Source organism: Cupriavidus pauculus, from assembly GCF_002858765.1.
Classification (GTDB): Bacteria; Pseudomonadota; Gammaproteobacteria; order Burkholderiales; family Burkholderiaceae; genus Cupriavidus; species Cupriavidus pauculus_B.
The window spans coordinates 196,863-253,167 of record NZ_PJRP01000005.1; the positions used below are offsets into that span (position 1 = coordinate 196,863).

Here is a 56,305-nt window from a genome sequence, read left to right on the forward strand (position 1 = left end):
CCGACTGACTGCATCTGGCTGGGCCCTCAGTACCGTAGTTCCATAACAAAGCATGACGGAGACAACCATGATTTCACGCCCCCACTGGCGGGTCGCGGCGGCTGCCACGGCCTTCCTGCTCTCTACCGCGCTGCCAGTGCTGCCCGCGCTGGCCCAGGGCGGCAAGCCGGTACGGCTGATCCTGCCAATCAGCGCGGGTTCCGGCGTCGATGCCATCGCCCGCACCGCCGGCCCGGCCCTGGGCAAGGCCATGGGCCAGCCCGTGGTGATCGAGAACCTGCCCGGCGCAGGGGGCATCACCGGTGCGGCCGCCGTGGTCAAGGCCCAGCCTGACGGCACAACGCTGGGGCTGGTCTCGAACAACCACGTGATCAACCCGAGCGTGTTCAAGTCCATGCCCTTCGATCCGATCAAGGACGTGACCCCCATCAGCGTGCTTGGCGCCACGCAGCTTGTGCTCGTGGTCAATCCGAAAGTCCCGGCGAAGAACGTCAAGGAACTGGTGGCGCTGCTCAAGGCGAAGCCCGACGGCTACAACTACGCGTCGTCCGGCAACGGCACGATCATCCATCTGGCCGGCGAGATGTTCCTGAGCGAAGCCGGCGTCAAGGCCAATCAAATCCCCTACAAGGGCACCGGCCCGATGGTGACCGACCTGCTGGGCGGACAGGTGGACATGGGCGTGGTCGCGCTCAACGCCGCGTTGCCATACCTGAAGGCCGGCACCTTGCGCGCCATCGGCCTGTGTGGCGATGCGCGCTCGCCCGTGGCGCCCGAGGTGCCCACCATCGCCGAACAGGGCCTGCCGGGCTACCACGTCGAGGGTTGGTTCGCCGTGATCGGTCCCGCCAACATGAAACCGGCCGACGTGAAGCGCATACACGACGCCTTTGCCACGGCGTTTTCCAGCCCCGAGGTGGTGGAAGCGCTGAAGAAGCAGGCCACCGTCATCAAGCCCGGCTCGCCCGAGGCCGCCGCACAGTTCTTCCGTGCCGAAGCCGACCGTTACGCAGGCCTGGTGAAGAAGGCCAACGTGAAGGTCGAATGATCCCCTCAATCCATCCCATCGAGAACATGCCCGTTTATCAGCTCGCCGAACACACGCCATCCCTTGCCGAAAGCGCCTTCGTGGCCGCCGAGGCCACCGTTATTGGCCGCGCCGAACTGGCCGATGGCGTCAGTGTCTGGCCGGGCGCGGTCATCCGTGCCGACAACGAGCCGATCCGGATTGGCGCGGGCAGCAATGTCCAGGAGGGCGCGGTGCTGCATACCGATCCCGGCTATCCGCTGCGGATTGGCGCGCACGTCAGCGTGGGCCATCAGGCCATGCTGCATGGCTGCACGGTAGGCGACGGTGCGCTGATCGGCATCCAGGCCATCGTGCTGAATCACGCGAACATCGGCGCCGAGTCACTGGTTGCCGCAGGCGCCCTGGTGACCGAAGGCAAGGCCTTTCCGCCGCGCTCGCTCATCCTGGGCGCCCCGGCCAAGGCCGTGCGCGAGCTGACACAGGAAGAGGTCAACAACCTGCGCGCCAATGCCGACGACTATGCCCGGCGCGCGGCGTTTTACAAGACCGCGCTGAAGCGCATCGCCTGAGCGCGAGCCCTGTTTTCCCGCAGCCGGCAACCAGACCGGCGTGGGCCATTTCCCATTCAGACGGAGGAGACATGCATTACAAGAGACTGGCAACAGCCGGTGTGGCGGCGCTCGCCTGTGCGATTGGCACCGGCGCTGCCTGCGCCCAATCATCGACATCGGTGACGCTGTACGGGCTGGTTGATACGGGGATCGAATTCCTGAACCACGCGGGGGCCAATGGATCGGGCTCCGTGTATCGGATGTCGCCGGGTAACGTGACCGGGTCGCGCTGGGGGCTGCGCGGCAAGGAAGACCTGGGCGGCGGCCTGAGCGCGGTGTTCGTGCTGGAAAGCGGCTTCAACAGCGACACCGGCACGTCGGGGCAGGGCGGCCGCCTGTTCGGACGGCAGGGCTATGTCGGCCTGCAGAATCCATGGGGGCTGATTTCGCTGGGACGGCAGATCAACACGCTGTACGACCTGTTCGTGCCACTCGATCCCGTGCGCTACACCAGTTATGGCCTGCTGGCCCAGGATGCGCAGTTTGCCAACCGTGCAGACAACGCCATCAAGTACACCGGCAACTTCGGCAACCTGACCATCACCGGCATGTACAGCGCCGGCTACGACGCCACGGTGGTCAACGGCAGCGAAGTGCCGGGCAATCCGCGCATCGGGCAGGAGATTGGCGCGGGTACGTCGTACACGGTCGGCAAGCTCGGCATGGTATTGGCCTACGACCAGCGGCGCGGCACGTCGGCCGCGTCGTCCGAAATGATCGAACGACGCTACGCGACCGGGCTGCTGTGGACCGATGGGCCCTTCACGGCGACGGCCGGCTACCGCTTCCTGCAGGGGACTATCGCCACGCCGTCGCTGCGCGCCCATCTGTACTGGATCGGCGGTTCGTACAACTTCACGCCGGCCTTCGTGGTGCGCGCCGGTGTCTATCGCACCGACCGGCGCGATTCGCCCAACGATGCCATGAGCTACGCCATGGCGATGGCCTATACGCTGTCGAAACGCACGGACCTGTACCTCAACGCATCATTCATGGACAACAAGGGCGCGTCCACGCTGGGGGTGGTGAATGGTGGCACGGTGGCGCCAGGCGTGAACCAGACCGGCGTGGTGGCCGGGATCAGGCACATCTTCTGATCGCTTGATCCGGCGAGGTGCGGTGGAAGGGCGGGCGGCGAGGGGCGGGCGTCGATGGCGCGGCGCCGGCTTCAGTCGTGCGTGAAGCTGCCTGTGCTGTAGACCTTCTCGCACCACGCCGGGCTCGCACCGAGCAGCCTTGACAGTTTGGCTGCAGCCACCAGTTGCACGCGTGCGATCTCGGTGCGGTCGGCTGCCTGCAGGCGCGAGGCCGGGCCGGAAAGCGTGAGCGATGCCATGAACTTGTCGCCGGCGCCGAACAGCGGCGTGGCGAAGGCGGCGGTGTAAATGTCGCGCACGCCTGCGGTGAACCATGGCAACGGTTCGTCGCGGCGGGCCGATTCATCGTCCTTTCCCCAGTACTTGAGCACCGACCCGATTGCCGTGTCATCCAGCGGCAGGATCGTGCCGGGCAGGCGTGTCTCGCGCAGGCCTTCGCTCGGTTCGGCGCGGTACAGGCACATGCGCTGCTCGTCGCCGTGCAGCACGTAGTACGACGCGCTTTCACGGGTGGCCAGCGCCAGTTCCTGCAGCACGGGTTCGATGAGCGACCCCAGCTGGAACGACTGCTCGTAGAGCTTGCCCAGGTAGAGCACGCGCGGCCCCAGCGCATACCGCCCATCGGCGGTGCGTACTACATAGCTCATCCGCTCCAGCGAATTCAGCAGACGGAACACCGTCGTCTTGTGCATGCCGGAGGTGCTGGACAGTTGCGCAAGCGACTGGATCTCCGCGCCAAGGCGGAAGCAGTCCAGCAAACCAAGCGCCTTTTCGACGGCGGCTACCCCGTGGTTACTCATCTTTTGTTCCGGTACGTGATTCTGGTCATTGTACTGTGTACAACGCCATTTTGTACTGTACACGGGTAAACGCCAAGTGGAGCGACGACTTTAACGGACTATAGTTGTCTCAAATTTATGAAACGCTGTTGTACACAGTACAACGCAACAAAAAACGGAGACAACCAATGCGTCAAGTCCGATTCCTTCTCGTTGCGGCATGTGCGATGGCGGCGATGTCCGCGCACGCAGCCTGGCCCGATGACCGGCCCATCGAGGTCTACGTCGGCTTTGCCGCCGGGGGAGGCACGGACCTGCTGGCGCGCGCCATGACGCCGTTCCTGCAGAAGCACCTGGGCGGCAAGGCGCGCATCGTGGTGGTGAACAAGCCGGGCGCGTCGGGCGAGATCGCTTATTCGGCGCTGTCGCGGGCGGCGGCCGATGGCTACACCATCGGCATCGTGTCCACGCCGTCGCTGCTGACGATTCCCATCCAGCGCAAGCCCAAGTACGACCCGGCCAGCATCGTGCCGCTGGCGCGCGTGATCGACGATCCGGCCATGTTCGTGGTGGCCGGCGACAGCAAGCTCGGGTCGCTGGCCGACCTGGTCCGGCAGCTCAAGGGCAACCCCGAGGGCGTGTCGATGGGGAGCAACGGCATCGGCACCAATGGGCACATGGCTGCCCTGGCGCTGCAGCAGGTCACTGGCGCCCGCGTCAATCACATTCCTTTTGCCGGGACGTCGCAGACCAAGACCAGCCTGCTGGGCCACCACATCGACGTGATGGCCATGAGCACCACCGAATTCACAGAGGCCGATCGCGCCTCGAAGGATGTGAAGGTGCTGGCGCAACTGGGCAACGAGCGCCGGCCGGGGCTGGTGGCGGACGTGCCGACGGCCCGCGAGCAGAAGCTCGACATCACGATTTCGTCCGAGCGTGGCTTCGCGGTGCCGCGCGGCCTGCCGCCGGAGATCGCCAAACGCCTGCAGGACGCCATCGAGGCCACGACGAAAGATCCCGAATTCCTGGCCCGCGCCGTCAACGAGGCGCGCGGCATTTCCTATCTGTCCGGTGCGGCGTGGACCCAGCACATGGCCACGCAGCGCGGCAAGTTTGAAAGCCTGTGGAAGCTCGCTTCCACCAGGTAAGCCTCTCTGGCAGATCCCCTTGTTTGTCCGTCATATCTGGAGTCGTACATGAGCACCCAAGCCAAAGCATCCCCCGCAATCCGTCGCGATTTTGAGCGCGTTTCGCCCGAACTGGTGGCGCGCGCGTCGAAGTTCCAGGCCGCCATCCTGGCCGATGTGGTGGGCCGTCGCGGCACGCTGAACGCCCGCGTGCAGGGCCTGTCGCCGGCCATGAAGGTGTGCGGCCCGGCGCTGACCGTCGAGGTGCGACCCGGCGACAACCTGATGTTCCACGTGGGCCTGGCCCTGGCCAAGCCCGGCGACGTGATCGTGGTCGACGGCAAGGGCGACCAGACCGCCGCGCTGTGCGGCGAGATCATGGCCACCCAGGCGCAGGCCTCGGGCCTTGCCGGCTTCGTGATCGATGCCGCCGTGCGCGATTCGCACGAGCTGGCGCATGGCGCGTTCCCGATTTTCTCGGCCGGCACCAATCCGTGCGGCCCCACCAAGGCCATTGGCGGCCTGGTGAACTGGCCCGCGTCGGTGGCCGGCGTGGCCGTCAATCCGGGCGACCTGATCGTGGGCGATGCCGATGGCGTGGTCGTGATCCCGCGCGAGGATGTGCCGGCCATCCTGGAACTGGCGCAGAAGAAGGTGGATGCCGAAGCCAAACGCATTGCCGCCATCAAGGCCGGCGACCTGCGCCCGGGCTGGCTCGACAAGGAACTGCGCGCCGCCGGCGTGCTGGCCGAGGGTGAATCGCTGTGAGCATCGTGAAGACCCCCGTTCTGCTGGTCACGGGCAATGACCTGGCGCCTCAGGCGCTTGAACTGCTCAAGGATTTCGAGGTTGTCTTCGCCGGCAAGCAATGCAGCGAGGAAACCGTGCTGGCGCTGGCCAAAGAGAAGGACCCGGTGGCCATCATCGTGCGCTACGGCAAGGTAGGAGCGACGATCATGGACGCCGCCCCGTCGCTGAAGGTGATCTCCAAGCACGGCAGCGGCATCGACGTGATCGACCAGAACGCCGCCGCCCAGCGTGGCATCGCGGTGAAGGCGGCGGTAGGCGCCAATGCCGCGGCCGTGGCCGAGCACGCGTGGGCGCTGATCCTGGCCTGCGCCAAAGCCGTGCCGCACCTGAACGCGCGCATGCGCGACGGCCACTGGGACAAGTCGACCCACAAGACCATCGAGCTGAACGGCCGTACGCTGGGCATCGTGGGCCTGGGCGAGATCGGCCGCCGCGCCGCGGTGACCGGCGTGGCGCTGGGCATGCGCGTGATCGCGTTCGATCCTTATGCGAAGACCGTGCCCCAGGGCGTGACGCGGGTGGACAACCTGCCGCAGCTCTATCGCGAGGCCGATGTGGTGTCGCTGCATTGCCCGCTGACGGACGACAACCGCGGCATGCTGAACCGCGAGACGCTGGCCCAGTTCAAGGACGGGGCCATTCTGGTCAACACGGCGCGTGGCGGCCTGATCGACGAACCGGCGCTGGCCGACGCGCTGGCCAGCGGCAAGCTGTATGCGGCCGGGCTGGACAGCTTCGCGGTCGAGCCGATGACCGTGCCGCACCCGTTCCAGCAGACGCCGAACCTGATCCTGTCGCCGCACATCGGCGGTGTCAGCGATGCGGCCTACGTGAACATGGGCGTGGGCGCGGCGAAGAACGTGCTGGCCGTGCTGCAGGACGCCGCCACGGCGGTGTAGTCGAGTAAGGGCGTAACGCTGCAAGGGAAGCCGCCCGGTTTCCCCAGATAGAAACAGGCATCGCGGTGGGTTTGGCGGCAGCCAGACCCGCCGCAGGTGCCAGGAGACAACGATGTTGCATCGCGCATTTTTCCGCTCATTTTCCCGTCTGGCGGCGCCGCTGGCCGCTGCCGCGACACTGGCCGGCCTGGGCACCCCCGCACTGGCGGCGTATCCCGACAAGCCCGTGCGGATCGTCGTGCCCAACCCGCCGGGCGGGGCCGTCGACGTGGTGACCCGCAAGGTGGCTCAGAAGCTGACCCAGCAGACGGGCCAGAGCTTCGTGGTCGAGAACAAGCCGGGTGCCTCGGGCACGATCGGCACCACGCAGGTCGTGAACGCGCCGGCAGACGGCTACACGCTGCTGGCCAACGACAATTCGTACACCACGCTGCCGTACGTCTTCAAGAAGCTGAACTGGGACCATCAGACCGCGCTGGTGCCCATCGCGCCGTTTGCGTTCTCGCCGGTGGTGGTGGGTGTGAAGGCCGATTCGCGCTTCAAGGATCTGCAGTCGCTGGTCAGCTACGCCAAGGCGCATCCGGGCGAAGTCACGTTTGGCACCGGCGGCCCCGGCAGCTCGCCGCACTTTGCCGCCGAGGCGTTCCAGCAGGCGGCCGGCATCAAGCTGATGCACGTGCCGTACAAAGGGGCCGGGGAGGCCATGGTGGGCCTGCTGGGTGGTAGCGTCGATCTGCTGGTGGTGTCCACGCCCACCGCGCTGGCGCCGGTCAAGGGCAATCAGATGCGCCTGCTTGGTATCAGCGGCAAGAGCCGTGTCGACGTATTCCCGAATGTGCCGACGTTTGCCGAAGCCGGCCTGCCGGCCTTCAGCCTGTTCAACTGGTCGGGCCTGGCCGCGCCGAAGGGCACGCCGAAGGCAGTCATCGCCCGCCTGCAGGCCGAAATCCAGAAGGCCTTGCAGGCGCCCGACATGCAGGACTTCCTGGCAAAGATGGGCTCGCAGCCGGGCAACCTGGACAGCCCCGCGTTTGCGCAACTGATCCAGCGCGAAACGGCGCAATGGGCCACGGTCGCGCAGAAAGCCAATATCGAAAAGCAATAGACGCCATGATGCTGCTGCAGCCCCCCAACGTGCGTGACGCCACGGTGCTTACCCGGTTGCCGGACGCGTTTCGCCGGCAGGATCGGGACAACGCCTGGTCGCTGGCCAATCGCGGCGGCGCGGTCACCGATTCCTTCCTGGAAGGCCCCGTCTGGGCGGACGGCCATCTGTGGGTCACCGACATTCCCCATGGCCGGATCTTCCGGGTGTCGTTGCAGGGCGACTGGGAGCAGGTGGCCGAGTACGACGGCGAGCCCAACGGCATGAAGCGCCTGGCCAGTGGCGATTTCCTGATCACCGACTACCGCAACGGGCTGATGCGGCTCGATGCCCGCACCGGCACCGTCACGCCGTTTCTGGAGCGGCGGAATTCCGAGCGCTTCCGGGGCGTCAACGATCTGACCTTCGATGCGGCCGGCAACCTGTATTTCACGGACCAGGGCCAGACCGGCATGCACGATCCCACGGGTCGCGTGTATCGGCTGGCACCCGATGGCCGGCTCGATGTGCTGCTGGCCAACGCGCCCAGCCCGAACGGCCTGGTGCTGTCGCCGGACGAGAAGGTGCTGTACGTGGCCATGACACGCGGCAACTGCGTGTGGCGCGTGCCGCTGCAGGCCGATGGCTCGGTCAGCAAGGTCGGCCAGTTCTTTACGTCGTACGGACCGAGCGGCCCCGACGGGCTGGCCATGCGCGCCGACGGCTTCCTGCTGGTGGCCAATCCGGGGCTGGGCTATGTCTGGGTGCTCAACCATCGCGCCGAGCCGGTCGAGGTGATTCGCACGCCCGTTGGGGCGTCGCTGACCAACCTGTGCTTTGGCGGGGCCGATGGCAGCACGCTGCTGATGACCGAGTCGACGACCGGCTCGATCCTGTGCGCGGCGATGCCCGAGGGCGGCGCCCCGGTGCATGGCGGGCGTCTGGCATGAGCGCCGGACCGAATCCCGTCGTCGCATTCCCGGGCGCCTGCGACTGCCATATGCACGTCTACGACAGCCGCTATCCGGTGGCGCCGGGCGCGACGCTGCGGCCGGCCGATGCCTCGGTCGACGACTACCGCCAGGTCCAGCACGTGCTGGGCACGCAGCGGGTGATCGTGGTCACCCCGTCGACCTACGGCACCGACAACGCCAGCACCACCGACGCCATCGCGGCGCTGGGCGCATGCGCACGCGGCGTGGCCGTGGTGGCGCCCCAAGTCACCGACGACGAACTGGCACGGCTGCACCGGGCAGGCATTCGCGGCATCCGGTTGAACCTGACGCTGCCCGCACCGGTATCGCTGGACGACCTGCCCACGCTGGCCGCGCGGATCGCTGGATTCGGATGGCATGTGCAGCTCAATCTGCCGCCTGCGTGGCTGCCCGACGCGGCCGGCATGCTGGCCGGGCTGCCGGTGCCGGTGGTGTTCGATCACTACGGCCACCTGCCGCTCGGCAAGCCGGAGGCGGAGCCGGCGTACCGCGTGATTGCCGGTCTGGTGTCGGCCGGCAAGGCCTGGGTGAAGTTGTCGGGGCCCTATATCGAATCGCTCCAAGGGGCGCCGCATTACGGCGACATGCGGCCGCTGGCGGCGCGCTACCTGGATCTGGCGCCGGAGCGCATGCTGTGGGGATCGGACTGGCCACACCCCTCGGCGCAGGCCAGAGCCGTGCCGCCGGTTGACGATGCCGCCGTGCTGCGCGCGTTCCTGGGCTGGTGTGGATCGTCCGACACGGCGCAGCAGGTGCTGGTTGGCAATCCGCAATCACTTTACGGGTTCGGGGACATTGCCCCGGCCTGAGTCGTACCGCAAAGAAGAACTGGAGACATGATGTTTGCATCGCTTCACCTCGCGGCCCGCATGCGCAAGCTGGGCATGTCGGCCTGTCTGGCCGCCGCATCGTTTGCCATCGGCAGCGTCCACGCGCAGACGGACTGGCCCGCCGGCAAGGTCATCAACTACATCGTGCCTTACCCGGCGGGCGGCACGACCGACATTCTGGCGCGCCTGGTCGCGCAAAAGGTTGGCCAGGCGCTGCACACCACGATCGTGGTCGAGAACCGGCCCGGTGCCACCGGCGCCATTGGCTCGGCCTTCGTGGCCCGCGCCGCGCCGGACGGCTACACGTTGCTCGGGGCGTCGACGGCCTCGCACGCCATCAACCCCGCGCTGAATCCCAAACTGCCGTATGACGCGGTCAAGTCGTTCGCGCCGGTGGCGCTGCTGGGCACCATCCCCAGCGTGCTGATCGTCGGGCCGAACAGCCCGTACAAGAGCGTCAAGGATCTGGTGGCCGCCGCCAAGGCCAAGCCGGGCACCGTGAGCTATGCGTCGGGCGGCAACGGCACGATCCTGCAGATGTCGGCGGAGCTGCTGCAGCAGCAGGAAAACATGCGCATGAACCATGTGCCGTACAAGGGCGATGTCCCGGCCATCCAGGACGTGATGGCCGGCCACGTCGACTTCATGTTCGCGCCCACGGCGCCGATCCTGCCGCACGTGCAGGCCGGCAAGCTGCGCGCGCTGGCCGTGGCCACCGCGGCGCGGGTGCCCAGCCTGCCGAATGTGCCGACGATGGCCGAAGCCGGCGTGGCGAACTTCGAGGCCGAGCAGTGGCAGGGCATTTTCGCGCCCGCCGGCACGCCGCCCGCCATCGTCCAGCGGCTCAACGCCGAGATCAACCGCGCGCTGCAGGACCCCGAGGTCAAGGCGCAACTGGCCAAGCTGGGCATCAAGGTAGTGGGCGGCGCGCCCGAGCGGCTGGCGGAGATCCAGAAGACCGATATCGCCAAGTGGAGCCGTGTGGGCAAGGCGGCGAACATCACACTGGAGTAACCCTGCGCTGGATTCACCCGGCCTGGCCGTACCTGTTTGCATCACAACCGGAGAGAAGACGTTGTACACCGCAGTTGCCGAACGCCAAGAGCGCAATCTGGAAGCCGACACGATCAGGAGGATTGCCTGGCGCATCGTTCCGTTCCTGATGGTCTGCTACTTCTTCAATCTGCTGGACCGGGTCAATCTTGGCTTCGCGGCGCTGGAGATGAACAAGGACCTGGGCTTCAATGCCGCCGTCTACGGCCTGGGTGGCAGCATCTTCTTCGTGTCGTACTTCCTGTGCGAGGTGCCCAGCAACCTGGCGCTGCAGAAGGTGGGGGCGCGCCGCTGGATCGCCCGCATCATGATCTCGTGGGGCCTGGTCTCGGGCGCCATGGCGTTCGTCTCGGGCGAGACCTCGTTCTATACGGTGCGCTTCCTGCTGGGTGCGGCCGAGGCAGGCTTCTTTCCGGGCGTCATCCTGTACCTGACCTACTGGTTTCCGTCGGCCTACCGGGCGCGGATCGTGGCTACGTTCATGGTGTCGATTCCGCTGGCCAGTTTCCTGGGCTCGCCGTTGTCGGCCGCGTTGCTGCACGTGCATGGCTTCCTGGGCCTGAACGGCTGGCAATGGCTGTTCCTGCTCGAAGCCTTGCCCACGGTGCTGCTCGGGATCGCCTGCCTGTTCGTGCTGACGGACCGTCCGCAGGTTGCCAGATGGCTCGACGACGACCAGAAGGTCTGGCTCTCGAACCGGCTGGAGAGCGAACGCGGCGGCAAGAAGCTGGTGGGCAAGGCATCGATCTGGAAGCTGCTGTCGAACCGCCATTTCCTGGTGATGGCGCTGGTGTGCTCGGGCGCGTCGGCCGCCGGCACCACCTTGTCGCTTTGGCAACCGCAGCTGCTGAAATCGTTCGGACTGACCACTTTCGAGACGGGCCTTGTGAATGCGGTGCCGTATGGCCTGGCGTGCGTGGCGATGGTGCTGTGGGGCCGCCATTCGGACAAGACGGGCGAACGCCGCTGGCATACGGCCATTCCGCTGGCCTGCATCTCGGTCGGCCTGCTGGCAACGCTGGTGGCCCCGACCCTGGCTGCCACGCTGCTGGGCCTGTGCCTGGCGCTGTGCGGCGCATACTCGTTCAAGGGGCCGTTCTGGACGCTGTCTTCAGGCTGGCTCGATTCGGAATCGGCCGCGGCAGGGCTCGCGGGCATCAATGCCGCCTCGAACCTGATGGGCGGCGGCATGGTGTCGCTGGTCGGACTGATCAAGGCATCGACGGGCAGCTATGGCCTGGCGTTGCTGCCGCTGGTCGCGCTGGCGCTGCTGGGCAGCGCCCTGCTGCTGTGGATCAGTAGCAGGGCGGGGGCTGCCGCGGCGCATGCCGATTGACCGATCGAACGATCGACCGATTGACCGACCGATTGACGGCGGCACGGCTTGTGGTGTCAGATGTGCCACGGCGGGCACTTGCCGGCTTCCAATCCGCTTCTCACAGGTGAACGACTGATGCTGCTGACTTCCGATGCCAAGGGCGTGTTTCCGATTGCGCCGACTCCGTTTCTTGACGATGGCGCCATCGATACGGCCTCCATCGATCGCATGATGGATTTCTACGTCGGCTGCGGTTCGACCGGCGTCACGGTGCTTGGCCAGCTTGGCGAGGCGTCCAAGCTGGAACATGCCGAGTCGCTCGACGTGGCGTCGCGCGTCATTGCCCGCGCGGGCAAGCTGCCGGTGGTGGTGGGCGTGTCGGCGCCAGGCTTCGCCGCCATGCGCGCGCTGACCCGCGATGTCATGGACCGGGGCGCAGCCGGCGTCATGATCGCCCCGCCCAACACGCTGCGGACCGACGACCAGATTGTGGGCTACTACCGCCAGGCGGTGGAGGCCATCGGTGCCGACGTACCGTTCGTGCTGCAGGACTACCCGCTGACCTTCTCGGTGCAGATGACGCCCGGCGTGATTCGCCGCATCGTGCAGGAACTGCCCTCGTGCGTGATGCTGAAGCACGAGGACTGGCCCGGCCTGGAGAAGATCTCCACGCTGCGCGGCTTCGAGGCCGATGGGTCCATGCGGCATATCTCCATCCTGTGCGGCAACAACGGGCTGTTCCTGGACTACGAGATGGAGCGGGGCGCCGACGGCGCCAATACGGGCTACGCGTTCCCCGACATGCTTTGCGATGTGGTGCGCCTGAGCCAGGAGGGTCAGCGCGAGGCCGCGCACGACCTGTTCGACGCGCACCTGCCGCTGCTGCGCTACGAGCAGCAGCCGGGCGCCGGCCTGGCCGTCCGCAAGTATGTGCTGAAGCGGCGCGGCATCCTGGCATCGGCCGCACAGCGCAAGCCGTCCGCACCGCTGACGGAAAAGGCCAGGCTCGAGGTGGAACATCTGCTGGCCCGGCTGGCGCGCTTCGACGCCCGCGCGGGGCGACTTGTGCCGTGAGGGCTGCCGTTGGCGCGTGGCGCTAGCGCGTAAACACCCCCAGGCCCTCGTGGTCGTAGTACTCCAGCCACACCCGGTCGCTCGCAAAGACTGCCTGCGAGATCGTGCCGGGTGTGGCGTTTTCGTTGTGGAGGGTGAACGTGAAAACGTCGCCGTCCCAGTGCGTCAGTGGCAGGGTCAGCGGGCGGGCGCCCAGCGTCATGACCAGTGCGCCGCCTTGCTCGGTGACCTGCAGCGGCCCGTAGTAGTCGTTGCGATAGGTGCCGGCGTAGGTCGACAGGGCCCGTGGCGGCAGCGGGCTGGCCGGCGGCGGCTGGCCGACCAGGCGGCCCTCGGGCAGTAGCAGCGGGGCCAGGCCGTCGGCGAAGATGGCGCCCCAGTCCCGGCGGAAGGCGCCGTATTGCACCAGGTCGAAGAACTGCGCGTTCAGGGTTTCGGGGATGCCGATGGGGTAGCCGTTGGTCAGCGTGACGATGGCCAGGTTCAGCGACGGTACGACGGTAAAGCTGGTGGCCGCGCCGACAGCAAAGGCGCCGGAATGGCTGTACGAGGTCAGCCCCAGCTCCGTGGTGCCGACATTGAACCCATAGCCGTACCAGCTGGCCGGGCGGCCGTTGACGGGCGGGCCGTTCTGCATCTGTTGGTCCAGCGCGGGTGCCAGGGCAGCGGCATCGACGATGCGCTGGCCGGCGAACTCACCCTTGGCCAGCAGCATGATGAGCCATTTCGCCAGATCGTTGACGGACGAACTGACGCCGCCGGCCGGCGATTGTGCATCGGGCATGGTGCCCAGGCCCTGCACCCAGACGCCGTTCACCTTCACATGGCCAAGCGCACGGTTGTCCCGGGCGGCAAAGTCGGCGTAGCGCGAACTGGTGCGCGTCATGCCCAGTGGCTGGTAGATGGCCTGCTCGGACAGCGTTGCCCAATCGATGCCCGACGCGGTCGCCACGGCCTCGGCCCCGGCCGTCATGCCGAAGTTGGTGTACGCGTAGGCGGCGCGCAGCGGGTGCACGGGCAGGAAGCGCAGGCGCGTGAGCACCTCGCGGCGATCGTAGCCCATGTCTTCGAGCCGGTCGCCGGCATGATCTGGCAGGCCGGTGCGATGCGCATAGCAGTCGCCGATGGTCACGGCCGGGGTGGAATCGGCATCGGAGAGCGCAAACCACGGCAATTGCGCGATGACGGGCGTGTCCCACTGGACGCTGCCACGCCCCACCTGCCGGGCCACTACGGTGGCGCCGATGGGCTTGGAGACCGATGCCAGCTGGAACACGGTGTCGGCATCGACGGCAGCGGGGTCGGTCACCAGCCTGCGGCCGAATCCCCTGGCATACACGATCTGATTACCGCGGACCACGGCGATGGCCATGCCGGGCACGCCCGAACTGCTCATCAGGTTGGTGGCCAGGGTATCGACCTGGGCGATGGCCTGAGTTATCTGGGCTTCCGGCACGGGGGCGGGGGCCGGAGCGGGCGCCGGTGCCGGTGCCGGGGCAGGATCGTCGCTGCCGCCGCCGCAGGCGGGCAGGGTAGGCGCCAGCACGCCGCCCAGTGCGGCCCCCAGAAAGCGACGTCGATCTTGCAGTTTGCCCACGGCGGTTCTCCTGGCTGGGAATGCTGAGCGTGCTGGAAATGCTGGGATCGCGCGGATCGCGCAGACAGATAAACATCACTGTAGGCGACGCAGGCCGGTGCCGAATGTGCCGCGTCCAACTTAGGCGCCCGCCTGCGGTGCCGATCTGTTTCATTCTCGTTACGAATCGTTGCAAAGGCGGGTGCGCGAACCGGGTTGCCAACCCTATGCTTCAGGCACCAGATCATTCGCCCCGACACACCATGAAAGCCATCCTGGTCATCATCGTTGCCAGCGCGACGCTGCTCGGCGGCTGCGCCTACTACGCGCCAGACAGCGGTCCGGCAGCCCGGCCGCAAGGCGGCCCCGGCAATGGGTACTGCCCACCGGGCCAGGCCAAGAAAGGCAATTGCTGACCCTGGCCGATAGCCAGACGCAAAAAAGGCCGGTCAGATTGAACTGCACCCCAAAAGTTGGACACCAACTTTTGGGGTGTTTTCATGTATAGGTACACCGAGCAGTTCAGACTGTCGGTCATCAAGGAGTATCTGACCGGGCACGCAGGGGCCGGCGCGCTCGCCAAGCGCTATGGGATTGACGAGGGGACGGTGCGGCGGTGGGTTGCAGCCTATCGGCTGCATGGCCAAGCCAGTCTCAAGCGCAGGTACAAGACCTACAGCGCAGAGTTCAAGCTCTCCGTGCTTGAGCGGATGCGCCGCCAAGGCTTGTCGCATCGGGAAGTGGCGGCGCTGTTCGACATCCGCGGTAGCGGCGCCATTGGCGTGTGGGAACGCCAGTATGATGCTGGGGGTTTAGAAGCTCTGACGCCTCGCCCCAGGGGACGACGGCCCAGCAAGATGCCACAACGGACTCCCAAGACAAAGCCATCGCGGTCATCAGGCGACCTGACGCGCACGCGCGAAGAACTCCTTGAAGAGTTGGACTACCTGCGCATGGAGAACGCGTACCTAAAAAAGCTCGACGCCTTGGTTCAAGCGAGCAAGACATCTGCGCAACCCAAAAAGCGCAAATAGTGCTTGAGCTGAGGCAGCAGTACCCGTTGGCCGGCTTGCTGAGGGTGGCAGGACTGGCGCGCAGCACGTTCTACTACCAGCAGGCCGTGCTGCAGGCCCACGACAAATATACGGAGCTGAAAGCGCGCATTCGCGAACTCTTTGCCCGGCACATGGGCCGTTATGGCTACCGCCGCATCACGGCGGTAATCCGGCAAACCGGCACGATCGTCAACCACAAGACGGTTCAGCGCCTCATGAGAGAGATGGGACTGAAGTCGTTGGTCCGGCCGAAGAAATACCGCTCCTACAAGGGCACGGTAGGCCGTGTCGCACCCAATGTTCTGCAACGGCAATTCCAGGCCAGGCGTCCGAATCGGAAGTGGGTAACCGACGTGACCGAATTCAACGTGGCCGGCGAGAAGCTGTACCTCTCCCCGGTGCTGGACCTGTACAACGGCGAGATCATCGCCTACGAGACTGCCCGTAGGCCCACCTTCGAGATGGTGAGCAATATGCTGAAGAAGGCGTTCCGCCGCCTCAGCCCGAAGGACCGACCGCTGCTGCATTCCGATCAGGGTTGGCAGTACCAGATGCCGGCCTATCAGCGGATGCTCAAACAGCGCAGAATCCGTCCCAGCATGTCCCGCAAGGGCAATTGCCTCGACAACGCCACCATGGAAAGCTTCTTCGGCACCCTGAAGTCCGAGTTCTTCTACCTGAACAAGTTCGCCAGCGTCGAGGAGCTACAGCAAGGCCTGCGCCAATACATTCACTATTACAATCACGACCGCATCAAGCTCAAACTTAAAGGGCTGAGTCCCGTGAAGTACAGGACTCAGCCCTCTCTAGCCTAGCAAATCAACTGTCCAACTTTCTGGGGTCAGTTCAAGATGACCGGCCTTTTCCGTTTTTGGCGCGTAGCAGCGTAGTGCAAATGGGAAGCGGCGATTCCAGTGCAACCATACGTAACCGCCGCCAGGGCCGGCCACCCCAGCGGCCGGCCAGTCGCTTATCGCCAGGTCAGGCGCGACGAGCCGTCAGCCACTTGTCGGCGGTCAGCGGTTCGGGGCAGATGCGCACCTCGCCGATCTGGCCCAGGAAGCCGTTGGACGGCGCGTTGTTGTAGACGCCGCCGCCGATGAACATGCGGCTTGCGGCGGTGACGAAGGCGATCCCGCGCGTGTTCGACGCGTTGCGCAGCACGGGGGCGCCTTCCACGTACATCACCGTCTCGTTGGTCGCGGGGTCGTTCACCACGGCCACGTGCACCCATTTGCCGGCAATGATCTCGCCGGACCAGTTGGCGGCGGGGTTCTTGGTGCCCGAGGTGCTGGGGGTGACTTCCCACTGCACTTCGCGCAGGCTCGAGATCGCGAAGATCAGCGGGCTTTCATTGCCATCGCCGCTGCCAATGCCCGTGACGTTGCCGCGCCGGCCTTCGCGCTCCATGATGTTCATCCACGCGTTGTTGGCGGCTGTCCAGGTTGCCGGCAGCTTGATGAACGCCTCGACCGTATAGCCGGTGTCGAACGTCAGCGCGTTCAGCGCCGCCGTGGTCTGCGTGGCGAAATAGCTCATGCGCGTGGGCGAATTGGTCGAATTCGAGAACATCACGCTGCCCGGCGCGGCCGACAGGTAGTGGTGGTCGTTCGACCAGGTCATGTCGTTGAGCTGCGCGGTGCCGCCATTGGCCAGCGCTTCGCGGGCCACCGGGTTGGCGCCTGTCACGTCGTTGATGACCTGGCCCACCGGCACGGCGGCGCCGTCGGTGCCGCCGAAGAAACGCCAGTGCGCCACGGTGGAGGCCACCAGCGGGTAGTCGTTCACATCGGCCGCAGGCTTCTTGTCGGTGATGGTCGGCTCGTTGTAGTTGGCCAGGATGGCCGCCTTGGCGCGGACGTTGATCGGGTCGTTGCCGGCGGCGGGGATGACGAAGCTCGGGTTGAAGCGGGCAAAGCGCTTGCGGAAATCGAAATCGATCTCGAACTGCTGGTTGCCTTCGGTCAGCACCGCCACGTCGAATTCGTTCAGCGTGCTCGTCGGCTTCTGCGGCACCCACGGCGAGAACGACAGGATCTTGATCTTGTTGTTGGTCAGGTCGAACTCGTACAGGCGCATCAGGCCGTTGCCGCCCATATAGGCCATCTGGTAGTCGACGACCATTTCCTCCACCGGATTGCCGAAGTTGTTCACCTTGGTCAGGTGCGCGGCGCCGTGGTAGTGGCCGTTCAACGTCATGAAGATCTGGTCGTTGTCCTTGATCAGCTTCTCCCACAGCATCAGGCCGTACGGCACTTCCAGCGGCGTGACGCCGTCCGGGCCGATATTGAGCAGCTGGTGGGTAGACAGGATCACCGGCACCTTCGGATGATCGGCCAGTACCTGGCGCGCCCACGTGATGGCGGCGTCAGACGCGCGCCACGACATCGACAGCACCATGAACTGGTTGCCGTCGACGTCGAACAGGTGGTACTCGTGGAAGCCTGAAGGGTCGCGCCCGCCGAACGTGGTCTGGCGCTGGGCGCGCGTGGTGGGGAAGGTCTTCAGGTACGGTTCGGTGGCCAGGTTGCGCTGGGCATCGGTGTTCGACGCCTGGCTGCTGGCGTCGACGTAGTCCACATCCGAGACCACGTCATGGTTGCCGGCCAGGATCGAGTAGGGCGCGTTGGCGCGCTCCAGGACGTTCATTGCCTCGTCGGCGATCTGCCACTGCAGCGCCTTGCCCTGCTGGTCCACCACGTCGCCCAGGTGGATCGTGAACGGAATGCGGAAGTTGGCGGCGTTCTGCGTGATCCACTTGGTCTGGGCCAGGAATGGCGTGGAACCATACTTGCGCTGGAACTGCAGGTTTTCGTCCGTGGTGGCGTAGCGCGAGTAGAACTGCGTATCGGGCAGCACGGCCAGTGCAAAGCTCGATACCTTGCCGGTGGGCGTGTTGGCACCGGGGGTGGTGGCGCCCGGTGTGGCCGATCCGGCCGGCGCATCGTCGCCACCGCCGCAGGCGGCCAGCAGTGCCGCCGAGCCCCCCAGCGACATGCCCAGGCCGGCCCGCAGCAACAGCCGGCGCTGACGGTCGGGAATCCCCTCGAGCGCTCGGGTGTCGAGCGGCATTGCAGGGGTGTTCGGCTTCTTGCTGGTCATGGCGGTGTTCCTCAACGTCTTGCGTTCTCGAAAAGCGGCAAGTGTCTGGAATCCACATGACAAGGCGTTGATGAATATGTGACGAACCCGTTGCAAGCCCATGCCGCGGCCGTTCACGACGTGGCAGCCTCACAGGCCCCAATGTGTCTGCGTGTCTCATACAACTTCCCCCGGAGCCGCTTGTCTCCCAATGCAGGGATAACACCGAGAAAACCGCGCGCAAAGGCAGATACATCACAACGTGATGCAAAATGTAAGGTAGCTGGAAGCTCCGTGAAAGGCCCTTGGAAGACATCGTTTGTAGATTTCCGCTTGACCCGCAAGCGCGGGCGTTGAAGGAGACAAACGATGTTCGATCGCCGTACCCAGCCCCCGCAGCACGACCGCAGGAGGGCCGACCAATGAGCCAGGCTCATCGCTTCAAGAAAGACTACTACGGTGGCGCGCTGATGGTGCTCGTCGGTCTGGCGGCGGTTGCCGCCGGCCTGCAGTACCACACGGGCACGCTCAGCCGCATGGGTCCCGGCTTCTTTCCCGTGGCCGTGGGCGCGCTGCTGGCGTTCGTCGGCGTACTGATCGCCAGTTCGGCGCGCGGCCAGTCAGCGCCGCAGGCGGAGCAACCGGCAGGGCATGGGCACAGCCATGCGGCGCCCGATCTGCGTGGCACGGTCTGCATCGTGCTGGGCACGCTGGCCTTCCTACTGTTCGGCGTGTACGGCGGCATGATTCCGGCGACGTTTGCCATCGTCTTCATTTCCGCGCTCGGTGATCGCAACAACAGCGTCAAGCAGGCTGCGTGCCTGGCCGTGGCGATGTGCGTGATTGCCGCAGTGGTGTTCTCGTGGCTGCTGCAAATCCAGTTGCCGTTGTTTACCTGGGGGGGCTGAGCCATGGTTTCCAATGCGTTGCATGATCTCTGGTTTGGCTTCGGCGTGGCCTTCCAGGGCACCAACCTGATGTGGTCGTTCTTCGGCGTGCTGGTTGGCAACCTGATCGGCGTGTTGCCCGGCATGGGCGCGCTGTCGGCCATTTCCATCCTGTTGCCGCTGACGTACGTGATGCATCCCGTGCCTGCCATCCTGATGCTGGCCGGTATCTTCTACGGTTCGCAGTACGGCGGCGCCATCGGCGCCATCCTGCTCAACCTGCCTTCGCATCCGCCGCACGCGGTCACGTGCCTGGACGGCTATCCGATGACGCGCGCAGGCAAGGGTGGTACGGCGCTGGGCATCACGATGATCTGCTCGTTCTTTGCGGCGTCGGTGGGCATCCTGGTGATGATCTTCGCGTCGCCGCTGCTGACCGCCATCGCTTTCAAGTTCGGCCCGGCCGAGATCTTCTCGATCATGCTGCTGGGGCTGCTGGCGGGCTCGACAATGTCGCGCGGTTCGCCGCTCAAGGGCGTGGCGATGACGCTGTTCGGCCTGCTGTGCGGCGTGGTGGGTACCGACGTGAACACCGGTACGTTCCGCTTTGCGCTGGGAATCCCGGAACTGAGCGACGGCCTGGAACTGGTGGCCATCGCCATGGGCCTCTTCGGTGTGGCCGACTTCATCCTCAACGTCAACCGCATGACCGCGGTTACCAGCAACGCCAAGCTGCGCATCCGCGACATGCGCCCGAGCATGGCCGAGCTGAAGCAGGCGTTCTGGCCGATGGTGCGTGGCACTGGCGTGGGCACGCTGTTCGGCGCCATGCCGGGCACGGGGCCGACGATCACGACGTTCGTCGCCTACGCGCTGGAACGCAAGATCTCGAAGACGCCCGAGAAGTTCGGCACGGGCATGATCGCCGGCGTGGCGGCACCCGAAGCGTCGTCGCACTCGAAGACGCAGGTCGACTTCATCCCGACGATGAGCCTGGGCATCCCCGGCGACGCGGTGATGGCGCTGATCCTGGGCGCGCTGATGATCCAGGGCATCGCCCCGGGGCCGCAGCTGATCAGCGATCACCCGGACATCTTCTGGGGCCTGATCGCCAGCTTCTGGATCGGCAACGTGATCCTGATGATCCTGAACGTGCCGATGATCGGCGTGTGGGTCAAGCTGCTGCAGGTGCCGTATCGCTACCTGTTCCCGTCGGCCATGTTCTTTATCGCCGTGGGCGTTTTCAGTACGCAGAGCAGCCTGTTCCAGATCTGGGAAGTGCTGGCCTTCGGCCTGATCGGCGCGTTGCTGATGTACCTGGAGTTCTCGGTGGCCCCGATCCTGCTGGGCTTCGTGCTCGGGCCGATGGTCGAGGAGAACTTCCGCCGCGCGCTGCTGCTGTCGCGCGGTGACCTGACGGTCTTTGTCCAGCGCCCCATCAGCTGCACGTTCGTGGTGATCTCCGCGCTGCTGGTGACGGCGGTAACGTGGTCGGCATGGCGCGGTCGGGGCGGCAGGAAGGCGCCGGTCGTGGAAGTGCCCGACTCCGGGCTGGCCGTGAACGAATAAGAAGGCAGGGGTCTGAAGACGGTGCCGGGCGCTGCGCGAGCAGCGCCCGTTTTCTTTGGTGGGCCCGCAAGCGGCGCCTTGCCCTCGCTTAACAATCCGTAAAACTCCCTGCATTGAGCGTCTTGGGCGGCAGGTCTAGAATGTCGCGATCGCCTGCCGGACGATGCGTCACTTTGCCGTCGCATCCCGTAGTCCGGGGGCACACAAGGTACAAGCGGGACGCGCGCCAGCCGACGGCGCGGCATGACCATGATCGATCCCGCCGACCAGGAGACTGTCTATGGAAAATGCTGCGGCCGGCAGGCCCACGCGCACCGCGAATCCCAATGCGGCACCGACCACGGTGCCCAAGGTGCGGCTCTATGTGGAGCGTCCCGAAGAGAAGCAGGAAGACTGGTTCGTCAACGTTGGCCACGTGACCGAGCGCGGTCGCTGGAAAACCGAGCCGCACGCGCATCCGGCGTATGGGCAGGTGATCTTCGTACGCAGCGGCAAGGGCGTGATGAACCTGGAAGGCTGCAGCGTGCCGTTCGAGGGCCCGTGCGCACTGTTGTTACCCACCGAGTGCGTACACGGGCTGGACTACGAGATCGATGTCGATCGCTGGGTGGTGACCGTCGACGTCACCTATCTGGTGCAGCTCAACGCCAAGCTGCAGGCATTCGTGCAACTCTGGTCGTCGCCGCGGATGATTTCACTGGCCTGTTCTGCCGATGCAGAGATCGAGTTCTACCGGCTGATCCGCAGCCTGGAGCAGGAAATCCAGTCGCAGTCGGTGGGCCACGTGGTGGGCACCGAGGCGCTGCTGACCACGCTGTTGCTGGTGCTGGTGCGCGGTACCACGCTGGACGTGGCGGGCGGCGACGGCACCGCGCGGCACGATATCCGGCTCGCCGAGCGCTTCCGCGAACTGATCGACCGACATTACCGCGACAACCTGTCGCTGCAGGACTATGCCTCGAAATTGGCGGTGTCGCCGGTGCAGTTGCGCGCCGCGTGCGCATCGGCCACGGGGCAGAGCCCCACCAAGCTGATCCATGCGCGGATCGTCACGGAGGCCAAGCGCAGCCTGATCTTCGGTGACATGTCGGTGGAACAGATCGCGTTCTGGCTCGGTTTTGCCGATGCCGCCTACTTCACACGGTTTTTCCGCAAGGAGGTGGGGCAGGCGCCCAGCCAGTTCCGGATTGCCGCGCGCCAGCAGCCTACCTCACAAAAGTCAGGCTGACGGGCGAGGGGATATCGGCGCCATGGCCAGTATCGATCAGCTTGCCCGATACGGGGTCGACGGCGAACACGCTGACCCGGCCGCTGCGCTGGTTGGCCACCAGCATCCACTTGCCCGCGTCATGAATGGCGAAGTGCCACGGCCTTTCTCCGCCCGATGGCACGCGCTGTGCCAGCGACAACTCTCCCGAACCGGCGGCGACACGATAGACCACCATCGTGTTTTCGCCGCGATCCGCCACGTAGACAAAGCGGCCGTCGCGGCTGACCGCCAGCTCCGCGCCGCTCCTGACCCCCTCGAACGCGGCACTGCTGACCGGCTGCGCCTGCACCGGCGTGAGCACGCCATGCGCAGTGTCCCAGCGCAAGGTGACGATTTCGGCGGTCAACTCGCTGAGCAGATAGACGAAGCGGCCGTCGGGCCCGAACGCCATATGGCGCGGGCCGCTGCCGGGCGTGGCGACGAACGGTGCCGGATTGGCAGAGTCGTCGCCCGAGAGCTGGCGCGTGGCCCGGTCGAAGCCGTACACGAACACGCGGTCGGCGCCCAGATCGGACACCAGTGCGTAGTGGCCGGTCGGATCGATGACGATTCCGTGTGCATGCGCGCTGGTCTGGCGCCGATGCGGCCCGGAGCCGGTTTCCTTGATGGTGGAGACACGCGCGCCCAGGCTGCCGTTTGGCTGCAGGGCGATGCTGGACGACGATCCGCCGCCGAAGTTGGCGGCGAGCAGCGTCATTGACGGCACGTCCAGCGACAGGTACGTGGTGCCGCTGCCGCCGCTGGCTACCTCGTTGAGCCGGGTCAGCGCGCCAGTCTGGCGGTGTACCGAAAACGCGGTGACGCTGCCTTCGCGCGTGTTGTCGTCATCCACCGCATAGAGCACCGGCAGCTTCGGATGCGCCAGCGTCCAGGTGGAGCGCAATCCTTCGGCCACCGTGCCCAGCGCGGTCAGGGTGCCGGCGGCGGGGTCGAAGCGCAGCGCACGGATCTGGCGCTCCTGCATGCCGACGTAGACCAGTTCGCCCTGGGGACTGCCCTGTGGTGGCGTCGCCTGCGAGGCGGCCAGCAGCGGCGCCACGGGAATGCCCGATACGGCCAGCGCCGCCAGCGCGCCGCACCGCTTCAAAGTCTGCCTCCGGGAAATCTGCGTCATGGTTGTCGTCGTGTGGCTCAGGGGGATGCCAGCGCGCAAGCGTAGGCGACGCCGCGCCGCGCGTCCTTGCACAAAACACAGCTTTGCTGGCATTTTCCGCGCGGCTCAGGGATGACCCCTAGCCGCGTGCAAGGCCCCGTGCCGGCCATTGTGCCCGGACTTCGCACCCCTTCAAAAAAATCCCAGTGAATCTTCGTTTTGTGTAGGGACGCGGCGCGGCCTGCTCAATATTCTTGCTCTCCATCGAGACGACGCGTCCGGTGCCAGCCCCGTGATCTGGCGCGACGGACGCGAGATACCCAAAGGAGAAGCAGTTGGCAAAGAAAGTCCCGCTCAAGATCGCGATTGCCGAGCACCCGCATACCTCGGCCATCCGCAACGGCACCATTCCCATCGAAGGCGTGGATGCCGAATTCGTCACGGTGCAGCCGCAGATCGGCGCGTTCCGCCGCATGGTGCGCGATGTCGAGTTCGATGTCTGCGAACTGGCACCCACCACGTACATCATCGCCCGTGCCTACGGCGCCCCGTTCGTGGCGCTGCCGATCTTCGTGGTGCGCCGCTTCCACCACGGCGGCCTGCTGGTGCGGCCCGACGCCGGCATCCGGCATCCGAAAGACCTTGAAGGCAAGCAGGTGGGTGTGCGCGCCTATTCGGTGACGACCGGCGTATGGACGCGCCAGGTGCTGATCGACGAATTCGGGCTCGATGCGTCGAAGGTGACCTGGGTGGTCGACGACGAAGAGCACGTCACGCAACTGAAGCTGCCGTCGAACGTGATCCACGCACCGGCTGGCACCTCGCTGGCCGACATGATGGCCAGCGGCGAACTGGTGGCCGGCTTTGCGGCGGCGGCGGGTATCGGCCGCACCGGCGCGCCGACCGGCGGCTGGAAGGAGGTCGAGGCCGACTACCCGGACCTGCTGCCCAACGCCGCCGAGCTGGAATCCGAGTACTACGCGCGTACCGGTGTCTATCCGATGCACGGGGCCATCGTGGTCAAGGACTCGGTGCTGGCCGAGCACCCGTGGATTGCCAAATCGATCTACGACGCCTTCGCCCAGGCCAAGCAGGAATGGCTGGCCCGGCTCGATGCCGGCGAAGCCACCAGCGCCAGCGACAGGAAGTACCTGGAACTGCGCATGATCGTCGGCCACGATCCGCTGCCATACGGCCTGGCGGAGAACCTCAAGACCATCGAAACGCTGGAAGCCACGGCCTTCAGGCAGGGCCTGACCCCGCGCCGCATGGCGATCCACGAACTGTTCGTGGACCCGCTGGGCCGCTGAATTCACACGGAAACGCATCATGATCATCGACTGCCACGGTCATTTCACGACCGTCCCCGCATCGTTCCGCGCCTGGCGCGCCAAACAGGTGGAAAGCGCCGACGACATCGCCAACGCGCCGCCGCTGTCGGGCGCGCATGTGTCCGACGACGAGATCCGCGAAGGGGTTGGCAACGGCCAGCTTCGTCTGCAGCAGGAGCGCGGCAGCGACCTCACGCTGTTCTCGCCGATTGCCGGCCTGATGAGCCACCACCTGGGCAATGAGCGCACCAGCCTGGAATGGGCCGAGATCTCGAACGACCTGGTCTACCGCGTCACCGAGATGTATCCCGACAACTTCGCGCCGGTGTGCCAGCTGCCGCAGTCGCCCGGTGCCGATCCGGCCAACTGCGTGCCCGAGCTGCGCCGCTGCGTGGAGCAGCTTGGCTTTGTTGGCTGCAACCTGAACCCCGACCCGTCGGGCGGCTACTGGACCGGCAAGCCGATGACGGATCGCTCCTGGTATCCGCTGTACGAGGCGCTGGTAGACCTGGACGTGCCGGCGATGATCCATGTGGCGGCGTCATGCAACCCATGTGCCCACGGCACCGGCGCGCACTACCTGAACGCCGATACGTCGGTCTTCATGCAGCTGCTGCAGGGCGATCTGTTCAAGGATTTCCCCACGCTGCGCCTGGTGATTCCACACGGCGGCGGTGCGGTGCCTTACCACTGGGGCCGCTATCGCGGCATGTCGCTGGAAATGCGCGAACGTCCGCTGGAAGGGCTGCTCGACAATGTGTTCTTCGATTCCTGCGTCTATCACCATCCCGGCGTGGAACTGCTGACCAAGGTGATTCCGTCCAGCAACGTGCTGTTCGGCTCGGAAATGATCGGCGCCGTGCGCGGCAAGGACCCGGACACCGGCCACAACTTCGATGACACCAAGCGCTATCTGGATGCCTGCCCGGCCCTGAGCGACGCCGACCGCTGCAAGATCTTTGAAGGCAATGCCCGGCGCGTCTACCCGCGTCTGGATGCCCGCCTGAAGGCACGCGCCCAGCAAGGAGCCCTGGCATGACATCGCCACAGATCATCGACATCCACCCGCACATCATCGCCGACGACGAGACGCGCTATCCGCCGGCCCCGCTGTTCGGCAAGCGCTCGGAATGGTCCAAGGAGCGGCCCACCACGGTCGAGACGCTGATTGCGGCGATGGATGCGGCCGGCGTGGCCAAGGCCGCGGTGGTGCATTCGTCCACCACGTACGGCTTTGACAACAGCTACGTGGTGGACGGCTGCAACCAGTACGCGGATCGGCTCGTCGCGGTGGGCTCGGTCGACGTGCTGCAGCCCGATGCGCCGCTGCGCATCCGCGAGTGGGTGGCGCGCGGCGTGGCCGGGCTGCGCCTGTTCACCGGCGGCAGCACCAAGGATTTCGATCCGAGCGAACTGGACGACCCGCGTGCGTTTCCGGCCTGGGAGCTGTGCGGCGAACTGGGTCTGACCATGTGCATCCAGACCGGCCCGATCGGCCTGCCGCAGGTGACGGCGCTGGCCAGGCGCTTTCCCAGGGTGCGCATCCTGCTCGATCACCTGGGACGCCCCGAGGTGGCCGATGGCCCACCGTACGCGAAGGCACAAAGCCTGTTCGACCTTGCCGCGCTGGAGAACATCTACCTGAAGCTCACGCCACGGATTTTTGGCGACGTGAAGCAGGAGCGCGCCAGCGCCGAGACGTTCTTTCCGCGCGTGGCGGAGGTCTTTGGCGCGGGACGGCTGGCCTGGGGGTCGAACTTCCCGACCTCGCCGGGCACGTTGGCCGAGATCCTGGCCACGGCCCACGAAGGGCTGGCTTGCCTGAACGAGGTGGAGCGCGCGTGGATCTTCGGCAAGACCGCGCAAAAGCTCTATCCGGGCCTGGCCTGAGGCGCAGGCCGCCGGGGTAACGGCGGCCTGCAATGAAGCATCGCAGTGCATTCCAAATAGAAGACGCAAATGGAGACATCCCAACCAACGCGGTCGCCCGCCGCATCGCCACCGCAGCAGGCGCTGGGCCGCTGGGCCATCCTGGCGCTGCTGGCTACCGGCGTGCTGATCTCGTTCGTCGATCGCACCAGTATTGCTTCGGCGCTGGCCGATGTTGCGTTTGTCAGGGAGTTCTCGCTGTCGAACGTCGATCGCGGCTGGATCAACTCGGCCTTCTTCTGGTCGTACGGGCTGTTCCAGGTGCCGATGGGCTGGGTGGCCGACCGCTATGGCGTGAAGTGGCCGTACGCGATCTGCTTTGCCGCCTGGTGCGTGGCGACGGCGCTGATGGGCGCGGTCACGGCGCTGGCGGGCCTGGTGGTGATGCGGTTGGTGATCGGCATGGCCGAGGCCATCGTCATTCCCGCCAGCTACCGCTGGATCCGCAACCACTTCGACGAAAGCCAGAACGGCCTGGCCGTGGGCATCCTGGCCATGGGCAACAAGTTTGGCCCGGCCATCGGCGCGCCGGTGGGCGCGTGGCTGATCGTCAACTATTCGTGGCAGTTCATGTTCGTGGCCACCGGCGTGGTGGGCCTGATCTGGCTGGCGCCCTGGCTGCTGCTGGTTCGCAACGACTTTCCGTCGAAGGTCGAACTGGCGGTGGCTCATCGCAAGGCCAGCGCGGTGTCGCTGGGCAGCATCCTGGCCAGCCCGGTGGTGTGGGGCGGCCTGATCACGAACTTCTGCTACGGCTACTTCACGTTCTACTGCATGAGCTGGATGCCGGCCTACCTGGTGGAGCAGCGTGGGCTGTCGCTCAAGGAATCGGGCCTCTACACGTTCGTCAGCTTCGCGGGCATTGCCATCGTGGCCGCCGTGGCGGGCTGGGCGGCGGATCGCATCATCGCCCGGGGGCACGACGCGGTGCGGGTGCGCAAGCTCTTCATCATCGGCGGCTTTATCGGCGGATGCACGGTGCTGCTGGGCGCCCATGCGAAGTCGCTCGACATGGCGCTGTTCTGGAACGTGCTGTCGCTGTCGCTGCTGGGCCTGACCACCGCCAACAACCTGGCGCTGTCGCGTCTGACGCTGATTCCCAAGCCGGCCATCGGCCTGGTTACCGGCGTGCAGCAGGTGGCCACCAGCCTGGCCGGCGGCGTGGCGGCAAGCCTGTCGGGCTGGCTGCTGCATGTAAGCGGCAGCTTCGACCTGCCGATGCTCGTGATCCTGGTCTTCCTGGTGATCGGCGCGCTGGCCACCGCCGTGCTGTTTCGACCGGAATGGGCGCCGCGGCTGGCCGATGCACCGGAGCACACGCGTCCGGCTGAAGCCTGAACACGCCCCTGAACACCCCTGAACCCATCAATCTTCTGAAGAATCGTTATGGCGAAAATCGTATTCGGGATGGCCGTGCCGCACAGCGGCATGCTCGGTCAGGCTCCCGAGGACTGGCTCAAGAACGGCGAGCGCGACCGCGCCAACCCGGAGCTGTGGTTCCGCAACCGTACCTGGACGTACCTCGAACTGGAGGCACACCGCGAGGCCGCCTTCGAGAAATACCTGACGCTCGAGGAGCGCACCGCGCGTGCCGCGCGCTGCCGCGTGGCGCTGGACAAGATGGCTGCCGCGTACCGCGAGGCCGAGATCGATGTGGCGATCATCCTGGGCAAGGACCAGAAGGAGATCTTCACGGACTTCTCGCCGTCGATTGCGATCTACAGCGGCAAGGAAGTCCACAACGGGCCGCCGCAGCGCGCCGTCTACGCGCCCGATCACCATGTGGTGCATCCCTGCCATCCGAAACTGGCCACCTACCTGATCGAGTACTTCCAGCGCGAGAACTTCGACCTGACCGACCTGTTCGCGTGGCCTGACAACGTCTGGATGAAGCCGCTGCCCGACTACCCGGTGGTGCCGCATGCGTACAGCTTCGTCTACCACCAGATCATGGGCGACAACCCGCCGCCGCATGTGCCGGTGATCATGAACTGCTTCTACCCGCCGACGCAGCCCTCGATGTCGCGCTGCATCGAGTTTGGCCGCGTGCTGCGCGATGCCGTCGCGGCGTGGCCCGAAGACGTGCGGGTGGGCATCTTCGCGTCGGGCGGGCTGTCGCACTTCGTCAACGACGAGGAATTCGACCACCGCATCATGACGATGCTGGCCGACTACGACTACGACGGCCTGGCCGCCGTCGACAACCGCTCGTACCAGTCGGGCACCTCCGAAATCAAGCTCTACGTCAGCGTGATGAAGGCGCTGCAGGAAACCGGCGCGGCCATGACGCTGGTGGACTACGTGCCGTGCTGGCGTACGCCCGCCGGCACCGGCGAGGGCATGGGCTTCATGTACTGGAAGGCCTGACCGGCCTGGTTCACACATTCGTCAAGGAAAAGACACCATGAGCGACAACCGCCTGAACGGCATCATCCGCGCCTTCGAGTCGGGCAAGCCCGCCTACGCGGCATTCTCCAAGCTCGACAAGCAGACCGCCATCGAGATGAGCGATGCGCCCTATGACGGCGTCGTGTTCGAGATGGAGCACAACCCGTACGACGTATCCGCGCTGGGCGACGCGCTGCAGTACATGCTGAACCGCAAGGCCATTGCCGAACGCGGGTCGATGGCGCCCGCCGTCACCCCGATCGCGCGCATCCCCGCCAACGGCGCGGAGATGAACCAGTCGTTCGCCAAGCAGGTGCTCGACCGGGGCTGCTATGGCGTGATCTGGCCGCACGTGTCGACGGTGGAGCAGGCCTACAACGCCGTGGCCGCCTGCCGCTACGCGCGGCCCAGCCATGCGCCGCTGTACGAGCCCAAGGGCATCCGTGGCGATGGGCCGGCCAATGCCGCACGCTACTGGGGCCTGTCGATGCCCGAGTACTACCGCCGTGCCGATGTCTGGCCGCTGGCGCCCGAGGGCGAGATCCTGGTCGGCCTGATGTGCGAGAGCACCGAGGCCATCGAGAACCTGGACGACATCCTGGCCAACGTGCCAGGTATCGGCTTCATTCTGATTGGCGAAGGCGACCTGAGCCAGCAACTGGGCTTTCCGCGCCAGTACGACCACCCCGAGGTGGCTGACGCCATGCGCCAGATCGTGGAGACCTGCCGCAAGCACAACGTGGTGGTGGGCAATCCGCACGTCAACGCCAAGAACCACAAGCGGCTGCTGGAAGAGGGCTACCGGATGCTGATGTCGGCCCCGCTCAAGAGCTACGGTGTGGCCGGCGCGGCGCGCGAGATGGCGGGCTACTGATGGAGGCCGCGATGAATTCGGCACCTCATCCCGCCGTGCCTGCCGCGCTGGACGGCGTGCCGACGCTGCGCACCAACCTGGCCGAGTACAAGGTCACGCAGGCGCTGCGCGATGGCCGCGTGTCGTCCGATCTGGTCAAGCTCGATTTTTGCGGCCCCACGCCCGCGCACAACGGCTTCAAGGCGATGGTGCGCGAGAGCGCGTTCGATGCGGGCGAGCTGGCTATCGTGACGTTCCTGCAGGCCAGGGCCTACGGCAAGCCGTACGTGCTGCTGCCCGCGCCGATCTCGGGCCGCTTCCAGCACCACTGCGCCGGCGTCAACATCGATTTCGGCCATCTCGACCCCAAGGACATCGAAGGGAAGAAGGTTGGCGTGCGCACCTACACCCAGACCACCGCGCTGTGGATCCGGGGCATCCTGCGCCACGAATACGGGGTGGACCTGGACCGCGTCATCTGGATGACGCTCAACGACGGCCACCTGGCCGAGTACACCGATCCGGCCAATTGCCAGCGCCTGCCGAAGGGTTCGTCGATCCCCGACATGATGCTGAGCGGTGAACTGGCCGCTGCGCTGCTGGGCGAGGACATGCCCAAGGACGCCCGCGTGCGCACGCTGGTGCCGAACGCGCAGGACGCGGCGAAAGACTGGTTTGCACGCGAAGGCGTGGTGCCGATCAACCATATGTTCGTGGTGCATCAGGACATCTCCAGGCAGCGGCCGGACATCGTGCGCGAGCTGTACCGGATGATCGTCGACAGCCGGGCGCAGGCCGAAGGCGGCGTGCCTGCCGTCTTCCCGCCGATCGGGCTCGAAGCCAACCGCAAGGGCATCCAGCTGGCCATCGACTGGGCGCTGGACCAGCGGATCATTCCGCGCCGCCTGTCGGTCGACGAACTGTTCGACGACGTGACCGGCAGCCTGGGCTGACGACGCCAGCGGGAACACAAGCGCAAGGGGAGGGGGAAACCGCACCGGAACAGGAGCGGATGGCGCGCCGGCGGGCCAGTCGGCGCGCAACAATCATTCACATAACAAAACAGAGGAGACAGAGAATGAAGCAAGGGATCGCCGCATGCATATGCGGCGCGGCGCTGGTGGCCACGCCTGCATGGGCGCAGGTTGGGCAGTCGCCGCAGAACGTGCCGCAGCCGACGTCCATCACGCTGTATGGACTGGTGGACGTTGGCGTCGAGTACATCCACGGTGCGCAGACCGGGCCCAATACCACCGGCAGCCAGATGCGCATGGGCTACGGCGGGGCGCCGTCGCGCTGGGGCATCAAGGGGGTCGAGGACCTGGGTGGCGGGCTCAAGGCACTGTTCACGCTGGAGGGCGGCATCATGGTCGATACGGGCGGCCAGAGCCAGTCGCGCATGTTCGGCCGCCAGGCCTGGGTGGGGTTGCAGAACGACTGGGGCACGCTCAGCTTCGGCCGCCAGTACACGATGCGCTACTACGGCATGCTCGATGCCGACATCTTCGCGGCGGCATCGCAGGGCCTGGGTGTGATGGACGCCGGCATTCCCAACGCGCGTGCCGACAACTCGATTTCCTACCGCGGTGCCTACGGGCCGATCAGCGGCGGCCTGAACTACAGCTTCGGGCGCGACACGGCCTCCGCCAACAACCCGGCCGCCACCAATTGCGCGGGCGAGGTGCCGGGCGACGCCAAGCAGTGCCGCGAGTATTCCGCCTACCTGAAGTACAACGGCGGCAACTGGGGCATCGTCAGCGCGTGGGAGCGCATCTACGGCGGCACGGCCGCCACGTACGGCGGCCTGGTCAACTCGAATCTGACCGACAGCCGCCTGACCGTCAACGGCTACCTGCAGCTGGGCGAAACGCAGTTGGGCGCCGGCTGGCTCAAGCGCACCAATGAAGGCAGCACGACGCCCCGGAGCAACCTGTACTGGATCGTCGCGTCGCAGCCGGTGGCCAAGGCGTTCACGATCGACGGCATGGTGGCGATGAACAAGTTCGAGGATTCGCCCAACAAGGCGGTGCTGGTGACGCTGCGCGGCAGCTACGCGTTCTCGAAGCGCACGCTGGCGTACCTGTCGGCGTCGATGATCAAGAACAGCGGCACGCTGGCCGCCCCGGTCAGTTCAAATCCGCCGGGCACGCCGCCGCTGCCGGGCGGCTCCGAGCAATCCGTCATGGCCGGCATCCGGCACGTGTTCTAAAGCAACGCGGGAGACAACACGATGAAGAAGACCAATAACATCCTGACAGCCATCGCGGTGGCGGCGGCGCTGTCCGTGCTGGCTGCCTCGCCTGCGCAGGCCGGCGCAGGCACCAGGGGCGAGCTGCTGCTGAACCGCATCGGCCCGGTCAGTTCCGAACTTTACGTATCCAATGCCGACGGCACCGGCGAGCACAAGCTGCTGGGCACCACGGGCTTCGACTATCACGCCTCGTTTTCCAGGGATGGCCAGTGGGTGGTCTTCACGTCGGAGCGCGATGGCCTGGGTCAGTCGAACCTGTTCCGCGTCAAGATCGATGGCACGCACCTGCAGCGGCTGACCGACCATATCGCCGTGGACGACCAGGCGGTGTTCTCGCCGACCGACGCCAACGTCATTGCCTTCGTGTCGTCGCGCAAGGGCGCGGACGGCTGGGCCACGGCGAATATCTGGACGCTGAACATCGCCACGGGCGCGCTGAAGAACGTCACCGGATCGGTGCCATTCGACCCCAGCAAGCCCCATGGCTACTTCCGGCCATCGTGGTCGCCGGACGGCCAGTGGCTGGCCTTTTCGTCCGACGTGGGTACCGACTGGCGCGGCCATGACCTGCCCAACGGCTGGGAACGTACCCAGGAAAGCGCCATCTACGTGATCCGGCCCGATGGCTCGGGCTTCAGGAAGATTGCCAGCAACCCCGGTTATGCCGACGGATCGCCCACCTGGTCGCCCGACGGTGCAAGCCTGGTGTTCTACGAGTCGACGCAGGAAGCCACCTGGGGCGCGCACCGTCCCGAGCTGATCAACGCGGTCAGTTCGCAGGTGGTGTCGGTGAACGTGTCGACGCTGGAGAAGACGACGCTGACCGCCGGGCCGGGCTACAAGGTGTTCCCCCAGTACCTGGCGGCCGGCACGATTGCGTACCACGTGAAGGGCGGGGCGACTGAAGGCATCTACACCACGGCCGGCGCGTTCCGGTCTACCGCCGGCAGCGGCCTGCGGTCGCCGCACTATTCGGCCGATGGCCTGCGCATGGTCTACGAGAAGGTGGCGTTCCAGCCGGCGCGAACCAACGGCACGACGCTGTACAGCTTCGACCGCAACTGGGAATACAGGTACACCGATGTGTTCCCGCAGCTGTCGCGCGACCGCCAGAAGCTGGTCTACACGGAGAAGGCGATCAATGGCTCCATCGCCACCATCAACCCCGATTTCACGGGCTATGCGCGCATCTATGACCCCGCCACCAGCGGCGTGGATCCGGCGCTGATCGCCAAGGGGCTGGCCGGGGCATTCCAGCCCACCTGGTCGCCCGACCGCAAGTGGGTGGCGTTCGGCGTGGGCCAATGGTTCCTGACGCGTGCCGCGGGCCCGGGGCGCATCGCGCGGATCAGGACCGATGGCAGTACGAACGGTGTGCCGGAATTCCTGACCGACGGCACCATCAACTCGGGCTTCCCGAGCTATTCGCCGGACGGCTCGAAGCTGGTCTACCGCGTCTGGAGCCCCACCGAAGCGGGCCTGCGCATCATCGACGTCAACACGCGCGCCATCACCACGCTGACCACCGAGCCCGACAACACGCCCGGCTGGTCACCGGACGGCAGCCGGATCGTCTTCACGCGCAAGCTGGTGGATCCGTCGAACCCGAACCGGTACAACTACGACGTGTTCACGATCCGCCCCGATGGCACCCAGCTGGCCCGCCTGACCACGCACGGCGCCAACGACGGCCACGCGGTGTGGACCTGGGATGGCCGCATCCTCTACAACTCGGGTGTCTACGGCTATCGCGACGAAGTGGGGCTCTACGACTTCACGTTCCAGCCGGACGGCCAGAACTGGCTGATGAACGCCGATGGGTCGGACAAGAAGCCGCTGACCGATACGGTCTGGGAAGAGGCCATGCCGCTGTTCGTCCCCAGCCATTGAATCCTGTCGATGTAGCGATAGTGCTTTGGGCGCCGTGCTTGCACGGCGTTTTTTTTCGCTCAAGACGACGGTTGCGATGGACGTGGCGTCATTTCGCGCTTCGCAGCACCTGCTGCCATGAAAAACGCCCGCCGGAGCGGGCGTTGCCGTTTGGGCGTCGGATGGCCCTCAGAAATGCACCTCCGTGATCAGCATCACCTGTGACCGCCTGGTGCCCGGCGCCTCGCTCGATGGCGTGCCGAACATGTTGTGCCAATACTCGTAGCCGGGCCCGGCGTAGACCACGCGCGGGTGGTCGGCCAGGGCGCCCACGTCGAGCAGCAGCGACGTGCGCATCAGCAGTTCGGTCTTGGTCTCGGTATGGAAGCCGTCCTTGCCCTTGGGGCCGGTCAGGCTGACGAAGCCCTTGAAGACCAGCGGCGCCGATGCCACGTGGAACGGCACGTTCCAGGTGCTCTCGGCGTGGAAGGCCGTGGCGTAGGTGACGTCGGTGTGCGAGATGCCGTTGTGGTTGGATTCGGTCCGCATGCCCAGCATCACGTTCCAGAAGCCGCGCGGTACGGCGAAGTCGATCGACGGCCCCAGGATGAACATCCGCGCCCGGTTGCCGAACGCGTCGTTCTTGGCGCTGAAATCGAAGCCCGTGACCAGACCGGCGTCGTGGATCACGCCGTAGTCCAGCGGGCGGCCCAGGATCTTGCTGGCGCTCCATTCCACGCGCCCGACACTGTAGATCTCCTGCGCACCGCCGGTGCCATTGGCCTCGGGGTTGTACTTGTCCGACACCAGGTACTCGACGTTGAAGAAGTAGCTGCCGTACTTGAAGCCGCCCACCGTGTTCAGAAAGCCGATGTTCTGCACGACCTTGTGGTCGCTGCCCGGAAAGTACGAGTTCGGCGCCCAGCGGTAGCCCAGGTAGGTATCGTTCCAGTTGACCGGCTGGATGTAACCAGGGGGCGGCGCGTTCGGGGCGGGTGCGGGAATATCCTCGGCGTGGCCGGGGGTGGTGAGGCAGCAGGCCAGGGCAAGGCCAAGCGCGGCGCTGTGCGCCGTTCTGATGGTGAGTGTCATGTCTCCGTCCGTTGGACTGGTATGGGTATCGACGGCCGGGGTCGTGATCGACTCTTGTACCGGCCGGCACACGTGGCGCGATGCCTGTGTGCCACCGCATGGTAGGGAAGGGGTGCGCGCGTGCCTCTACACAAAACGCAGATTCGCTGGCACTTTTCGCGCAAGCCGGAAACCGTGGGGGATAATGCGTGACCGAGTGCCTATCTCCCTTTACAGCCGAACATGCCCGCATCGACATCGTCCGCGACCTCTGCCAAGGTGGCCGGCACCGCCGCCTTTTCCAAGTTCATGGAAGTCCTGCAGCTTGTAGCCGACACGGAAGAACCGATGACGGTGGCCGGGCTGGCGCGCGTGTCGGGCTATCCGCGTCCCACGGTCTACCGCATCGTGGCGGCCCTGGTGGCGGAGGGCATGCTGCAGGAGCATCCGGCCACGGGTGCGCTGGCGCTGGGCACGCGGCTCATGCAGCTGGCCAGCCGCAGCTGGTCGCGCTCCGACCTGCGCCTGGCCGCGATGGATGCGCTGAAGGCGCTGCGCGACCTGACCGGCGAGACCGTGCATCTGGCCGTGCCGAACGACACCACGATGATCTATATCGAGAAGCTGGAGAGCACCAGCGCGGTACGCATGGCGTCGCGCATCGGTACGTCGGTCTCGATGCATTCGACGGCGGTTGGCAAGGCCTACCTGAGCGCGCTGGCACCCGCCGCCCGCGACGCCCTGATCGCACGGCTGACCTTTACGCGCTACATGCCCGACACGATCATGACGCCCGATTCGCTGCGGACCCAGGTGGAGCAGTTCCGGCTGCAGGGATGGTCGGTCGATGCCGAGGAAAACGAGGCGGGCATCTATTGCTTTGGCGCGCCCGTGGTTGATCCGCAGGGGCAGCCGGTGGCGGCCGTCAGCGTCAGCACGCTGCGCTTCCGCCAGAAGCCCGACCCCGAGGCGGCCTATGTGACGCCGCTGATCGAAGCGTGCCGCGAGATCTCGCGTCGCGTGGCCGAAGCGCCGGCCCTGGCGGCTTCGCGGAACATGTGAGGGGATGGGTTGCTCCTCTCCCCCGCATGCGGGAGAGGGGCAGGGGAGAGGGCGGGGGGCTCAAGCTGCGAGGGTCGCCCACCTGAACTCAAGCCACCAGATACCCCCCATCCACCGGCAGGATCACGCCCGTGAGGAATGCCGCGGCAGGCGAGCAGAGGAAGGCCACCACGTCGGCGACATCGCCCGGCGTGCCCCAGCGGCCCAGCGGCGTGCGGGCGAGGATGGGTTCGGCGCGTGCCGGATCGTCCTGCAGCGCCTGGGTCAGCGGGGTGGCGATCCAGCCCGGCGCCACCGCATTCACGCGGATGCCTTCCTGCGCATAAGCCAGCGCCAGCGACTTGGTCAGTTGCGCCACGCCACCCTTGCTGGCGGCATAGCCCGGCACCAGCGATCCGCCAAAAAAGCTCAGCATCGACGCCGTATTGACGATGGTGCCGCCCCGCTGCGCCAGCAGCGGGCGCGCGGCACTGCAGATGCGCATGGTGCCGGTCAGGTTCACGGCCAGCACCTGCGCGAAGACGTCCGGCTCGTGTTCCGCGCCGCGCCGGATGATGCCGGCGCAGTTCACGACGATGTCCAGCGCGTCGAAGTTGCCGACCAGGTCAGCCACGTCGCCTTCCTTGCTGACGTCGGCGATCTTCACGTCGATGCCCGGGGCCAGCGAGCCATCGCCACGGTCGATGCCGCTGGCGGTGACCCGCGCGCCCAGTTCGGCCAGCCGGTTGGCCACACCCGCGCCGATACCCTGCGTCGCGCCCGTGACCAGCGCGTGCCGGCCTTCAAAGAGTCGTGAATCAAAGGTCATTGGCGCATGCCGAACTTGGCGATCAGTGATTTGAAGTACGCGTCGTCCTTGGCAATGGCGGCCTTGAACTCGTCCTGGTCGGCATAGGCGTAGCCCAGGTTCTGCTTGTCGAGCGTTTCGCGCAGCGCGGGTTCCTTGGCCGTGGCCGCTGCGGCCGTGCGCAGCGCCTTGATGACGTCAGGCGGCGTATTGGCCGGCGCCGCGATGCCGCGCCAGGTGCCGATCGACAGGTCGATGTGGCGTTCCTTGAGCGTGGGCACCGACTCAAAGCCCTTGACCCGCGCGTCGGCCATCACGGCCAGCGTCTTGAGCTTGCCGGCGGTGACATAGGCAGAGACCTCGGCCGGACTGACCGCCACGGCGTCGATATGGCCGCCCAGCAGCGCCAGCACGGCAGGATTGCCGCCCTGGAACGGAATGTGGTTGAACTTGGTGCTTGTCTTGTCTTCCAGCGCGGCGGCCGCCAGGTGCCAGATCGACCCGTTGCCGGCGTTGCCCACGCGCATGCCGCCCGGGTTCTTGCGGGCCGCATCCAGGAACTGCTCGATGGTGGTGTACGGCGAATCGCTGCGTACGGTGATGGCCGACGGGTCGGCGTTGAAGCGCGCGATCGGCGTGAAGTTCTCGTAGGTCAGCTTGGTCAGGCCCAGGTGCGGCACGATGGCCAGGTCAGCCGTGATCAGCGACAGCTTGTAGCCGTCGGGCTTGGCGTTGGCCACATCGGCCCAGCCGATGGCGCCGCTGGCACCGGGCTTGTTGGTCACCACCACGCTTTGCGGCAGGTGCTTGCGCGACGATTCGGCAAACGCCCGCGCCAGTGCATCGGTGCCGCCGCCGGCCTGGAAGGGCACCACCAGTTCGATGCTGTGGCTCGGATAGCTGGACTGGGCTTGCGCCGGCGCGGTGGCCACGCACGCCAGCGAGGTCAGCAGCGTCAGGGCGCATCCAAGGCGGAACGCACCGGTCTTGGCGAAGTTCATGGGCTTGTCTCCAAATCTCGTTATTGGTGTGGGTGTGGCGCTGGTACGGCGGGGAAAGTCAGTAGGTGGCGCGGCCTCCGGAGAGATCGAATACGGCGCCGGTGTTGAACGTGCATGACGCGGAACATAGCCATGCCACCATCTCCGCAACCTCCGCGGGCTCGCCCAGGCGTTGCATCGGACTCTTGTCGATCATGGTCTGCACGTGGGCCGGCGACATTTGCGCCAGCAGCCGCGTGCGGACGGCGGCCGGGGCCACGGCATTGACCAGGACGCCGGCCGTCGCCAGTTCCTTGCCCAGTGATTTGGTCAGGCTCAGTACGCCGGCCTTGGCGGCGCTGTAGGCCGACGCGTTGGGCGTGCCTTCCTTGCCCGCCAGTGACGCGATGTTGACGATGCGACCGGCGCCCGCCGCGCGCATGGCCGGTACCACGGCCTGGCAGGCATGGAATACGCCGGTGAGGTTGACGTCGATGATGCGTTGCCAGATGGCCGGGTCGTAGGCATCGAGCGGCATCGTCGGGCCGGCAAAGCCGGCGTTATTGACCAGGCAGTCGATGTGGCCGAACCGGCCAAGCGTGGCGGAGGTGGCCGCGCGCAGCGTCGCCGGGTCGGTCACGTCGACGCGATGAAAGTCCGACACTTCGGCATCGCCGGGCACGAGGTCCCACACCACCACGGTGGCGCCATCGGCCTGCAGCCGCGCGGCAATCGCCGCACCAATGCCGGCCGCGCCGCCGGTGACCACGGCCACGGTGCCGTGGAAGTCGTAACGGGCGTGGCTCATCGGATGAACTGGTTCACGAAGTCCGCACCGAGCCCTACCTCCTCGAAATGCTTGCGGCACATGTCGATCTTGGTGAAGACGTCCTCGTAGCCCATGCCGTTGCCATGCGGGTCGGTGTAGTACATCACGCCGTTGACCTGGAAGTACGTGATCATCTCCTCGACATCGGGCGGCACGTAGAGCGTATGGGTTTCGCCCGGCGGCTCGAATACGTAGCTGCCTTCGGTGGCCTCCCAGTCGTGTTCCAGATAACGCCAGCGGCCCTTGAGCACAAAGCCATGCACGGCCTGTGGATGGCGGTGGCGGCTCAGCACGCCCGACTTGCGCACGCGCAGCAGGTTCATCCAGTAGCCCTGGCTGCGGTTCAGGCAGAGCGGGCGGAACCACACGTTGGGCGCTTGTGGCACCCACAGGCGCTCATCGGTGGGAATCGCGTGCGGCACGACGATTTCCGGCAGCGCGTCGGGCGGGTTGGGGTACTGGTAGGGGGTGAGCGGTTCGGCGTCGGTCTTGTCGAGGGGCATGGGCTTTTGTGTCCAATATATGGACATCATGACTACGATATGGACGTATGAGGCCATCGTAGTTGCCGCGCAAAGTCGCCTGAAAGTGGGAGTTTCCCTATCGCGCCCCCTGTGTTGCGCTGCAAAAGCGAATGATTGCTGTTGCGTATTGGGCACGGCAGGGCACGTCGCAGCCCGGTCGATGGGTACAAAGTATTGCAATCGCTACATGTACTATGGTTACAATCTAAACGTTTGCTTACAATGTGCTGCTGTAGCAAAACGAATAAAAACTAAACAAAACTTCGGGGTGGTCGTTTCATGCGCGTTTTTGCTCCCTTGGTATTTATGGCAGTTCTTGGCCTGGCCGCCTGTGCCCAGTCGCCGGAATCGCAATTGTCGCGGTCACCGACCGTGCGCCTGTGCAACGGCAACGCCTGTGGCGAGCAGGACAGGCGCGTAGCCACCTTCACCCCGGCAGGCCCCACCGAATCCGATCGCCGCATGCAGGCGCTGGCGGAAAAGGCGGAAGGCAATCCGAACGCCGCCTATGACCTGGGCCTGCGCCTGCTGCGCGGCGATGGCGTGGAGCGCAACACCTACCAGGCGCTGGAATGGATGCGCAAGGCCGGCGACAACGGCCATGTGCAGGCGCAACTGGCGCTGGGCCGTCTCTATCTGATGGGCTTCGAGGAAATGGGCGCCGACCCGGCCGAAGCCGAGGCATGGCTGACCCGCGCCGCCGCCAAGGGCAACAAGGAAGCCGCGGCGCTGATTCCGCAGGCGCAGGCTGCCAAGAAGGATGAACAGGCCCTGTACCGGGTGCGCGAGGCCTACCGCACGTCCTGGTCCGCGTGGTACAGCGGCTATCCGTATTACTGGGTCTGGGGCCCCTCCGGCTGGTACCAGCGCTAAGCGCCGGGCACCACTTCTTCCCTCCCTGGCTTTTCCTTTCACTTCCGTCTACAGGAACGCGATTTCATGTCCAAGAAGAACTCTCTGCGCGCGGCAGCACTGGCCACGTCTTTGGTGCTGGCCGGCTGTGCCAACATGGGTGGTGGCTCGATCAGCACCGGCACGGCGCCCACGGCTGCCACCGGCGCAGCAGGCGGCGCAACCAGCGTGAACGCCAACCCGATGCTGGAGCGTTGCGACACGCCGCTGGGCACGCTGGCCGTTGACGATGGCCGTGGCAAGGAATGGTATGCAAGCTTCGGCGCCACCACGAAGATCACGACCATCGAGCCGCTGATCCGCCTGGCGGTGCAGCAGTCGAACTGCTTCGTGATCACGTCCGTGGGCAACAACCGCACGGAAAGCAAGCTGTCGAACATCACCGACAAGCAGCGCAATTCGGGCGAATTCCGCGCCGGTTCCAAGCAGCAGAAGGGCCAGCGCGTGGCAGCCGACTACTACATGGAGCCGGCCATCATCATCGACAACGATCCCACGGGTCAGCTCGCCGCCGGCGTGGGCAGCCTGTTCGGCAGCGTTGGCGCGCTGGTGGGCGGTGCCATGGCCAGCAAGGCATCGGTCGTGACGCTGACCATGTTCGACATCCGCTCGGGCGTGCAGCTGTCCATCTCGGAAGGCAACGCGACGGCCACGAACTTTGGCGCGGCACTGGGCGCGTTCGGCGGCGGTGCGGCTGGCGGCCTGGGCGGTTTCTCGCGCACGCCGGAAGGCAAGGCCACCGTGGCGGCGTTCATGGACGCCTACAACAACATGGTGGTGTCGCTGCGCAACTACAAGGCGCAGGAAGTCAAGGGCGGCCTGGGTCGTGGCGGCCAACTGAAGGTCGGCTCGTAAGCCAGCCGGACAATCTCCCGCGCCGGCCCCGCTTGTCAGCAACCGGGGCGCTGGGGCGGGAGATCTGCCAGGGCCATGCCCTGGCTTGCCGCATCCCCCGCATCCTCCGCACCCATCTCCCGCAGTCGTTTCAGCCTTCCGCCGGTGCCACGTTGGCGCCCTGGATGTTGTGCTTCTGCAAGGCAGCGGCCACCTGGCCCGATGCCTTCATCTCCTCGACGAATGTCGCCAGATAAGCCGCTGCGGCCTCGCCGCGCGACTTGTGCACGCCCATCGCCTGGCGGATCACCATGAAGCGCTCGCCCAGCAGGCGCAGGCCGCTCATGCCGGCGGTGTCGGCTTCAAGCTGCTGCTTCACGCCGGCGGCCACGTCGAGCTTCTCTTCCAGAAAGGTCTTCACCACCGTCTGCGACGACGGCGCGCGCACGATCTCGGCGTGCTGCAGTTCGCGCGTCAGGTAGAGGTCGTAGGCGCTGCCCTTGCCAACCACCACGCGCGTACCGGCGCGGTCCACGTCGGCGTTGGCGCGCACCGGCGAATCGTCGCGCACCATGTAGTAGCCCTCGATCAGCACGTACGGCGCCGTGAACGCAATCGTGGCGCCGCGCTTCGGGTCGATGGCAAAGAACCCGATGTCGGCTTCCTCGTTAGACACCACGTCGACCGACTTTCCGGCCGTTTCCACCACCACCAGTTCCAGCTTCACGCCAAGCCGCGCGGCCAGCGCCGTGGCCAGGTCCACGGAGACGCCGCCGGCACCGTCGCCATCCTTGCGGTGCGCCAGCACAGGGTTGCCCAGGTTGATCGATGCACGCAGCACGCCGGTTGGGGCGAAGGCATCGAGAATGGCCTTGTCAGCAGTCATGTCGTTCCTCTCGGTTGTCACTTTCACTTTCGGTCACTACGGTTCCAGGATATCGGTGATGCGCGCCAGGGCGGTCAGCGTGTGGCCCAAATGGTCGCGCATGGCCTGCGACGCGTCTTCGTTGCGCCCGCGTTCCAACAGGTCCAGCAGGTGCAGATGCTGCCGGGCGTGGTCCGCATAGCGCGAACGCTCGCGCATCGACCGGTACGACAGCAGCCGCCGCACGCGATTGACGCGGCGGATCGCATCGATGAAAAAGGGATTGCCCGACGCCTCGACCAGCGCTTCGTGAAACCGCACGCCGCGGTCGTGCAGCTGGTCGGCGGTATCGGTCTCGATGCCTCCTTCGAGCAGGTGGACTTCGGCGGCACGCAGCTGCGCGATGGTGCGCGGGTCCAGCCGGTAGCCCGGCTCCAGCAGCGCGGCCGGCTCCAGCGCCAGGCGCATGCGGTACGACTGCAGCAGCGAATCGGGCGTGGTCAGCATGGTCGAGAACTGCCAGCCGTAGCCGGGCTTGCGCTCGCCCCAGCCTTCCTGCGCGATGCGCGCGAGTACGGCGCCCAGTTGCGTGGCGGTCAGCGCGTAACGGGTGCGGATAGCCTGCTCCGACACCTCGGTGGGCAGCGCGCCCTTGAGCAGGTCGTCGGCAATCTGGAAGTAGGCGGTGCCCACCACGTCAGGCTCGGACAGCCCCAGCGCGGCGGCCAGTTCGGCGGCCGGCGCCGACACGGGTTGCGCCAGGAAGAAGCCCCGGTTCTTCTCGCGCGTGACGATGCCTTTTTCGTGCAGCAGCCCCAGCGCGTCGTTCACGGGGGTGCGCGACACGCGCAGCTGATCGGCCAGCATCTGGGCGCGCAGGTGGGTGCCCACGGGCAGTTGCTCGCGCTGGATCAGCTCGACGATCTGTATCGCGATGGATCGGTCGTGGTTCATGGTCTTTGGCCGCAGGCACAGGTCAGGCAGGTCGGGCGGGGCGGTCACGCAGGGCGTCCGTGCCGTGCTGCGCCAGCGTCCTTTGCAGGATCGAGGGAATCACGCCGCCGCGCCGCAGCAACTCGACTTCGAGCCGGGTTTCCACGGCGGCGGTGGCATCGAAGGCCTCCACCGAACCGTCCTTGCGCACGATGCGCACCGGCACCTTGCAGCGGGGCGCCAGTGCCTGGGCATCGGCGCTGACATGTACCGTGTCGCCGGGCGCGATGGCCAGCGTTTGCGGATGCACGCCGGCCGGCATGCGCAGCGGCAGGATACCCATGCCGATCAGGTTGGAACGGTGAATTCGCTCGAAGCTTACCGCAATCACGGCCCGGATCCCCAGCAGGCGCTGCCCCTTGGCAGCCCAGTCGCGCGACGACCCCGTGCCATAGCGCTCGCCGGCGATCAGCACCACTGACTGGCCATCGTCGCGATAGCGCTGCGCCACCTCGAAGATCGGGGCTACGTCACCGCTGGGGCCATGCACGGTGTGCGCGGTGGGTGCATCGGGCCGCAGCAGGTTGACCAGCGTCCGGCTGTAGAACGCCGCCCGCAGCATCACCTCCCAGTTGCCGCGCCGCGAGGCAAACACGTTGAGGTCGTCGCGGTCGTCGCCACGGCTGACCAGAAAGTCGGCCACGAAGCTGTCTGGCGGGATGGCGCTGGCCGGCGAGATATGGTCGGTGGTGATGTCGTCGCCCAGCACCAGCAACGGCCAGGCGGTGTACGCCCCCAGCTGTGAGCCCTGATCCAGCGCCGCGAACGGCGGGCGCCGCAGCGCCGTGCTGCGGTCGTCCCACGGATAGCGCGCCGAATCGGCAGACGGCAGCGCGGCCCAGACCGGGTTGGCCGATGCCAGGGCAAAGTCGCGGCGATAGTCGGCGGGGTCGGCCCCGACGGCCAATGCTGCCGTGATGTCATCGCGCGTGGGCCACAGATCGCCGAGGAAGACCGGCGTCCCGTCGGGGGCAATCTGCACGGGGTCGCGGCTCAGGTCGCGCTCGGCGTCGCCGGCCAGCGCGAATGCCACCACCAGCGGCGGCGACATGATGAAACCCAGCGACAGGTCCGGATGGATGCGGCCCGGGAAATTGCGGTTGCCCGACAGCATGGCCACGGGCCACGCCGCGCCGGCCGCGGCAGCGTCGCGAATCGCCGGCGTCAGCGGGCCCGAATTGCCAATGCACGTGGTGCAGCCGAAGCCGACGATGTCGAAGCCCACGGCCGACAGGTCATCGCGCAGTCCGCTACGGGCCAGATAGCTGGCAGCGGCCGGCGATCCCGGTGCCAGCGAAGTCTTGATCCACGGCGCCACGGTCAGGCCCCGCGTGCGGGCCTTGCGCGCGACGATGCCGGCGGCCATCAGCAGGGCCGGGTCCGAGGTATTGGTGCAGCTGGTGATGGCGGCGATGGCCACCGGGTAGCGCGGCATGCCGTGGTGCCTGGCCCTGGCCTCGAACGGAAACGGCGCCAGCGCGGCGGCCGTGTCGCTGTAGGCGAGCAGGTCTTGTGGACGGCGTGGGCCGGCGACATGCATGCCGACGGCTGACAGGTCGATGTCGATCGTGCGGGTGTAGCGCGGGGTGCTGGCGGGATCGAACCAGAGGCCGGCGCGACGGGCGTAGGTGCCGGTCAGCGCGATGCTGGCCTCGCTGCGCCCGGTGGCGCGCAGATAGGCCAGGGTTTGGTCGTCGATCGGAAAGTAGCCGGTGGTCGCGCCGTATTCGGGCGCCATGTTGGCGACGACGGCACGGTCGCCGGCCGTCAACGTGGCCACGCCGGGGCCGAAGAACTCGACAAATTCGCCGGATACCCCGATGGCACGCAGCCGCTGCGTGACGGTCAGCGCCAGGTCGGTGGCCAGCACGCCGGGCTGCAGCGCGTTGGCCAGTCGCACGCCGACAACGTCGGGGATACGCTGCATCACGGGCATACCGAACATGACGGTCTGGGCTTCGAGCCCGCCCACACCCCAGCCCAGCACGCCGATGCCGTTGATCATCGGGGTATGGCTGTCGGTGCCGATCAGCGTGTCGGGCACCGCCCACAGCGCGCCATCGCGCGGCTGCGTGGTGACGACGGTGGCCAGTTGCTCCAGGTTGATCGTATGCATGATGCCGGTGCCGGGCGGATGGATACGCACCCCCTTGAGCGCCTTCGACGCCCAGCGCAGGAAGCTGTAGCGCTCGGCGTTGCGCCGGGCCTCGATGCGAAGGTTCTCGGTGGCCGCATTGGGCCGCGCGAACGCCTCCACGGCCAGCGAGTGGTCGACCGATGCATCCACGGGCAGCACCGGGTTGAGCGCGGCGGGGTCGGCGCCGGCCTCGGCCAGGGCATCGCGCATCGCGGCAATATCGACCAGTGCCGGGGTGCTGGTGGTGTCGTGCATCAGCACGCGGCCAGGCTGGAAGGCGATTTCCGCCTCGCTCGTGCCGCTGTCCAGCCACGCCACGATGGCCGCGATGGCCGCCGCGCGCTCGTCGCCCTCCATATTGCGCGCCACGTTTTCCAGCAGCAGGCGCAGCACCACGGGCAGCCGCGCCAGTGACGGTCCCAGCATCGCGGGCAGGTCCACGTATCGATAAGTGATGTCGCCAGCGCAAAACTGGCCCTCAAGCGATGTCATGTCGGCGTCCGGCGTTGTCCTTTTCTTATTTTGCATATGTACGCAGAAAAATGCAAAAAAAGTCGGTCTTCCACAGCTTGCCAGCGGGTGTCATTGGACCAAGGTCCCGCAGTCGTGGCGTCCGCTGCGCACGATAATCAACACGCTGGCAGCGTCTGGCCGTACCTGTCCCAGTTCCAGACCCGGTTCCAGTGAAAGCGAGGGTTCCCGATATTGGAGAGAAGGCAATGGGCAGCAGCAATCTGCGTGGCGTGCTTTTCCGTTGGCTGGCATTTGCCGGGCTGATTGCCGCCACGGGCCTTGCCCATGCATGGACCGCTGGTGCCGATGGTGGCGGCAGCGTCGGCTCGGCCAGTCCCGACAGCAGCTCCGGCCCCTATCGCGGGATCGTCGGCCCGGTCGGTACGTCGGACGCCGCGCCCGCCGAGCCCAAGCAATGGGACAGGGCATTGCCATTCTTCGCCCAGCGCGTCATCGACAAGGGCTACAACCTGCCGAATCCGTACTTCATCGGCTATTCCTACTACAACGGATACCAGCGCTACCAGCTCAGCGACCTGGCGATATCGGCGGGCGCGAACCCGTTGCGCTCGGCCGATTTCGTGCAGTTCCAGCAATCGAAGCTTCATAACGTGTCCAACCAGGTGCAGCTTGGCGCCTGGATCTTCCCGTTCATGAATGTCTACGGCATGGTCGGCAACGTCGAGGGCAGCGGGGCGATCGATATCTCGTTCTCGTCGAAGACGGCACTGCAGCAGTTCTTCGGGATAAACATCGGCTGTGCCGGCAACCGGCCCCGGCCCGATTGCTCCCAGCCCATCAAGTTGCCGACGCAGCAGGCGAACTACAGCGGGCACACCTATGGCGGCGGTTTCACGCTGGTGGGGACGTACAAGCAGCTTTTCTTCGCGCTGCCGGTCACCTATACGGTGTCGGACATCACGATGTCGGAGACCCCGGTGAAGTCGCTGAACATCGGCCCGCGGATCGGCTGGAACTTCCGGCTCGGACCCGGCCTGGGTCTGCTGACCCCATTTATCGGTGGCACCTATTTCAAGACCCGGGCCACGATCACCGGCCACTTCGACATTCCCATCGAGGAGGCCGGTGGCCAGACGGCCCGCCTGAACTACCAGATCGGCCAGCGCGTGGTGGGCTACTGGAGCGGCTCGGCCGGCGTGAGCTGGGCCGTCAACCGTAGCCTCGGATTCATCGTGGAATTCGGCTACGGCTACAACCGGAACAACATCATCGCCACCGGCTTCTTCCGGTTCTAGGGCACGCCATGAACCGCCATCGTCTGATCGCCGTCGCAGCCACGCTTGCCATGAGGGCGGCGACGGCGGGCGCCGAGGAGCCCGCGCAGCCCGTGCAGCCCGTGGAGGGCGAAAAGCAGGCCTGGATCGACAGGTTGCTCACCAAGCTGGGGGCGTCGAAGGAAGTCGACCTGAGCAAGGGCATCGACTGGGGCGTCCTGCCCGGGCCGTTCTACAACCCGGAAATGGGGTTCGGGATCGGCGCGGCCGCCATTGGCCTCTACAAGCCCAAGGGGGCCGAAGCGGACACCCAGCTGTCCACGCTCTCGATCCGCGGCTTTGGCACCGTCAAGGGTGCGTACGGCGTGTCGATCGAGAACAACACCTTCTTTGCCGACGACAGCTACCGCGTGCTGCTGGAGCTGGACCTGATCAACATGCCGACCGCGTACTGGGGCGTTGGCTACGACAACGCCATCAACAGCGCGAACAAGGAAACCTACACGCGCCAGACGGTCGCGTTCCAGCCGAAGATCATGTTCCGGGTGCGCCCGAATATCTATATCGGGGCGGGCTACAGCTTTCAGTATGACAACGCCACCAAATTGGAACGCGGCGCCGACAGCAAGCTGGCGACCGATCCGAACGGGCCAAGGGTGATGAGTTCCGGGGTGAGCGGGCATTTTTCGTACGACACGCGCGACTTCATTCCCAATCCGTACAAGGGCGAGTCGCTGCTCGTCAACGCAACGGTCTATCGCCGGTATCTGGGCAGCGACACCGATCTGGAGAACCTGGAGATCACGGCCAACAAGTACTTCAGGATGCGCGAACGCGACGTGCTGGCGCTGGATATCTACGGCAACTTCAATTGGGGCGATGTGCCGTGGGACATGATGGCCACGCTTGGCAACAACAAGCGGATGCGCGGCTATTTCCTGGGCCAGTACCGCGACCGCGCGATGGCAAGCATCCAGGCCGAGTACCGCTGGCATATCGTGGGCCGGCAGGGCATGGTGTTCTGGATCGGCACCGGCGCGATCGCGCCAAATCCCGGGGCGCTGACGTCGGCCCACTGGCTGCCCAATGCGGGGATCGGGTATCGCTTCGAGTTCAAGCCCCGGGTGAATGTCCGCTTCGACGCGGGCGTGGGCAGGAATACGAAAGGGGTGTACTTCCAGATCAACGAGGCGTTCTGATGGCGCTGTACCGTCGCCGGAGGCAGCCCCCGATCGCCGTGGTGCGTTGGCCTTTGGGCCAATGGAGCCGGTGCGGGCCGCCGGATAGAGTGGTCGCATGGACGGCACCCGCCGTGCAGGAGACGCCATGACCCCGCCCTTGCGCCTGCCCATGCGTTACCTTGTTCCCGCAATGCTCGTGCCCGTGCTGTTGTCCGCCTGCAATACCGCTCCGATTCCGCCTGGCAAGTCGGTATCCGTGCAGGCGGCGCTGGACAACATTACGCGCGACATGTGCGCATTCCGCCAGAAGTTCGCGCAGTCGCCACAGGGCGCCGCGGTGGACAGTTATACCGTCGAACTGGTCCTGACCGTCGATGCCGAACGGCAGCCGCCGGTGGCCGTGGCCCCTGACATCGCGTTCATGCCGACCGTCACCTATGGCAACACGCTGATGATGGCCAAGGACAGCCGGCTGGTGGTGACTTTCCGCAACACCGACACCGGTGGGGCGGCGAACTGCCCGACTCAGTGAGGCGGCACGTCGGACCGCGCGACGACAGGTACGACCACAGGCACGACAACTGGCACGGCGACCGACGTCACGCGCCACGCATCGGCATGGGCTGACAGCGTGGTGAGCGTCAGCGGCGCGATGTCGAGCTGCATGACGGCCCGCGCCGGGGCGCCCAGTGCATGCACGACGATGGCCCGGATCACGCTGGCGTGGGTCACGGCCAGCGTATGGCCGGGCTCGCGGCCGGACAGCCACAGGCCGGCGCGGTCGCTGACCGCCGCCAGCGACTCGCCACCATGGGCGTTCATGCCCGGATCGGACAGCCAGGCCGCCAGCGCCTCGGGCTCGGCAGCGCCGACATCCTTGAGCGACTGGCCGCGCCAGCGCCCGTAATCCACTTCCCGCAAGGCGTCTTCCACACTGACGGGCAGCCCCAGCGCCCGCGCGGTATCGCATGCGCATGCCATCGGGCTGGACAGCACGCGGTCTGGCCGTCCGAGCTTGCCTGCCCATGTGGCCGTGTGAACGCCGTCGTCGTCATTCAGCGCGTTGTCGGCCGGAAAGCGCCCGGCGCGCAGGGCGGCCGTGGCGGGTACGCAGAGCAGGGTGAGGCGGCGGGTCATGGGGCGGCGGGGTGGATGGCGACGGTGTGACGATACGAAGGCACGAAGGCACGATGGCGATTAGGTGGATCGGCGGACCCTCGACTAGAATGCACGGATTCCGAAGAGAAGAAGCCGGTGAGATGCCGGCACGGTCGCGCCACTGTATGCCGGGCTGCCCACGTGTTATCGCGGGTGGCGCTGGCAAGTCAGACCTTCTCCTCGGGCACATCCATTCGTCTCGGGACGCGTCATCCTCAAGGAGAATCCTCATGCACGCAAGCGCTACGGCAAGCGCCACCTTTGCGCCGGCCCTCTCGCCGGCTATTGCGCCGGCCACGATCCCCGTTCGCGAACTGCTCCCCTGGGCCATCTTCGGCGGCATGCTGCTGCTCCTGGCCATCTATTTCGTGGGCGTGGAAGAGGGCGCCGCCGCCATCTTCAACACCATGTACGTGCATGAGTTCGTGCACGACGGTCGCCATCTGCTTGGCTTTCCCTGCCACTGACAAGGCCGATTCATGGTGAGAAGTCTGCTGGTCCGCGGCATGATCGCGGGCTTTCTGGCCAGCCTGCTGGCCTTTGCGTTCGCGCGCGTGGTGGGTGAGCCGCAGGTGGAGGCGGCCATCGCCTTCGAGGAACAGGCAACCCACGCGATGGGCGGCAGCCATGCGCACGAGATGCCGGAACTGGTCAGCCGCGACACGCAGTCGGGCGTCGGCCTGTTTGTCGGGCTGGGCGTGTTCGGCGCCGCGCTGGGCGGCCTGTTCGCGCTGGTCTTCGCCTTCGTCCATGGCCGCATCGGTGCCTTGGGCGGGCTGGGCACAAGGGCAACGTCGGGCCTGCTGGCGCTGCTGGGCTATATCGCGATCGTGCTGGTGCCGTTCTTCAAGTACCCGCCGAATCCGCCGGCCATTGGCGATCCGTCCACCATCGGCCTGCGTACCGCGCTGTTCTTCACGATGATCGCCGTGTCGCTGGCGGCCATGGTGGTGGCGGTGGTGGTGGCACGCCGGCTGGCCGCGCGCCGCGATGGCTGGACGATGGGGCTTGCCGCCGCCGCGATCTTCGTGGTGCTGGGGGCGCTGGCGCATGCGCTGCTGCCCGGGATCAACGAGGTGCCCGAGCACTTTCCGGCCACGCTGCTGTGGCAGTACCGCGTGGCGGCGTTCGGCATCCAGGCGGTGCTGTGGGCGGCGCTGGGCATCGTGTTTGCCTATCTGGCCGAGCCGGTGATGGCGCCGGGGCGTCGCGCATCGCGCGCCTGACGCCCGTCACACCCCAACCCCGCGCGGGCCGCCGGCTGGCTGGCCCGCGTGCTACATCGACGCGATCTGCGTCTCCTCGGCCGCGGACACAAAGCGCCGCTGCCGCATCCACTTCGTAGCCACCCATTTTTCGCCCTGCGCCACCGGCGCGGCGGCGTGCAGCGTCTTGCCGTCCAGCGTGCCGTTGCTGTCGCAATACTCGAAATAGACCGCGTTGCCCTTGCGTGGCACCACCATCAGGCCGATTTCCGGAAACACCGTTTCGCCGCCCTCGGCCACATCGTTCAGGTAGATCACCATGGTGCTCACGCGCTGGCCGCTGCGTGCGATCGACGCCTGGTTGGCCGGGTTGTTCGGCATCAGGAAGTCGAAATGGGGCTGGCTCTGCGCGCCGGGCCGGTACTGCAGCACCTGCAGGCCCTCGCCGTGCTCCATGGGCAGCTGCATCAGCGCCGACACGCGTGCGTCGATAGTGGCCAGCAGCGCGGACTCCGCCAGGCGGAAGAACATGCCCTGGCTGCTGCGGTCCGGGCTGACCACGTGCTCGCCCGTACGCGGGTCGACGATGGTGGACGGCGCCAGGCGCGGGCGGGCCGCCGCCACCAGCGCATCGCATTCCGCATGACTGAGCACGCCTTCGAGTACGGCCACCACGGGTTTGTCCGTGCGCGACAGGACGTGCACTTCACGATCGCCGCCGCGCAGCACCGACGCATAGGGCAGCCTGGGCACGGCCGGGGCCGTCGGCATCCGTTCCACCGTGATCTGGCCTTCGGGCAGCGGGCCGCCGTCGCGCAGCACGCGCACAAAGGCGTCGACCAGCGCGCGGGCCACGGCCGGATCGAACTGCCGCGACACCAGCGCGTCGGCAATTTCCGGCGCGGTGCGGCCGCGCTGCAAGGCGCCCACGATCCAGTCGCGCAGTTCGGGTGAGAAATGGAGCGTGGCCGTCTGGCGGGGCGCGTTGGCGGGGTGCGGGGCAGAAGGGGCGTGCATGAGCGGGAATCCACGGAAAGCCAAGGACATGACGCGCGCAAGTATCACGCCAGCCCGGCGGCCGTGGCAACCATGTGTCCGCTTTGTATCGAGGTTCGTCGCCTCGAAATCGTCTGTAACTTGACGCGTCAAGGGTTCCACGAAATCGTCACATTGAGTTCCTAGCATCGGGCCCGCTGCACAAAGGTTGGGGATGGCTTTCGCGCCGTCACCGGCCCGGAGACTTCCTGCGCAGGCGGCCCACCCGCCAGAACCACCGCGACGGGGCAGGCTTTGGTGCGGCGCCCCAAGAGACTCTTCTCGAGACCCCTCGAGTCCCACTCATAACAATCGCGCGAATTCCGGCGAGCCAGAACCATGCACCCAAACAAATCCACCTACGTCCCCTTGCTGACCGCCCTGGCAGCCGCCGCGCTGCTGGCGGCCTGCGGCGGCGATGACACCCCCGCCTCCACGTCCTCGGGCACCAGCGGCGCCGCGCAGACCGTGAGCGGCGTCGTCGCCGGCGCGGCTGTCAAGAACCCGACCGGCGTCGCCAACTCGTCGGCCACTGGCGTGGACTACGCCAAGAGCACCACCGGCGATGCCGTCGACCAGACGTTCGTCCCCGTGACCTACGCCAACGCCACCGTCTGTGCCGACAACAACGGCAACGGCGTGTGCGATACCGGCGAGGCTGCCACGCGTACCGACGCCAACGGCCGCTTCACGCTGGCCACGCCGGCCGCGAGCCTGGTGGCCGTGGTGGGCACCGATGCGTCGTACATCGACCCCGTGGCGGGCAATACCAAGGTGGCCAGCAAGATGATCCTGCGCAGCGCGGCCGATCAGGCCGCCGCCGGCACGGACGTGGTCATCAGCCCGCTCTCCACCGAGGTGGTGCGCCTGACCGAAGCGGAATCGATGAAGTACGCCGACGCCAGGGCGGCCATCGCCGGGCGCCTGAGCTTCACGGGTGGCACGGCCGATGTCACGGTCAACGCCGACGATGTGGTGGCCCTGCCGGGCACGCTGTCCAGCGCGGCCGCTACCCGGGCGCTGCTGGTCGAGGACAACACGCTGGCCGCCCGCTACACGCAGGCCGCCACGATCCTGGATCGCGGCTACGCCAGCGACAGCGCCGCCGACCCGGTGACCTCGCTGAAGGCCGCGCAGGACGCCGCGTTCAACCCCGAAGGCATTCCGCGCTACGACCACCTGTTCGTGGTGATCTTCGAGAACCACAGCAACCAGACCATCGACAACGCGGCCTACCCGAACTTCTACAAGTACCTGCACACGGAAGGCAACAAGGCGGCCAACTACTTCTCGACCGGCAACCCCAGCGAGCCGAACTACATCTCGCTGGCCAGCGCCGACGACTGGGGCGTGGCCGACGACAACGCGTGGAACTGCCTGCCGGCCGGCGACACGGCCAACCAGCCGACCGACACCTACGTGCCGGTCACGGCGTGCAATGCCGACACCAAGGTGCACAACCTCAAGGGTCGCCGCAACATGTTCACGGCGCTGTACAAGGCCGGCATGTCGGCGCGCGTCTACAGCGAATCGATGAATCCGGGCCAGGACCCGCGCAAGGACGGCGTGGCCAACGCCGCCATCACGGGTGTGAACCCGACGTCGGGCGCCACCGAGACGATGCCGGCCGGCCTGTACAAGACCAAGCACCACCCGGCCGTCAACTTCGACGATGTGCGCAACCGCCCGGACTTCTTCAAGAACCTGAACCGCACGGTGAGTGGCGGCCAGTGGGATACGTCGATCGCCAGCTACGCGGCGACCAACAGCATCACGTGGAACACGCACCAGTTCGAGGATGACCTCAAGAGCGGCGACATCGGCGCGCTGAACTACATCGTGCCGGACCAGTGCGACGACATCCACGGCGTGTCCACCTGCCTGTCGACCAACATCGCGCGCGGCGACGCGTACGCCAAGTACCTGGTAGACCAGATCCAGGCGTCGCCGGCCTGGAAGAACACCAGCCGCCGTTCGGCCATCGTCATGCTGTTCGACGAAGGCTCCAGCTTCTTCGGCAGCTCGTCGTGCTGCGGCTGGAACGTGGGCGGTGCCGCCACCAGCGGCGCGCCGCTGGGCGAGGGCATCACCACGGCGGTGCCGCGCTACAACGGCGGCAACAAGGGCGACGGCCCGACCATCTTCGCGCTGCTGACCAACCAGCCTGGCGCGCCGAAGCAGATCATCGATTCGGATGCCTACAGCCACTTCTCGTTCGTGCGCACGATGCAGGACATGTTCGGCCTGTCTGATCCGGCCGTGGCGACGTCGTACATGAACCGCTCGAAGTACACCGAGAAGTACATCGCCGACAACCTGACCAACCTGGCCGAGTACTCGGGCAGCGCCAACACGCACTTCGACTCGGTCCGCCCGATGAACCACAAGTACGTGGTCAAGGCCGGCGACCTGCAGTCTGGCGGCAGCGTGGCTGGCGGCAGCGGTAGCGGTTCGGTTGGCAGCGGCAACAACACGGCCACCGGCCCGGACACCACCCAGACCAACATCTGGGCGATCAAGTCGTAAGCCTCAACGCCCAGGCAGTCGCCCGGGCATGGCCCGCGGACCCCGCATGTCGCGGTGGTTCGCCGGCTGTGTCCGGCGGCCTGCCGTGTTCAATCCGACAACGGATGGCGGCTGCCACCGCCCACCTTCATCATGCGTGTTTTCCCATTCGCCGCGCGCTGTAGCGCGGCACTGCTTGCCGTTGCGCTGGCCGCCTGCCAGCCCGCGACGGATACCGGCAAGCCGGCCCGCGCGGCCGCATCCGGCAACCAGGCCACTGCGCAGTCCGGCGCCGTCCAGCCCGTGCCGACCAAGGTGGCCGCCGTGGCCGCCGCGCCGGCATCGTCCCTCTCGGCCGCCGCGCAAGTGGGCGCCAAACTGTTCTTCGATCCCTCGCTCTCGGGATCGGGCAAGATGTCCTGCGCCACCTGCCACGACCCCGGCCACGCCTACGCGCCGGCCAACGACCTGTCGGTGCAGCTGGGTGGCCCCGATGGCCGCCAGCCCGGCACGCGCGCCGTGCCGACCCTGATGTACAAGGAGTACACCAACGCGTATTCCGACACGTTCGAGAACCCCGACATGATCAGCCCGCCCGGGCCCGGCGGCGGCCTGACCTGGGACGGCCGCGCCAACACCATCGCGGAGCAGGCCGCGATTCCGCTGCTGGCGCCCAACGAGATGGCGGCGGCTGGCAAGTCCGCCGTGGTGGATGCCGTGCGCAACGGCGCGCACGCCGACGCATTCCGCCAGGCCTATGGCCCGAACGTGTTCGACGATGCCGACAAGGCGTTTGCGCTGGTGGGCGCGGCGCTGCAGGCGTTCCAGGTGGAGGACCGCAGCTTCCATCCGTACAGCAGCAAGTTCGACCGCTACCGCACCAACAAGGTGGGCGGCGCGCTGAACGACGCCGAGATCCGCGGCCTGCGCGTGTTCATGGACCCCACCAAGGGCAACTGCATGGCCTGTCACCTGCTGGGCGGCGGCAACGACGGCAGCCAGGACATGACGAGCGACTACTCGTTCGCCGCGATTGGTGTGCCGCGCAATAGGGACATCCCGGCCAACGCCGATCCGAAGTACTTCGACCTGGGCCTGTGCGGGCCGCTGCGCACCGACCATCGCCCCGGCAAGGACAAGGGTGCGGCGGCCACCTGCGGCATGTTCAAGACGCCGGTGCTGCGCAACGCCGCCACGCGCCATGCGTTCATGCACAACGGCGTGTTCCGGTCGCTGGAAGAGGTGGTCCGCTTCTACAACACGCGCGATACGGCGCCGGAGAAGTGGTATCCGCGCGATGCACGCGGCAAGGTCGCCAAGTTCAACGACCTGCCGGCGAAGTACCGCGCCAACCTGGACGAACAGATGCCGCTGGACCAGCGCCGCGCCGGCAGCCCGCCGCCGATGACCGACCAGGAGATGCAGGACCTGATCGCCTTCCTGAACACGCTGACCGACGGCTACGTGGCACCGGCCACGGCCGCCGGCGATGCCCATGGCCATACGGTGGCGAATGCGTATGCCGATCCCGAGACGCACAAGTCCGCCGAGACCCACTGATACCCGTTACCGAATCCAACGATGAAACCGATCCTGCTGACCGCCGCGCTGACGGCGGCCACGAGCCTGCTGCTGGCGGGCTGCACCGCGCCCGATGCCGCGACCGAAGCCAACTTCAGCGCGGCGCTGGACAAGCACCTGACCGCGCATGGCGACCTCTGCATCGGCCGCCACCAATGGCCGGTGGATGTGCCCGACCTGCCCGTTGCCGCGCAGATGCGCGACGGCATCCAGATGCCGGCCCTGGAACACGCGGGGCTGGTCTCGCATGTCAGCGCCGAGATGACGCTGCATCATCAGAACGGGGAGGACGAGAAGGTCAAGGCACGGCGCTATGACCTGACCGACAAGGGGCGCCAGTATGTCAACGCCAGCCCGCACACGGCGGCGCACGGCACCGACGCCAGCCAGCCGGACCTTTGCTATGGCCGCGTGCACCTGGAGAAGGTCACGGGCTGGGACAAGCCGCAGAAGTCCGACGAAACGCCGGCGCGCCTGACCACCACCGTGCGCTACACCTACACGCTGGAGCCGGCGCCGTGGGCCAGCGATGCATCGGTGCAGGGCGCGTTTCCGGTGCTGACGCGGGTGCTCAAGGGCAGCGGCATGCTGGAGCTGAAGCAGGCGATGGTGGCCACCGGCGGCGGTTGGCAGCCGCTCTAGGCCGGACCCGGGCCCGTTTCGGGCCCGGGGGGCGGTTCATCCTGGCCGGGCCATCGCCCAAGCCATCGCTGATACACACGGTCCGCTCAGCCCGCGCTGTAGACCTCGCTCGGTGCCACGTGGATGTAGACGCCGCTGGCCTGTTGCGTGCCGGGCATCAGCACGCGCAGCGGCATCGTGGCGCCGTTCAGCGCCTCAAGGAAGGTCCAGTTGACGGTCTGGTCGCCGGCACGGATGGCCACCGATTCACCCGATGCCACGGTGACGAAGCGCGTATCCGGCGCGATCGTGATGGTGCGCCCCACGGTCTGCGCGGGCGCCGGACTGCCAAACAACGCGGCCTCATGGCTGACGGGGGTGGGGGCGGGGGCGCTCCAGGCCAGCATGGGGGCGA

At 66.5% G+C, this 56,305-nt stretch carries 52 protein-coding genes (1 of these 52 running past the window's edge); 37 read left to right on the top strand and 15 right to left on the bottom strand.

All coding sequences use genetic code 11. The features are described 5' to 3' along the window. The first annotated feature begins 67 nt into the window (after positions 1-67). From CYJ10_RS13585 to CYJ10_RS13595, 3 genes are all read left to right on the top strand, one after another. Complete coding sequence (locus CYJ10_RS13585; RefSeq protein ID WP_101682016.1) at positions 68-1,048, top strand: tripartite tricarboxylate transporter substrate binding protein; 981 nt, start codon at positions 68-70, stop codon at positions 1,046-1,048. 26 nt (positions 1,049-1,074) lie between these two features. Further along, entirely contained in the window at positions 1,075-1,599 is a 525-nt protein-coding gene (locus CYJ10_RS13590) for a gamma carbonic anhydrase family protein (protein ID WP_101682143.1), read from the top strand. 71 nt (positions 1,600-1,670) lie between these two features. Beyond that, positions 1,671-2,738, top strand: coding sequence for a porin (locus CYJ10_RS13595; protein ID WP_101682017.1), 1,068 nt, complete (start codon positions 1,671-1,673; stop codon positions 2,736-2,738). 71 nt (positions 2,739-2,809) lie between these two features. Here the strand turns inward: CYJ10_RS13595 and CYJ10_RS13600 are convergent, their stop codons facing one another. Further along, positions 2,810-3,538, bottom strand: coding sequence for an IclR family transcriptional regulator (locus CYJ10_RS13600; protein ID WP_101682018.1), 729 nt, complete (start codon positions 3,536-3,538; stop codon positions 2,810-2,812). A 167-nt stretch (positions 3,539-3,705) separates the two neighbouring features. Between CYJ10_RS13600 and CYJ10_RS13605 the strand changes: the two genes are divergently transcribed. The 9 genes from CYJ10_RS13605 (at position 3,706) to CYJ10_RS13645 (ending at position 12,710) form a co-directional block, all read left to right on the top strand. Further along, the gene (locus CYJ10_RS13605; RefSeq protein ID WP_101682019.1) at positions 3,706-4,668 is read left to right on the top strand and encodes a tripartite tricarboxylate transporter substrate binding protein; all 963 of its coding nucleotides are present in this window, start codon (positions 3,706-3,708) and stop codon (positions 4,666-4,668) included. A 48-nt stretch (positions 4,669-4,716) separates the two neighbouring features. Beyond that, positions 4,717-5,415, top strand: a complete 699-nt coding sequence (locus CYJ10_RS13610) for an RraA family protein (RefSeq protein WP_101682020.1) — start codon at positions 4,717-4,719, stop codon at positions 5,413-5,415. Positions 5,416-5,417: 2 nt separating this feature from the next. After that, positions 5,418-6,356 (top strand): hydroxyacid dehydrogenase, encoded by a 939-nt coding sequence (locus tag CYJ10_RS13615; protein WP_257993329.1) that lies wholly within the window; start codon positions 5,418-5,420, stop codon positions 6,354-6,356. Positions 6,357-6,468: 112 nt separating this feature from the next. Beyond that, the gene (locus CYJ10_RS13620) at positions 6,469-7,461 is read left to right on the top strand and encodes a Bug family tripartite tricarboxylate transporter substrate binding protein (RefSeq protein ID WP_257993306.1); all 993 of its coding nucleotides are present in this window, start codon (positions 6,469-6,471) and stop codon (positions 7,459-7,461) included. A gap of 5 nt (positions 7,462-7,466) precedes the next feature. Then, positions 7,467-8,390: an SMP-30/gluconolactonase/LRE family protein gene (locus CYJ10_RS13625; protein ID WP_101682022.1), complete on the top strand. Its 924-nt coding sequence runs from the start codon at positions 7,467-7,469 to the stop codon at positions 8,388-8,390. After that, on the top strand, positions 8,387-9,244 hold the full coding sequence (locus CYJ10_RS13630) for an amidohydrolase family protein (protein ID WP_257993307.1): 858 nt from the start codon (positions 8,387-8,389) through the stop codon (positions 9,242-9,244). Before CYJ10_RS13625 ends, CYJ10_RS13630 begins: the two co-directional genes overlap by 4 nt. A 60-nt stretch (positions 9,245-9,304) precedes the next feature. Further along, positions 9,305-10,279 carry a Bug family tripartite tricarboxylate transporter substrate binding protein gene (locus CYJ10_RS13635; protein ID WP_374703265.1) on the top strand — a complete coding sequence of 325 codons (975 nt, stop codon included), beginning with the start codon at positions 9,305-9,307 and terminating at the stop codon, positions 10,277-10,279. Between the two features lie 61 nt (positions 10,280-10,340). Further along, a complete protein-coding gene (locus tag CYJ10_RS13640; protein ID WP_257993308.1) occupies positions 10,341-11,654 on the top strand; it encodes an MFS transporter in 1,314 nt (437 codons plus the stop codon). Positions 11,655-11,771: 117 nt separating this feature from the next. Continuing rightward, a complete protein-coding gene (locus tag CYJ10_RS13645; protein WP_101682024.1) occupies positions 11,772-12,710 on the top strand; it encodes a dihydrodipicolinate synthase family protein in 939 nt (312 codons plus the stop codon). Positions 12,711-12,732: 22 nt separating this feature from the next. Here CYJ10_RS13645 and CYJ10_RS13650 read toward each other — a convergent pair whose 3' ends face one another. Further along, a complete protein-coding gene (locus CYJ10_RS13650) occupies positions 12,733-14,307 on the bottom strand; it encodes a serine hydrolase (RefSeq protein WP_101682025.1) in 1,575 nt (524 codons plus the stop codon). Between the two features lie 242 nt (positions 14,308-14,549). Between CYJ10_RS13650 and CYJ10_RS34125 the strand changes: the two genes are divergently transcribed. Then, positions 14,550-14,702, top strand: coding sequence for a hypothetical protein (locus CYJ10_RS34125; protein WP_180862928.1), 153 nt, complete (start codon positions 14,550-14,552; stop codon positions 14,700-14,702). A gap of 84 nt (positions 14,703-14,786) precedes the next feature. After that, positions 14,787-16,156 (top strand): IS3 family transposase gene (locus CYJ10_RS13655; RefSeq protein ID WP_374703210.1). Its coding sequence is split into 2 segments (ribosomal slippage): positions 14,787-15,255 and positions 15,255-16,156, totalling 1,371 coding nucleotides; the frame shifts between segments, so codons are not numbered across the junction. A 166-nt stretch (positions 16,157-16,322) separates the two neighbouring features. On the opposite strand, the gene CYJ10_RS13660 is transcribed toward CYJ10_RS13655, so the two are convergent. Further along, positions 16,323-18,443, bottom strand: coding sequence for a LamG-like jellyroll fold domain-containing protein (locus tag CYJ10_RS13660; RefSeq protein ID WP_101682026.1), 2,121 nt, complete (start codon positions 18,441-18,443; stop codon positions 16,323-16,325). Between the two features lie 401 nt (positions 18,444-18,844). Here CYJ10_RS13660 and CYJ10_RS13665 point away from each other — a divergent pair, with 401 nt between their 5' ends. The 3 genes from CYJ10_RS13665 (at position 18,845) to CYJ10_RS13675 (ending at position 22,106) form a co-directional block, all read left to right on the top strand. After that, positions 18,845-19,330, top strand: a complete 486-nt coding sequence (locus CYJ10_RS13665) for a tripartite tricarboxylate transporter TctB family protein (RefSeq protein ID WP_180862929.1) — start codon at positions 18,845-18,847, stop codon at positions 19,328-19,330. A gap of 3 nt (positions 19,331-19,333) precedes the next feature. Then, the gene (locus CYJ10_RS13670) at positions 19,334-20,878 is read left to right on the top strand and encodes a tripartite tricarboxylate transporter permease (protein WP_101682027.1); all 1,545 of its coding nucleotides are present in this window, start codon (positions 19,334-19,336) and stop codon (positions 20,876-20,878) included. A gap of 280 nt (positions 20,879-21,158) precedes the next feature. Then, the gene (locus tag CYJ10_RS13675) at positions 21,159-22,106 is read left to right on the top strand and encodes a helix-turn-helix domain-containing protein (protein WP_101682028.1); all 948 of its coding nucleotides are present in this window, start codon (positions 21,159-21,161) and stop codon (positions 22,104-22,106) included. On the opposite strand, the gene CYJ10_RS13680 is transcribed toward CYJ10_RS13675, so the two are convergent. Then, positions 22,084-23,262 carry a lactonase family protein gene (locus tag CYJ10_RS13680; RefSeq protein ID WP_101682029.1) on the bottom strand — a complete coding sequence of 393 codons (1,179 nt, stop codon included), beginning with the start codon at positions 23,260-23,262 and terminating at the stop codon, positions 22,084-22,086. The two genes, CYJ10_RS13675 and CYJ10_RS13680, sit on opposite strands and share 23 nt — an antisense overlap. A 314-nt stretch (positions 23,263-23,576) precedes the next feature. Here CYJ10_RS13680 and CYJ10_RS13685 point away from each other — a divergent pair, with 314 nt between their 5' ends. The 9 genes from CYJ10_RS13685 to CYJ10_RS13725 all read left to right on the top strand — a co-directional run bounded on the left by CYJ10_RS13685 (position 23,577) and on the right by CYJ10_RS13725 (position 33,883). Further along, a complete protein-coding gene (locus CYJ10_RS13685) occupies positions 23,577-24,551 on the top strand; it encodes a PhnD/SsuA/transferrin family substrate-binding protein (protein ID WP_101682030.1) in 975 nt (324 codons plus the stop codon). 19 nt (positions 24,552-24,570) lie between these two features. Then, positions 24,571-25,611, top strand: a complete 1,041-nt coding sequence (locus tag CYJ10_RS13690; protein WP_101682031.1) for an amidohydrolase family protein — start codon at positions 24,571-24,573, stop codon at positions 25,609-25,611. Then, on the top strand, positions 25,608-26,462 hold the full coding sequence (locus CYJ10_RS13695) for an amidohydrolase family protein (RefSeq protein WP_101682032.1): 855 nt from the start codon (positions 25,608-25,610) through the stop codon (positions 26,460-26,462). Before CYJ10_RS13690 ends, CYJ10_RS13695 begins: the two co-directional genes overlap by 4 nt. Before the next feature lie 69 nt (positions 26,463-26,531). After that, positions 26,532-27,839: an MFS transporter gene (locus CYJ10_RS13700; protein WP_101682033.1), complete on the top strand. Its 1,308-nt coding sequence runs from the start codon at positions 26,532-26,534 to the stop codon at positions 27,837-27,839. 48 nt (positions 27,840-27,887) lie between these two features. After that, entirely contained in the window at positions 27,888-28,868 is a 981-nt protein-coding gene (locus CYJ10_RS13705; RefSeq protein ID WP_101682034.1) for a DODA-type extradiol aromatic ring-opening family dioxygenase, read from the top strand. 37 nt (positions 28,869-28,905) lie between these two features. Then, on the top strand, positions 28,906-29,763 hold the full coding sequence (locus tag CYJ10_RS13710) for an HpcH/HpaI aldolase family protein (protein ID WP_101682035.1): 858 nt from the start codon (positions 28,906-28,908) through the stop codon (positions 29,761-29,763). A gap of 11 nt (positions 29,764-29,774) precedes the next feature. Next, on the top strand, positions 29,775-30,695 hold the full coding sequence (locus CYJ10_RS13715) for a phosphate ABC transporter substrate-binding protein (protein ID WP_101682148.1): 921 nt from the start codon (positions 29,775-29,777) through the stop codon (positions 30,693-30,695). 125 nt (positions 30,696-30,820) lie between these two features. Continuing rightward, the gene (locus CYJ10_RS13720; protein WP_180862930.1) at positions 30,821-31,951 is read left to right on the top strand and encodes a porin; all 1,131 of its coding nucleotides are present in this window, start codon (positions 30,821-30,823) and stop codon (positions 31,949-31,951) included. A gap of 21 nt (positions 31,952-31,972) precedes the next feature. Continuing rightward, on the top strand, positions 31,973-33,883 hold the full coding sequence (locus CYJ10_RS13725; RefSeq protein WP_101682037.1) for a PD40 domain-containing protein: 1,911 nt from the start codon (positions 31,973-31,975) through the stop codon (positions 33,881-33,883). Between the two features lie 168 nt (positions 33,884-34,051). Here the strand turns inward: CYJ10_RS13725 and CYJ10_RS13730 are convergent, their stop codons facing one another. Then, entirely contained in the window at positions 34,052-34,954 is a 903-nt protein-coding gene (locus CYJ10_RS13730) for a hypothetical protein (protein ID WP_101682038.1), read from the bottom strand. A gap of 222 nt (positions 34,955-35,176) precedes the next feature. Between CYJ10_RS13730 and CYJ10_RS13735 the strand changes: the two genes are divergently transcribed. Further along, positions 35,177-35,995 (top strand): IclR family transcriptional regulator, encoded by an 819-nt coding sequence (locus CYJ10_RS13735; protein ID WP_101682039.1) that lies wholly within the window; start codon positions 35,177-35,179, stop codon positions 35,993-35,995. Between the two features lie 88 nt (positions 35,996-36,083). On the opposite strand, the gene CYJ10_RS13740 is transcribed toward CYJ10_RS13735, so the two are convergent. Genes CYJ10_RS13740 through CYJ10_RS13755 form a run of 4 tightly spaced genes read right to left on the bottom strand, consistent with a single transcriptional unit; the run spans position 36,084 to position 39,094 of the window. After that, positions 36,084-36,803, bottom strand: coding sequence for an SDR family NAD(P)-dependent oxidoreductase (locus CYJ10_RS13740; protein WP_101682040.1), 720 nt, complete (start codon positions 36,801-36,803; stop codon positions 36,084-36,086). After that, positions 36,800-37,783, bottom strand: coding sequence for a Bug family tripartite tricarboxylate transporter substrate binding protein (locus CYJ10_RS13745; RefSeq protein ID WP_101682041.1), 984 nt, complete (start codon positions 37,781-37,783; stop codon positions 36,800-36,802). The genes CYJ10_RS13740 and CYJ10_RS13745 overlap by 4 nt, the downstream gene beginning before the upstream one ends. 58 nt (positions 37,784-37,841) lie before the next feature. After that, positions 37,842-38,570, bottom strand: coding sequence for an SDR family NAD(P)-dependent oxidoreductase (locus CYJ10_RS13750; RefSeq protein ID WP_101682042.1), 729 nt, complete (start codon positions 38,568-38,570; stop codon positions 37,842-37,844). Next, on the bottom strand, positions 38,567-39,094 hold the full coding sequence (locus CYJ10_RS13755; protein ID WP_101682043.1) for a 2,4'-dihydroxyacetophenone dioxygenase family protein: 528 nt from the start codon (positions 39,092-39,094) through the stop codon (positions 38,567-38,569). The genes CYJ10_RS13750 and CYJ10_RS13755 overlap by 4 nt, the downstream gene beginning before the upstream one ends. A gap of 300 nt (positions 39,095-39,394) precedes the next feature. Here CYJ10_RS13755 and CYJ10_RS13760 point away from each other — a divergent pair, with 300 nt between their 5' ends. Both CYJ10_RS13760 and CYJ10_RS13765 read left to right on the top strand, forming a co-directional pair. Then, complete coding sequence (locus CYJ10_RS13760; RefSeq protein ID WP_101682044.1) at positions 39,395-39,988, top strand: tetratricopeptide repeat protein; 594 nt, start codon at positions 39,395-39,397, stop codon at positions 39,986-39,988. 66 nt (positions 39,989-40,054) lie between these two features. After that, complete coding sequence (locus CYJ10_RS13765; protein ID WP_101682045.1) at positions 40,055-40,882, top strand: hypothetical protein; 828 nt, start codon at positions 40,055-40,057, stop codon at positions 40,880-40,882. Between the two features lie 130 nt (positions 40,883-41,012). Here the strand turns inward: CYJ10_RS13765 and CYJ10_RS13770 are convergent, their stop codons facing one another. The 3 genes from CYJ10_RS13770 to acnA are packed head-to-tail and all read right to left on the bottom strand — an operon-like array spanning position 41,013 to position 45,348. Further along, positions 41,013-41,747: an ABC transporter substrate-binding protein gene (locus tag CYJ10_RS13770; RefSeq protein ID WP_101682046.1), complete on the bottom strand. Its 735-nt coding sequence runs from the start codon at positions 41,745-41,747 to the stop codon at positions 41,013-41,015. Positions 41,748-41,783: 36 nt separating this feature from the next. Beyond that, positions 41,784-42,680 carry a GntR family transcriptional regulator gene (locus CYJ10_RS13775; protein ID WP_101682149.1) on the bottom strand — a complete coding sequence of 299 codons (897 nt, stop codon included), beginning with the start codon at positions 42,678-42,680 and terminating at the stop codon, positions 41,784-41,786. Between the two features lie 22 nt (positions 42,681-42,702). After that, complete coding sequence (acnA, locus tag CYJ10_RS13780; protein ID WP_257993309.1) at positions 42,703-45,348, bottom strand: aconitate hydratase AcnA; 2,646 nt, start codon at positions 45,346-45,348, stop codon at positions 42,703-42,705. A gap of 227 nt (positions 45,349-45,575) precedes the next feature. Between acnA and CYJ10_RS13785 the strand changes: the two genes are divergently transcribed. The 3 genes from CYJ10_RS13785 to CYJ10_RS13795 all read left to right on the top strand — a co-directional run bounded on the left by CYJ10_RS13785 (position 45,576) and on the right by CYJ10_RS13795 (position 48,317). Then, a complete protein-coding gene (locus CYJ10_RS13785; protein WP_101682048.1) occupies positions 45,576-46,625 on the top strand; it encodes a hypothetical protein in 1,050 nt (349 codons plus the stop codon). Positions 46,626-46,633: 8 nt separating this feature from the next. Beyond that, positions 46,634-47,803: a BamA/TamA family outer membrane protein gene (locus tag CYJ10_RS13790; protein WP_257993310.1), complete on the top strand. Its 1,170-nt coding sequence runs from the start codon at positions 46,634-46,636 to the stop codon at positions 47,801-47,803. A 127-nt stretch (positions 47,804-47,930) separates the two neighbouring features. Then, positions 47,931-48,317, top strand: a complete 387-nt coding sequence (locus tag CYJ10_RS13795) for a hypothetical protein (protein WP_257993311.1) — start codon at positions 47,931-47,933, stop codon at positions 48,315-48,317. Here CYJ10_RS13795 and CYJ10_RS13800 read toward each other — a convergent pair. Beyond that, positions 48,311-48,922, bottom strand: a complete 612-nt coding sequence (locus tag CYJ10_RS13800) for a histidine phosphatase family protein (protein ID WP_101682049.1) — start codon at positions 48,920-48,922, stop codon at positions 48,311-48,313. The two genes, CYJ10_RS13795 and CYJ10_RS13800, sit on opposite strands and share 7 nt — an antisense overlap. Positions 48,923-49,173: 251 nt before the next feature. Between CYJ10_RS13800 and CYJ10_RS13805 the strand changes: the two genes are divergently transcribed. Continuing rightward, positions 49,174-49,410: a CbtB domain-containing protein gene (locus tag CYJ10_RS13805; RefSeq protein ID WP_101682050.1), complete on the top strand. Its 237-nt coding sequence runs from the start codon at positions 49,174-49,176 to the stop codon at positions 49,408-49,410. Between the two features lie 12 nt (positions 49,411-49,422). Continuing rightward, a complete protein-coding gene (locus CYJ10_RS13810; RefSeq protein ID WP_101682051.1) occupies positions 49,423-50,169 on the top strand; it encodes a CbtA family protein in 747 nt (248 codons plus the stop codon). A gap of 51 nt (positions 50,170-50,220) precedes the next feature. Here CYJ10_RS13810 and CYJ10_RS13815 read toward each other — a convergent pair whose 3' ends face one another. After that, positions 50,221-51,165, bottom strand: a complete 945-nt coding sequence (locus tag CYJ10_RS13815; protein WP_101682052.1) for a 2OG-Fe(II) oxygenase — start codon at positions 51,163-51,165, stop codon at positions 50,221-50,223. A 357-nt stretch (positions 51,166-51,522) separates the two neighbouring features. On the opposite strand from CYJ10_RS13815, the gene CYJ10_RS13820 reads away from it, so the two are divergent. From CYJ10_RS13820 to CYJ10_RS13830, 3 genes are all read left to right on the top strand, one after another. Then, positions 51,523-53,709, top strand: a complete 2,187-nt coding sequence (locus tag CYJ10_RS13820) for an alkaline phosphatase family protein (protein ID WP_257993312.1) — start codon at positions 51,523-51,525, stop codon at positions 53,707-53,709. Positions 53,710-53,841: 132 nt separating this feature from the next. Beyond that, positions 53,842-55,248, top strand: coding sequence for a cytochrome-c peroxidase (locus CYJ10_RS13825; protein WP_101682053.1), 1,407 nt, complete (start codon positions 53,842-53,844; stop codon positions 55,246-55,248). A 21-nt stretch (positions 55,249-55,269) separates the two neighbouring features. After that, positions 55,270-55,911 carry a hypothetical protein gene (locus CYJ10_RS13830; protein WP_101682054.1) on the top strand — a complete coding sequence of 214 codons (642 nt, stop codon included), beginning with the start codon at positions 55,270-55,272 and terminating at the stop codon, positions 55,909-55,911. A gap of 86 nt (positions 55,912-55,997) precedes the next feature. Here CYJ10_RS13830 and CYJ10_RS13835 read toward each other — a convergent pair whose 3' ends face one another. After that, a protein-coding gene (locus CYJ10_RS13835; protein ID WP_101682055.1) for a CzcE family metal-binding protein crosses the window boundary here: on the bottom strand, positions 55,998-56,305 show its 3' portion. The gene runs 37 nt beyond the window's last position; 308 of the gene's 345 nt are visible here — the last part of the coding sequence; its start codon lies beyond the right edge, outside the window; its stop codon occupies positions 55,998-56,000.

Bases quoted from the DNA above. Each gene is read 5' to 3' on its own strand.
- CYJ10_RS13735 (WP_101682039.1), top strand. From the start codon at position 35,177: ATGCCCGCATCGACATCGTCCGCGACCTCTGCCAAGGTGGCCGGCACC.
- CYJ10_RS13625 (WP_101682022.1), top strand. From the start codon at position 7,467: ATGATGCTGCTGCAGCCCCCCAACGTGCGTGACGCCACGGTGCTTACC.
- CYJ10_RS13785 (WP_101682048.1), top strand. From the start codon at position 45,576: ATGGGCAGCAGCAATCTGCGTGGCGTGCTTTTCCGTTGGCTGGCATTT.
- CYJ10_RS13715 (WP_101682148.1), top strand. From the start codon at position 29,775: ATGAATTCGGCACCTCATCCCGCCGTGCCTGCCGCGCTGGACGGCGTG.
- CYJ10_RS13680 (WP_101682029.1), bottom strand. From the start codon at position 23,262: ATGACGCAGATTTCCCGGAGGCAGACTTTGAAGCGGTGCGGCGCGCTG.
- CYJ10_RS13750 (WP_101682042.1), bottom strand. From the start codon at position 38,570: ATGAGCCACGCCCGTTACGACTTCCACGGCACCGTGGCCGTGGTCACC.
- CYJ10_RS13800 (WP_101682049.1), bottom strand. From the start codon at position 48,922: ATGACCCGCCGCCTCACCCTGCTCTGCGTACCCGCCACGGCCGCCCTG.
- CYJ10_RS13725 (WP_101682037.1), top strand. From the start codon at position 31,973: ATGAAGAAGACCAATAACATCCTGACAGCCATCGCGGTGGCGGCGGCG.
- CYJ10_RS13675 (WP_101682028.1), top strand. From the start codon at position 21,159: ATGGAAAATGCTGCGGCCGGCAGGCCCACGCGCACCGCGAATCCCAAT.
- CYJ10_RS13690 (WP_101682031.1), top strand. From the start codon at position 24,571: ATGATCATCGACTGCCACGGTCATTTCACGACCGTCCCCGCATCGTTC.
- CYJ10_RS13590 (WP_101682143.1), top strand. From the start codon at position 1,075: ATGCCCGTTTATCAGCTCGCCGAACACACGCCATCCCTTGCCGAAAGC.
- CYJ10_RS13720 (WP_180862930.1), top strand. From the start codon at position 30,821: ATGAAGCAAGGGATCGCCGCATGCATATGCGGCGCGGCGCTGGTGGCC.
- CYJ10_RS13815 (WP_101682052.1), bottom strand. From the start codon at position 51,165: ATGCACGCCCCTTCTGCCCCGCACCCCGCCAACGCGCCCCGCCAGACG.
- CYJ10_RS13765 (WP_101682045.1), top strand. From the start codon at position 40,055: ATGTCCAAGAAGAACTCTCTGCGCGCGGCAGCACTGGCCACGTCTTTG.
- CYJ10_RS13775 (WP_101682149.1), bottom strand. From the start codon at position 42,680: ATGAACCACGACCGATCCATCGCGATACAGATCGTCGAGCTGATCCAG.
- CYJ10_RS13700 (WP_101682033.1), top strand. From the start codon at position 26,532: ATGGAGACATCCCAACCAACGCGGTCGCCCGCCGCATCGCCACCGCAG.
- CYJ10_RS13600 (WP_101682018.1), bottom strand. From the start codon at position 3,538: ATGAGTAACCACGGGGTAGCCGCCGTCGAAAAGGCGCTTGGTTTGCTG.
- CYJ10_RS13695 (WP_101682032.1), top strand. From the start codon at position 25,608: ATGACATCGCCACAGATCATCGACATCCACCCGCACATCATCGCCGAC.
- CYJ10_RS13645 (WP_101682024.1), top strand. From the start codon at position 11,772: ATGCTGCTGACTTCCGATGCCAAGGGCGTGTTTCCGATTGCGCCGACT.
- CYJ10_RS13745 (WP_101682041.1), bottom strand. From the start codon at position 37,783: ATGAACTTCGCCAAGACCGGTGCGTTCCGCCTTGGATGCGCCCTGACG.
- CYJ10_RS13605 (WP_101682019.1), top strand. From the start codon at position 3,706: ATGCGTCAAGTCCGATTCCTTCTCGTTGCGGCATGTGCGATGGCGGCG.
- CYJ10_RS13635 (WP_374703265.1), top strand. From the start codon at position 9,305: ATGCGCAAGCTGGGCATGTCGGCCTGTCTGGCCGCCGCATCGTTTGCC.
- CYJ10_RS13710 (WP_101682035.1), top strand. From the start codon at position 28,906: ATGAGCGACAACCGCCTGAACGGCATCATCCGCGCCTTCGAGTCGGGC.
- CYJ10_RS13705 (WP_101682034.1), top strand. From the start codon at position 27,888: ATGGCGAAAATCGTATTCGGGATGGCCGTGCCGCACAGCGGCATGCTC.
- CYJ10_RS13665 (WP_180862929.1), top strand. From the start codon at position 18,845: ATGAGCCAGGCTCATCGCTTCAAGAAAGACTACTACGGTGGCGCGCTG.
- CYJ10_RS13830 (WP_101682054.1), top strand. From the start codon at position 55,270: ATGAAACCGATCCTGCTGACCGCCGCGCTGACGGCGGCCACGAGCCTG.
- CYJ10_RS13805 (WP_101682050.1), top strand. From the start codon at position 49,174: ATGCACGCAAGCGCTACGGCAAGCGCCACCTTTGCGCCGGCCCTCTCG.
- CYJ10_RS13620 (WP_257993306.1), top strand. From the start codon at position 6,469: ATGTTGCATCGCGCATTTTTCCGCTCATTTTCCCGTCTGGCGGCGCCG.
- CYJ10_RS13610 (WP_101682020.1), top strand. From the start codon at position 4,717: ATGAGCACCCAAGCCAAAGCATCCCCCGCAATCCGTCGCGATTTTGAG.
- CYJ10_RS13755 (WP_101682043.1), bottom strand. From the start codon at position 39,094: ATGCCCCTCGACAAGACCGACGCCGAACCGCTCACCCCCTACCAGTAC.
- CYJ10_RS13795 (WP_257993311.1), top strand. From the start codon at position 47,931: ATGACCCCGCCCTTGCGCCTGCCCATGCGTTACCTTGTTCCCGCAATG.
- CYJ10_RS13770 (WP_101682046.1), bottom strand. From the start codon at position 41,747: ATGACTGCTGACAAGGCCATTCTCGATGCCTTCGCCCCAACCGGCGTG.
- acnA (WP_257993309.1), bottom strand. From the start codon at position 45,348: ATGACATCGCTTGAGGGCCAGTTTTGCGCTGGCGACATCACTTATCGA.
- CYJ10_RS13825 (WP_101682053.1), top strand. From the start codon at position 53,842: ATGCGTGTTTTCCCATTCGCCGCGCGCTGTAGCGCGGCACTGCTTGCC.
- CYJ10_RS13730 (WP_101682038.1), bottom strand. From the start codon at position 34,954: ATGACACTCACCATCAGAACGGCGCACAGCGCCGCGCTTGGCCTTGCC.
- CYJ10_RS13670 (WP_101682027.1), top strand. From the start codon at position 19,334: ATGGTTTCCAATGCGTTGCATGATCTCTGGTTTGGCTTCGGCGTGGCC.
- CYJ10_RS13810 (WP_101682051.1), top strand. From the start codon at position 49,423: ATGGTGAGAAGTCTGCTGGTCCGCGGCATGATCGCGGGCTTTCTGGCC.
- CYJ10_RS13660 (WP_101682026.1), bottom strand. From the start codon at position 18,443: ATGACCAGCAAGAAGCCGAACACCCCTGCAATGCCGCTCGACACCCGA.
- CYJ10_RS13740 (WP_101682040.1), bottom strand. From the start codon at position 36,803: ATGACCTTTGATTCACGACTCTTTGAAGGCCGGCACGCGCTGGTCACG.
- CYJ10_RS13630 (WP_257993307.1), top strand. From the start codon at position 8,387: ATGAGCGCCGGACCGAATCCCGTCGTCGCATTCCCGGGCGCCTGCGAC.
- CYJ10_RS13790 (WP_257993310.1), top strand. From the start codon at position 46,634: ATGAACCGCCATCGTCTGATCGCCGTCGCAGCCACGCTTGCCATGAGG.
- CYJ10_RS13760 (WP_101682044.1), top strand. From the start codon at position 39,395: ATGCGCGTTTTTGCTCCCTTGGTATTTATGGCAGTTCTTGGCCTGGCC.
- CYJ10_RS13820 (WP_257993312.1), top strand. From the start codon at position 51,523: ATGCACCCAAACAAATCCACCTACGTCCCCTTGCTGACCGCCCTGGCA.
- CYJ10_RS13585 (WP_101682016.1), top strand. From the start codon at position 68: ATGATTTCACGCCCCCACTGGCGGGTCGCGGCGGCTGCCACGGCCTTC.
- CYJ10_RS34125 (WP_180862928.1), top strand. From the start codon at position 14,550: ATGAAAGCCATCCTGGTCATCATCGTTGCCAGCGCGACGCTGCTCGGC.
- CYJ10_RS13595 (WP_101682017.1), top strand. From the start codon at position 1,671: ATGCATTACAAGAGACTGGCAACAGCCGGTGTGGCGGCGCTCGCCTGT.